Genomic DNA, 57,671 nt, shown 5'->3' on the forward strand with positions numbered 1-57,671 from the left:
GTAAGTTGGATGATTTCTTGGGTTTTCCAACGGTCGATCCGCACGGTGATCCCATTCCAAATGCCAAAGGGGAGATGGTCAAAGAAGAACGTATTGTATTATCGGAAGCACCATTACATCAAGCGTATCGATTTATTGGGGTGAAAGATTCCTCTGCCGGATTTTTACAATACCTCGATAAGCAGCAAATTGCTTTAGGTGCCACAATCATCATTCAAGAAAGAGAAGATTTTGACGCATCTTTATCCGTTTTAATTAATGATAAAGTGTTGTCATTGTCGCAAAAAATTGCCGAAAACCTTTTTGTAAAACAGGGATAATATGAGTACAAAGTCATTGGAAGAAGTGCACCAATCGGTGGATGTGAATAACAACTTGAAAGGATTTCGTCGCATATTGGCATTTTTAGGTCCGGCCTACATGATCAGTGTGGGCTATATGGATCCCGGAAATTGGGCCACCGATATTGCGGGCGGGAGTCAGTTTGGTTATGCCTTAATTTGGGTATTGTTAATGAGTAATGTAATGGCTTTGTTGCTGCAAAGTTTAAGTGCCCGTTTGGGTATTGTAACCCAACATGATTTGGCGCAAGCTTCGCGAGAAACCTATTCCAAATACGTCAATTATGCCTTGTATTTTTTAGCCGAAATTGCCATAGCCGCTTGTGATTTGGCCGAAGTTTTAGGAATGGCGATTGGGATCAACTTGTTGTTTGGCATTCCGTTGATGGAGGGCGTTTTGATTACCGTTTTGGATACCTTTTTGTTGTTGTTTTTAATTAACAAAGGCATCCGGAAAATGGAAGCTTTTATCATTACGCTGGTAGCGATAATTGGGTTTTCTTTTGTGTTTGAAATGATTTTCGCCCAACCCGAATTACCCAAAATCGTGGAAGGATTGATTCCGTCGTTACCGAACAGTACGGCCTTGTATATTGCTATTGGGATTATTGGAGCCACAGTGATGCCGCACAATTTGTACTTGCACTCTTCCTTGGTGCAAACGCGTAAGTTTAATCGGGATGAAAAGGGGATCAAGCAGTCGTTGAAATACAATTTTATCGATAGTACGATTGCTTTGAATTTGGCTTTTTTTGTGAATGCAGCGATTTTAATTTTAGCAGCAGCTACGTTTCACAAAAACGGTCATTTTGAAATTGCCGAAATTCAAGATGCGCATCAATTGTTGGCGCCTTTACTCGGTACAGAATGGGCTCCGATTCTCTTTGCGGTCGCATTAATTGCTGCGGGGCAGAGTTCGACGATAACCGGAACACTTGCAGGTCAAATTGTGATGGAAGGCTATTTGAATTTGCGTATTCAACCATGGGTGCGTCGTATTATTACGCGTTTGATCGCGATTGTTCCAGCTGTAATTGCGATTTTGGTTTTTGGCGAACAAGTCACCGGAAAATTACTGTTGTTGAGTCAGGTGATTTTGAGTTTGCAATTGGGATTTGCGATTATTCCGTTGATTCATTTTGTGAGTGATAAAAACAAGATGAAAGGCTTTCATATCAACCGACTGACTCAGGTGGCGGCTTGGTTGATTGCCACCATAATTGTTTCACTAAACATCAAATTGGTTTATGATGAATTGACGAATTGGTTGCAAACATCTGAAAATCCGATGGTGTTGTGGTGCACAGTAGTTCCTATCGCCTTGGGGTTCTTATTGTTGTTGATTTATATTATTATCGAACCGTTTATTTCGAAAGCGAAAAAGGAAATTGATAACCATTCGCCCCATATTTTACAATTGGATTTGGAGAAAACAGAAGCTTTTGCCAAGCTAAACATTGCTATCGCGGTCGATTTTTCTTCTGCGGATGAGAAAGCGATTTTACATGCGTTATCGATGGGAGGCACCACGGCGCGGTATACTTTAATTCATAGTGTGGAAACGGTTGGCGCCTTATTTTATGGCCATTCAACGGGTGATCATGAAACGGGATTGGATGAAGAATTTTTAAAAAATTATCAAAGTCGATTGGTTGCCAAAGGGTATAAAGTAGATATACAATTGGGCTTCGGTAAACCCGCCAAAGCCATTGCGAAAATTGTGAATGAAGGCGATTTTGATTTGTTGATTATGGGGACACACGGACATACAGGATTGAAAGATGTTCTGTTGGGAACCACCGTAGACAGTGTACGTCACCGAATTCATATTCCGTTGTTTTTAGTCAAGGAATGAGGGAAGCACGGATTTGCAATAGGGGGTGGAGTGGAAATCCCGCAAAGCCGATGTCAAGAGGCTGCGGAATTGCAACGGAAGACCCGACCCCGATGGGCAGTGATTGGAGTTAGAGCAAGTAGATTTGATCGGGGGATTGCCCAAAAATTAGCAACCGCAGTCGTTGTCACCGCAGTTTTTATCCTTGTTTTTCTTTTTGCGATTTTTGAAGCGCTCGTATAAATAGGCTACGGATAATCCGAGCAAAAGGTAAACGAATATTTCTTGAAAATTCATGTTGTTTAAAAGTAGAGGCCTCCACCGAGACCGATAAAATTATAATTGGGTCGCCCTATTTTGAGGCGTTCAAATCCGAGTGTAAAGTAGTAATTTTTACTGTGTACTTTACCACCCATTTCCAAAAAGTTGACGGGTTGGCTGTTCACTTTGCTCCATTTAGAGTTGGCAAATACACTAAACCGTTTCCCAAAAAAACCTTCAGCGTTTAGTCCAACCGACACTCCCGATTTTTGCACATCACTGGCGATATACGTCGCACCAATGGACCAACCCAAATTGAAATTGGCGAGTCGCACCCGGTCGTAATTGAAATGGAATTGAAATAGCGAAAGATGGGTTTTGTAGTTGGTAAATGCGCTTTTTTCGGTCAGTGCATGGTAATCGGAAGTGAGGTAAAAGTATTGAAAGGGGCGAATTTTTAAGTTTATGTGATTGCCGTACAATTGGCTATCGCTGTACAGGAATTTATTGTCAAAATCGACACGAAATCTATTTTTTCCCGTTTTTACGGTGTCTACCGATTCGTAATTGCCCACTCCTGGATCTTTGAAAGGGTAAGGGGTAAGTCGGCTATACAAATGATTTTCGTTTTTATAATCGCCGATAAAACTGTAATAGAAGACGACAGAGGCAACATCGAGAAAGACTTCGGCTAATGTGCTTTCTGTGTTGTTGGACGAACTGGTTCGTGAAGTATTTGAATTGGTTGTGCTGCTTGATTGAGTAGTTGAACTACTTGATTTTACATCGGATTTGGATTGTTCCAAGCGGGTTTGTGCTGGGGAAAACCATGAAAAGAGGACAATAAATGAAAGGGAAAATAGCGTAATTTTTTTCATGTCTTTGATTTTTGATGCACAGCGTTTCTCAAAAATTAGGCCAAATTACTTCAAAAATTGGAAAGCCAACAAAGCGGTTATGTAGGCTACACCACTCATAAACACCAATTGAATCACGGGCCATTTCCAGGAATTGGTTTCTTTTTTGACGATGGCAAGCGTACTAATGCATTGCATCGCAAACGCATAAAAAAGGAGCAATGAAGTGCCGCTGGCAAAGTTAAAGACGGGCGAACCATCTGCGTGAATTTCATGGCGCATTTGCTCTTTGATTGTTGCTTCTTCATCGCTTTTGTCGCCCACTTTATAAATGGTAGCCAATGTCCCAACAAACACTTCGCGTGCAGCAAAGGAACTAACGATGGCAACCCCAATTTTCCAATCGTATCCTAAAGGTCGAATTACGGGTTCGATGAATTTTCCGGCAATGCCGATGTACGAATGTTCCAATTTGTATTCAGCTGTCCAGTTGGGGATGACTGAAGGATTGATAGGAACGGACGATTGATATACTTTTTGTTCGATGATTTTTTCGGCATTTTTAAAATCGTCGCCAGGGCCATGCGACCCCATAAACCAAAGGATGATAGATAATGCCATAATGATTTTTCCGGCACCAAACACAAAGGATTTTGTTTTTTCCACCACATTAATTCCTACGTTTTTGAGCATCGGAATTTTATAGCTGGGCATTTCTACCACAAAATAGGATTTGGATTTAATTTCCAGCATTTTGTGTAAGATGTAAGCGCATAGAATGGCCATACCAAAGCCGAGGAGGTACAACACCATAAGCGTTAATCCTTGTAAACTGATGAAGCCAAGCACATGTTTTTCGGGAATGATCAGCGAAATTAAAATCGCATAAACGGGAAGTCGCGCAGAGCAAGTAATGAACGGCGTTACCAAAATGGTAATCAAACGTTCTTTCCAGTTTTCGATATTTCGTGCGCCCATGATGGCGGGAATGGCACAGGCTGTACCCGAAATTAAAGGTACCACACTTTTACCGGAGAGTCCGAACCGGCGCATGATTTTATCCATTAAAAATACCACCCGACTCATGTAACCGCTTTCTTCCAATACAGAAATAAAGAGGAATAAAAAGGCAATTTGCGGGATAAAAATTAAGATACCGCCAATCCCCGGAATGAGTCCTTCTGCAATGAGATTGGTGAGTTCGCCAGCCGGCAAATGACTCGCTGCATATACAGAAAGTTGGGCAAATTTTTCATCGATGAAATCCATCGGCACGCTGGACCAATCAAATATCGATTGGAAGATGCCAAATAACACGACAAAGAAAATCAGGTAGCCGAATATTTTATGGGTAAGCACACGATCCAGTTTGGCCCGAATATCACTGGCTTTAGAGCGGTCAATGGTTTGACCTACTTTGAGTGTATCGTTGATAAACTGGTAGCGTTTTATGGTTTCTTTTTGCTGCAGGCGACGGAGTTCGCTGTGGGATTTGGTGAACGAACTTTTCATTTCGTTGCGGTCCAAATTCAAGAAATTCACGTCTTGGGTAATGACAAGCCACAATTTGTACACCAGTTGGTTCGGAAAGGCTTTGCGTAATTTGTCAAAATATTCGGGGTCAATGGACGAAGCGTTCAAACAAGGGTCGGTGGGCAAGGATCGGTAGTCAAGAATTAATTTTTTGATTTCGTCGATGCCAATATTTTTACGCGAACTTGTTAACGCAATTTTGGTTTTAAGTTGGTTTTCCAAATACGGAATGTCCAATTCAATTCCCTTCAATTTCATGCGGTCACTCATGTTGATGACCAAAAGCGTCGGGATTTCTAAGTCTTTGATTTGGGTGAAAAGCAGTAAGTTTCGTTTTAAATTTTCCACCTCGGTCACCACAACCACTACATCAGGAAAATTTTCGTCTTTGCGATTCAACATTAATTCAATCACCACGTTTTCGTCGATCGAACTCGCATTCAAACTGTATGTACCCGGAAGGTCGATGATGGTGGCTTTGGTGTGATCGTCCAAACGACAGGTCCCCATTTTTTTCTCTACGGTAATACCTGGGTAATTTCCCACTTGCTGTTTGAGTCCGGTGAGTTGATTAAAAACCGAAGTTTTACCCGTGTTGGGATTCCCGATAAGTGCAACTTTAATGTGTTCTTCTGCCATGATGAATAGATTAAAGCGTCACTTCGATTTGTTGCGCGGTTTCTATGCGAATTGCAACATGCGAATCGTTAATATTAAAGTAAAGTGGATCTCCAAGTGGAGCGATTTGAATTAACTCTGCCGTATTGCCGGGTAAGCACCCCATCTCCAGTAATTTCAATGGAATTTCCTCGGTGTTCACATCGAGAATGGTGGCTTTTTGTCCAATTTTGAGTTCGGCCAGGGCTAACTTCACTTTATTTAGATTGAATTAAAATACAAAGGTAGGCAATTGACCTTGATTTTAGATGATAAAAGTCAATTTTAAGTTTTGTTTGGGATTAGTTTTCTTGTGATAAAAACTGAATGTCTTCCCAGAGTTGTTGCACGTTTTTAATACCCGGTTCAGTAGGGCCATCCAAATTGGTACCATCATAGAAGCCGCGAATTCGTTTTTGCGCATCGACAAGCACAAAATTTTCCGTGTGAACCATGTCGTAAAGTTCAGAAGGTTTACCTGTTTTTACCACCAAAAATGATTTACGTGCTAGGTAGTAGATTTCTTTTTTATCTCCAGTAAGTAGGTTCCATTTGCTGTCGATGACTCCTTTTTTTTGTGCATAGCTTTTTAGAACGGGCACGCTATCGATGTCGGGAGTTACAGAAAATGAGACCAATTTCACTTTGGGATTGTTTTTGATTTTGTTTTGCAACCACGCCATATTGTTGGTCATTTTCGGACAAATGCTTTGACAGGTGGTGAAGAAAAAGTCGGCCACATAAATTTTTCCTTCATAATCTTTATCAGAAATTAATTGACCGTTTTGGTTGGTAAAAGCAAATTTGCCGATGGTGTGTTCCAAGGCTATATGTTGAACGGTAGAATCCACCAATTCAGGATTGACGTCACTGGGTGTAATGATGGGCAAATTCTTTTCTGGTTTCAAAACCGAATAAAAAGCGCTTATGGTTACGACTGAAAAAATGGAGAAAAACAGGATAAAGAAGCGGTATTTTTTAAAAAAAGAAGCCATTATAATTTTTTTACAAAAGTACGAACAACCCTTTAATTTCCCTTTTTTTGATCGGTATTAAGTTGAATTTAACAACTTTTCAACGGCTATTTTAATAGATTTGTGTCCAATAGCTAAACTTTACCTTATGAAAAACCAAAAAATAGTAACCTTGGCATTGACGATTGCTGCAGTATTTGCTACTGAAAGTTCGATGGCCCAAAATAAAAAACCGGGAATCAACCTGGATTTAATGGATAAGTCCGTTCAACCGGGTGATGATTTTTTCCGTTATGTAAACGGCGCATGGTTTGACAAAACCGATATTCCAGCTGACCGCACCCGATGGGGAAGTTTTGATGAATTACGTCAAAATACTGACAAAGATGCATTAGCCATTTTAAAAGAGGCGGTGAAGAACAAGAAGTTGGATCCCAAGTCGGATCAAGCTAAAGCTGTGAATGTGTACAAAACCTACATGGACACATTGGCCCGAAACAAACGTGGCATTCAACCCATTAAATCCACATTGGCCAAAATTGATGCGGTGCGTAATGTAGACGATTTAAACAAATTATTAATTGAAAGACAAGCGCTTGGCGGACTCGGATTTTACGGCATGTCGGTGGGAGCTGATGCCAAAAACAGTAACCGCAATGTGTTGAACATTGGTCCTGGAAGTTTGGGTTTACCCGACCGTGATTATTATGTTGCCGAAGATGCGGATTCCAAAGAAAAACGTGCAAAGTATGTAGAGCACGTTGCGCGCATGTTGCAATATTTGGGATTGTCTGAAATAAAAGCCAAAGCGGATGCTGAACGTGTTTTGGCTTTTGAAACTGCAATGGCGCAACCAAGAATGGACCGTGTAGAACGCCGTGACCGCAGAAAATCTTATAATCCCATGGATTTGACGCAATTGCAAGAGTTGACACCTTCTGTAAATTGGAGAAACTACATTTTAGGTGCAGGCATCAAACGTATTGATACCGTTATTGTTTCGCAACCCAAATACATGACGGCGTTAGAAGGTTTGTTTAAGGCGAATAATGTTGAAGATTGGAAAGCCTACATGCGTTGGACGCTTTTGAATAAATATGCCGATGAGTTGACTACCGATATTGAAAAAGCGAATTGGGAGTTTTACAGCAAAACTCTTCAAGGGGCTAAAAAGCAACGTCCGCGAGAAGAGCGTGCTTTGCAAGTTGTGAATGGAACAGTGGGTGAAGCTTTAGGGAAATTATATGTAGAGAAAAAATTCCCAGCTGAAGCCAAGGAGAAAGCGGCAAAAATGATTAAATATTTATTCCGTGCTTTTGAAAACCGCATTAACAATTTACCATGGATGGATCCTGCAACACGCGTTGGCGCTGTGGAAAAACTACGCAAATCGACCGTGAAAATTGGGTATCCCGACAAGTGGAAAGATTATTCCAAATTAGACATTAAAGCGTTGGAAAACGGAGGTGCCTATTTTGAAAATATGGAAAATGTGGCGCGTTGGAATTTCGAACGCAACATTGAAGATTTGAGTAAACCGGTGGATAAAACCCGTTGGGGAATGACTCCTCAAACGGTGAACGCGTATTATAATCCGTCGTACAATGAAATTGTGTTTCCTGCGGCGATTTTGCAACCACCATTTTACGATTATAAAGCGGATGATGCTGTGAATTTTGGTGGAATTGGCGCTGTTATCGGACACGAAATTTCCCACGGATTTGATGATTCTGGAGCGCGTTACAATGCAGACGGGAATTTGGTGAATTGGTGGAAGGATGAAGATTTAAAACAATTTACTGCTTTGGGAACAGCTTTGGCCGATCAATACAGTGCGTTGCAACCCTTACCAGGAACTTTTGTCGATGGTAAATTTACCTTAGGAGAAAACATTGGAGATTTAGGCGGGGTGAATGCAGCTTACGACGGTTTACAATTGTATTTGAAAGAAAATGGTAACCCAGGATTGATTGATGGCTATACTCCAGAGCAACGCTTCTTTATTTCGTGGGCGACGATTTGGCGTTCCAAAATGCGCGATGAAGCGATTAAGAATCAGGTGAAAACCGATCCGCATTCACCGGGTATGTACCGTGCGTATGTACCGTTGTTGAATGTTGAAGCTTTCTATCAAGCGTTTAATATTAAACCCGAAAACAAATTGTATTTAGCGCCTGATAAACGCGTAAAAATTTGGTAATTCGGAGTGCAAAATAAACGAAAGGCTGTCAGCGATGACGGCCTTTTTTTTAGGGTCTAACTTGAAAAATATACTTCCAGTTTTCTAATAAATAGTCGGGATGTATGCATTTTCCAGAACGTTGATCCGTTTCGTTAAATTCGGGTAAAGGTAAATTTCGAGATTGGGCTGCATCCACATAATAGGCTTTACGCGAAGGATGTTCGGGATGAACAGCATTTATAGATTGATTGATGGCTTCACGATGGATGCATTCTTCTAAAATAGAGATACAATCGTACAATTCGATCAAATTGACAGGGGCATCTGGTCGTTCATTATTTTTTCGTCCTGAAAGGTATTTTATTGGATGGCGATCCTTGCCTATCAAGCCACCAAAGCGCACAATAGTAAAGGGAAATCCCGAATTTTGAATACATTCTTCTGCTCGAACCAATTCTTTGCCCGATTCCGTGTCGGGTTGTGGTACAGTTTGGTCTGTTATAGTTTCTTGAAGATCTGAAAAAACTGAGGTCGAACTCACCCAAATAATTTTTATGCGTTGATTTTTGGGAAGATTTTTTAGCAATAGCTCCACTTTTGAAACATAAGATGCTGTATCATCCTTGCGCAGTCGTGGCGGAATGTTAATGAGCAATTGATCCAATCCATTTACAAAACTTTCCCAATCACCCGCAATGTCATTTTCGTTTATAGCTATATGAAAAGCATCAATACCGTGAGCTGTGAGTTGGACACATTTATCCACTGTCGTGGAAGTACCTTTCACGCGATATCCTTTTTCTACTAAGGATTGTGCCAAAGGAAAGCCCAGCCAACCGCAACCTAGAATGCCAATCGTTTCTTTCATATGCCAAAGATACGGCACAAATTTAATGTGCTTGTTGTACTGATGGAGTGGGTGCAATTTTTTTCAAAACTACAATAGCATCATTGAGTACAAAGGGAGTTGGCATTTGGTTTTTGGGTCTATATGGAACTGAAAACAAAGGATTTTCGAGTAAATCAAACGAACTTTCCATTAACTCCAATTGGGGTTTTTGGTTGGCTGGAACATCAAATGAAAAGACCAGCGGTTCATTTTCGGTGAGATAATAACTCAAAATTTTATTGGAAGTACCACCGCCAATTTTGTTTCCATGTGCAAGAGCAGTTACCCCATTGGCTTTTAAATGTTGTAGAATGATGTTGTTTTTGATAAAAATGTCGTAACGATTGACCTTTCTTTTAGGGGTGATGCGAATTTGGTAATAGTGCCGATTGCCACGAAGCGTATCTTTTTCAAAAACAATTTCAGGTTGAGGTAAAGCTTTTACGGGAGCCGAATTCATCCATCGGAAAGCAGTGCCGTATTTACTGTACAACTGATTTTGATTTAAGGCGTCGGCAGGTTTTGGTTTTGGGCCTAAAAATGGAGTATTCCAAGCGTCTAATCGTTCATCATACGTCGTCCAATAGGCTTTGTGATGATTGGCATCCAACACATAGAGCAAACTGTTGGGTTTTGCGGTAGCATTCGTAAAAGGTGCTTCAAAATGGGCTTTAACCAAGAAAGAAACACCGATTAAAAAGCAAAGTGTTGCCCATGTTTTTTTATGCGTAAACGATCCCAAAATGGGAAGTAATAATGAAAAAGTAAGAACGGTAAGCGCCATCGAACCCGGAATCATTTTTAATCCAAGACCCACAGGAAACATGGTAATGAATGGCACGATAATGAGTAGGGCTGGAACCGCCATGAGTAAGTTCCAAAACCTTTTGGACTGTTGGGTGATGACAAAAACGCCCAACATGAGAACCGAACCCAAAACAGGTAAGATAAGAAAGGCCGCTCCTTTGAGTTGTAGGGCGATGCTAATATTGATTAGTAGCCAAAGAAAAATTGCCGCAAATAGTCGGTTCATCTCGGTAAATCGGCTGGTTTCTTTTTGGTAAAATAAAAAACAAATGCCAAGTGCTACTGCCACAAACGCATAGATATAGTCGTGGCCGTTGTAAGTAAATCCTTGAAGAATTGTTGTGTAATCAGGATAAATGAGTTTGAGTATCCACCAGCCTACAACGCCGATGATGATTGTAGTGATTAAAGCACCAAACAATGGAAGAAATCCTTTCAAAACGGCATCAATCCGTAAAACATGTTTGCCTAAACCAATAAATGTAAAGGTAAAAAGTAGTGCGGCTACTAGGATGAGCATCGGCCAAATCCATTCAAACGGATAATGAATAAAACCAAACGGGATGTTGAAGTATACCGAATCGTTTGTACTATTCAGGTTACTCAAGTCGGCATTTGCAAAATGATGCAGCAACGGCATGAGGTAACTCCCTTGATGGGCTAGCGACGTTGGAGCTAAATTTTCAAAATAATCCTGTTCCGTGTGGTAGTTGTAATGACTGTCAATAAAGGCAAAATTGTAGCCTTGGATTTTTCCTTCTTCTCGGAAAACGGTGAGATCCGTGTCGTTGGGTAGCATTTTATAAATGCTATACATCAACGAATTTGAGACTGGATAAGGAACATTACCGTTGGAAAAGGCGTGCACCATTTTTTGATTCCCTTGGTTAGTTTCCATCAGCATATAGCCAGGTCCAGAAGATCCGCGCGCTTCAAAGTTTAACGCTAAACCAATGTCTTTTGCCCAATGGTGTTGCGTTACGAATAAAGCGGCACCGTTCAATCCCAATTCTTCGGCATCTGTAAATACGATTATGATGTCGTTTTTATGAGTGGTTTTGGTGTGTAAAAAAGCACGAACACCTTCCAATATTGTAGCTACACCAGAGGCATCATCACTAGCGCCGTGCGATTTTGTGTGTGGCGCACTATCATAATGCGATAAAAGCAACAGGGCTTTGCTTGATTGTGTTCCTTTGATACGAGCTAATATATTCGATGATTTCACCAAGGTTCCTTTTTCGGTCATGGTAAATCCACTTTGAATGGTTGGTTCAAGTCCCAAGTCTTTTAATTCACGCATCAAATAGTTTTGAATACGTTGATGATCGGGCGACCCTACATAATGAGGGTGTTTCGCCATTATTTTTACTTTTTCTAAGGCACGTTGGGTTGAGAATTCTGCTAATGGAGCAGGTTCTTGCGCATCATAAGTTTGCGGCATCATTAGATAGAACAGCAAACTTACCACACCAATGAGGAAGAGGCTTTCGTAGAGGTTGGTGTAATTTTTTTTCATAATCGCATTACCACCGTCAAGTTTCCCGTCGAACAAGTTCCAATTGATTGTCGTCAGTGATCATATAGCCTTGATTGTAGACAAAGCGATACGTTTTGCCGGTTTTTGTGGTTAAAATGTGGGTTATGTAATGTAATTCAAATCCCTTGTGCAACAATTTTTCTTGAGCGATTCTTGTTTTCCCTTCGGCATTGAGTTCACTTAAAATGCGGTAATTTTTTCGCAATTTGTTATTGACATTACGCATCATATTTGTACTGTCCCTGTTCATGCGATTATTGAATGCATTACGGCAACCGTCACAGCAAAATTTTTTGTCTTCGCGACCGCTGATGGGCAGATCGCATTCCATACAATTTCGTTTCATAATCGTGGTGTTTACTTCTCATTTTGGCTTAAAAATAGGTTTACAATTTCTTGATTTTTTGAAAATGCAAGTCAAATATAGCGAATAAATTGTAAAGTTTGAAGTGCTAAAAGAACGTTCCCCAATTTATCTATTTGTAGTCGGTTACAAGCATTTACATTCGGTAGTAAATGGTAAATAACCGATTAATGTAATTTTTTGTTTGCAATTTTGTCCTGTTCATTACCAACCCAATAGTTTAAAATTAATTTTTATAAGCCATGAAAAATCGTATTCAATTAATTGGCCATGTCGGTCAAGACCCCGAAATCAGATCTTTTGAAGGAGGAAAAAAAGTAGCCAATCTTAACATCGCAACTCAAGATGTGTATTACAAAGAGCAAGGAGAAAAAGTAGAACAAACTGAGTGGCACCGAGTTGTGGCTTGGGGTAAGTTAGCCAATGTTATTGAGAAATTCGTTTCCAAAGGGAAGGAAATTGCTGTCAGTGGTAAAATCACCTATCGTAATTATGAAGATAAAGAAGGGGTGAAACGCTACATTACCGAAGTTGTAGCAGAAGAATTACATTTATTAGGTAAAGCCAATTCTTAACGTTTAATCCATTTCAGATTATGAATGCATTGTGTAATAAGGTTCAGTTAATTGGTCATGTGGGTCAGGAACCGGAAGTAAAATTGTTTGAAAATAAAAAAAGAGCAAGCTTAACGATAGCCACGAACGAGGTGTATTACCGCGATAATGGGGATAAAGTTGAGCAAACGGAATGGCATCGTGTAACTGCCTGGGGGAAGTTGGCCGATATCGTCGAAAAACATGTTGTTAAGGGAAAAGAAATTGCAGTGGAGGGCAAGTTAACACATCGTTCGTATGATGATAAAAACGGCGAAAAGCGTTACATCACAGAAGTGGTGGCTAACGATTTGCTTCTTTTCGGGAAATAAACCTTGCGAAGGGTTCTTAGAGGGAAACGGTGGTTGATCAAACCACCGTTTTGATATTTATTTAAGGAGTTATTTAACTTATTTTTTAACACGAAAACGTTTTCGGTAACATTTATTTTAAGGAGTCCTGTTTTTTTTAATACTTTTATTTAACAAATAGGAATTTAAAATCCTAACTATGAAAGTATTTCGACTTGTTTTATGGGGAATTGCCTTAGCTTTTGCTAGTTTGCGAGTTCAAGCGCAAGTTGGAATTAATACTACAAATCCATTAAGTACGCTAGATATTAATGGCAACTTATCGGTGAAAACGGTTACCTTAAACGGAAACGGAAGTGGAAGTGGAGGGGCTGCCATTTCAATCAGTGATGGAGTTTATATTTCGATTGCCCCACAAGTTAATGATGATAAATTTCAATTGCCAAGTCCGGTTACGTATCCGGGAAGGATTTATGTAATCCGAAATATTCAAAACGCGATTACTGCCCAATTAACTACTTCAGCAGGAATGTTTTTTCCAAAAAATTCAACGGTTGGGTCAAATCAATTGTATATGTATGAGGGTAATTTACGTACGGTAATTGTGATCAGTGACGGGATAAATTGGACGTATATCAATTAGTCATTTAAATATTCTTGCAAACATTCTAAAAATTTCCCAACATGAATGCCATCGACAAGTCCGTGGTGAACATGTACCGATATAGCCATTGTTTTTTTCCCGTTTTCGTCAATCATTTTCCCATATGAAATTTTCGGACAACTGTCGGGATAACTAAAACCACGTGCATGGGATAAACCCTGAAAATCCACCCAAGGAATGCTGGAAAAGTGAATCAGATTTTCATGAGGAAATTCCCGAGTTAACAAGCCACTTGTCCCTTGTATTCGCTTTATTTCTTGTAGGGCAATTGTATTAAATGTATCTAGGTCAGGATGGTATTTCATTAAAGAAAAACCAAAGGTTTGATCTTCACGCATAATGGTCGCAGAAGCATCAATTCGTTCAAAAATCCAAGGGTCATTGTCAATTATTCGTAAGCGAAACGGCTCACAGGCGTTGACTGCCTTTAATGTTTTAAACAAATAGAAATTGAAAAAAGAGACACCCAATTCTTTTGCTTTTGCATAAGCCAAAGTACAGTCAACACGCGTCGTTAAACCATAAAACGGCTCTTCCATTTGTTTAAAAAACAAAAAATGTTCTTTACGATTCCAGGAATCAAGGTTGATTTTTGTTTTCATGACCATTAAAATAGTTGTTGCAATTCCGTAATGGATTGGAGCGCTTTAAATTTTGGGTGCTGAATTTCAAAGTCAATTCGTTCATATTCCCAAGTTGTTTGATAAGGAATATGAATTCCAGTCCCTCCAATATTCAATACTGGTAATACATCTGATTTTAAGGAGTTACCAATCATCACAAAATTTTCAGGCTGAATGTCTAATCGTTTCAACATTTTCTCGTAATCCAATTCTGTTTTATCACTCATTACTTCAATATGATGAAAATAATGACCAATTCCAGAATCGTGTAATTTTCGATGTTGATCTTTCAAGTCGCCTTTTGTGGCTACAACTAAGCGGTATTTGCCATGAAGTGATTGTAAAACCGATTCTACTTCGGGCAATAACTCAACTGGTTTTTGAAGTAAATCTTTACCAATTTGAATAATTTTATCAATGGCTTCCCCCGATAATTGTTGGTGGGTTAATTCCAATCCCGATTCAATCATAGAGAGCACAAAAGCCTTGATGCCAAATCCGTATAAAGGCAAATTGTTAACCTGATGTTGTAAAAGTAATTGCAGTAAATCCTGTTTCGAAGTATACCCTTCAAATAAACGACAAAATTTATCCTGCGCTTCTTCAAAGTACGGTTCGTTGTGCCACAAAGTGTCGTCAGCGTCGAAGGCGATGATGGTCGAATGTTGCATGATTAGTCTTGGAATGAATAAATCGAATATGCATTTTCACCTTTTATAATTCCTCCTAAATAAAGAGTATTATTGAAAGTAAATAATGTTGGATTTAGTATTGTTTTGTCTGAAATAAAAGAGCGCATACGATCAAATCCAGTCTTTTTTACATAGTCGTTTACTGGATTGAAGTTTTCATCAAATTTACTAGAAGTATATACAACTTTCCGATTGGCGTAAGAATTGAAATTTTCTTTTGAATAGTACGTAATAGCGGACGCAATCAAAACACCGGCAACACCAAACATACTGCCAATATATAAGGCACTATTTTGTTGAGCCTCTGAAATTCCACCAAGAACCAATATATAATTTCCCTCGCTTTTGTATAACGATAAGGCAGGATTTAAGTTACTTATTTTACGTAATAATTGGTTGGATTTTGATAAAATTCGCGTGTCTTTAATCGAACCGTTTTCTTGAATTATATCAGATGTTCGAAACGGAACTTCTTTATCTTGTTCAATTTTATAGGATTTTATTTCATCTCCTGCTTCATTTTTAATCGATATAAAGAGTTCGCTAGGTGAACTTTTTAGCTGGATATAATGATTTTCAAAAAACAGTGAAACTGTTGGATGTGAATAGTAATCCATGGATTCTGGTTTCGGGAAATAGGGCTGGGAGATTAATTTTTGAGTAAAAGTGTAATCGTTTAAATTAACATCAATCACTTGTGTTCCAATATCATAATTGTCAAAAGTGAACTTTAATTTTGTATCTTCTATGTATATTTTTTTACGCTTTGCAGCTAAAACCAATGAAGGAGGCGTTTCAGAGGAGATCAATTGTAAAATAAAAGGGCCTTGCATGGAATTGCTGCTTTCAAATAATTCAGATAATGAAATGCGTTTACCTTCGTAACTGAAGAAAGTTTTTCCTGTGAAATCAATTGTGTGATTCTCTATTTCGGTACCAGTAATTTTACGAATGTATAAATTGTTGCCGTTCTTGTCACAACTAATAACGTTTAAGGTTCCGTTCTTGTGATAAGAATAGAGTTTAACGTCTTTTTCAAATTCGAATTTAAGTGTAGAGAAAGTAGTTTTTTTGGAATTAAAATCAAAAGTGAGACAGCCTAATTCTCCTTTTTCTTTACTATTCCAATAGGTAAAATATTTATTTGAATCAATAGAATAGCCAAACAAACGATTGTATTTATTATCCAGTTTAGGTGTGCTTATCGAATCGATTATTGCTAACTTCTCATTTATACGGATTAATTTTAAGTTCAACTTATCAATAATGAACAAACTTAATTGTTTATTTTTTTCATCAATGATTTCTATACAATCCGCTTTTTTATCAATTTGAATGGGTAATGTTTTTTCTAACGTTTGAGAAAATGCAGATTGTATCGCTAATAATAATAGCGATAAAAGTAACTTTTTCATGGGCTTATAAAGGTTTAAAATTAACTAATCGTTGCGCCGTTTGCCACGCCATCAGCATCGGGATTCACAAAAACCAATTTCCCTTCAGCATTTTGGGTGAGCAATAGCATTCCCTGACTTTCCACTCCGCGTAAAGCTCTTGGCGCTAAATTCACCAAAACCGTAACGCGTCTTCCCACCACTTCCTCTGGGGTAAAATGCTCTGCTATGCCCGAAACAATCGTGCGAACATCGATTCCTGTATCTACTTTCAACACTAAAAGTTTGTCTGCTTTTGGCATTTTTTCAGCTTCGATAATCGTACCTACACGCAAATCTATTTTTGAAAAATCATCAAATGTTGCGGTTTCTTTTTGAGGAGTGACATCGGGATTTGTCATGGTATTCGCTTTTTTAGTGGCTTCTAATTTATCTATTTGTTGTTGAATCGCTTCGTCTTCGATTTGGGCAAACAATATTTCCGCTTGACCAATCGAATGTCCTGCAGGTAATAACGCTTCTTTCGCAAAAACTGTATCCCAATTATCAGATTCAATTTTGAGCATCGCACCTAATTTTGCAGCGGTAAACGGTAAGAACGGCTCCGATAAATATGCCAAAGCAGCAGCTACTTGTAAGGCCACATACATTTGTGTTTTTACGCGCTCCGGATTTTCTTTGACCATTTTCCAGGGTTCTTCGTCGGCTAAATATTTATTACCCAATCGCGCAACATTCATCAATTCACCTTGGGCTTCACGGAAGCGGTAACGTTCAATCGAACTCGCAATTACTGCTGGAAAAGCTTTCAATTCAGCTAAAACCTGTTGGTCAACTTCTGTCAATTCATTGGGTTGTGGTACTTCTCCTTGGTAATATTTTTGAGTCAAAACTACCACACGGTTGATGAAGTTTCCAAAAATCGCGGCCAACTCATTGTTGTTGCGTGCTTGAAAATCTTTCCAAGTAAAGTCGTTGTCTTTGGTTTCCGGTGCATTTGCTGTCAACGCATAACGCAACGCATCCTGCTTACCCGGGAAATCCACTAAATATTCGTGCAACCAAACTGCCCAGTTTTTGGAAGTGGACAATTTGTTGCCTTCTAAATTTAAAAATTCGTTGGCCGGAACATTATCGGGTAAGATATACGTTCCTTCGGCCTTCAACATGGCAGGGAAGATGATACAGTGAAAAACGATGTTGTCTTTTCCAATGAAATGCACCAGCTTCGTATCCTGATCTTTCCAATACGGCTCCCAATCTTTACCTACATTTTGCGCCCATTCTTTGGTAGACGAAATGTATCCAATGGGTGCATCAAACCAAACGTAGAGCTTTTTTCCTTCGGCACCTGCAACCGGCACATCGATACCCCAATCCAAGTCGCGCGTCACTGCACGGGGTTTTAATCCGTCGTCTATCCACGATTTTACTTGCCCATACACATTGGGTTTCCAATCGTTTTTATGACCGTCTAAAATCCATTGTTTTAAGAAATCTTCATAACGATCCAAAGGCAAAAACCAGTGTTTTGTTGCTTTTAAAATGGGCGTTGTTCCCGTTATGGTCGACTTCGGGTTGATCAAATCGGTTGCATTCAACGATGTACCGCATTTTTCGCATTGATCGCCATACGCCTCGGGATTGCTACACTTTGGACAAGTTCCTGTAACAAAGCGATCGGCTAAGAATTGAGCCGCTTTTTCATCGTACAATTGTTCGGTAGTTTCTTCGATAAAATCACCTTGATCGTAAAGTTTTCTGAAAAATTCAGATGCCGTTTCATGGTGAATTTTTGCCGAGGTACGGGAATAATTATCAAATGAAATTCCGAAATCTGCAAACGACTGCTTAATGATTCCGTCGTATTTGTCAATGACTTCCTGCGGGGTAATGCCTTCTTTTTTCGCTTTCATGGAAATGGCTACTCCGTGTTCATCGCTTCCGCAAATAAAGGCTACATCACGTCCTTGCAATCGCAGGTAACGGGAATAAATATCAGCGGGAACATACACTCCAGCCAAATGGCCAATATGAATAGGTCCGTTGGTATACGGCAAAGCGGCGGTAACGGTATAACGTTTTGGAAAATCAGACATGTCGATTTCGAAATAAAATTTTTGCAAAAGTACGGCATTTGCCCAAAATCCCGAACATATAGTTTCTTATATTTGTCCGAAGCGATGAATCGAATGAAAAGACTATTCGGATACCTATTCGTATTGATTTCACTAACGAATCTTTATGCACAAAAAAAGATGATTACACCACCTTATTTACAAAAAGGCGACACGGTGGCTATTGTAGCTACGGCACGTAAAAACTTAGACGACAATTTAGGACCGGCTATCGGTTGGTTGAAAAGCTGGGGATTGGAAGTTGTTATCGGGAAAACCATCGGTTTAGACGACAATCAATTGGCAGGAAGTGATGACGAGCGCGCTACCGATTTTCAAGCCATGATGGACAATCCCAACATCAAAATGATTTGGTGTGTGCGTGGCGGTTACGGTACCGTGCGCATGATTGATAAATTGGATTTTACAAAATTTAAACAGCATCCCAAATGGGTTGTGGGCTTTAGTGATGTCACCGTTTTACACAGTCATTTAAATACGATGGGCGTTCAGTCCATTCATGGCATTATGCCCGTCAATGCGAAAGCGAGTGAAGCGGCGAAAGAGACCTTGCATCAAGCGTTATTCGGAGAAAAGTTGGAATACCATTTGCCTTGCGATGCGTTGAATAGAAACGGGAAAGCAACAGGTGAATTGGTGGGCGGCAATCTATCGATTTTGTACAGTTTGTTTGGTTCGCCCTCTTCAATAGATTGTTCCGATAAGATTTTGTTTATTGAAGATTTGGACGAATATTTATACCATATCGATCGCATGATGATGAACTTGAAACGCAACGGATGCTTGGAAAGTTTGAAGGGAATCATAGTAGGAAGTATGACCAAAATGCACGACAATGATATTCCATGGGGAAAAAATGCCTTAGAGATTATTGAAGATATTACTAAGAATTATCACATTCCAATTATTTATAATTTCCCGGCCGGACATATTTCAGATAATCGGGCCTTGATTTTTGGAAGTAAAGTGACAATGGAAGTCACCGATACCGAAAGTCATGTGATTTTTGAATAAAAACTTTAAGAATATATTAGAGAACTCCTCAGTATTTACAGTGCTTGAGGAGTTTTTTCGTTATTAAATATTTGTTGTCGGATATTTTTCAAAAGAAGTTGTAGTTTTACGGTATCATTTTAAAAGCCATACAGTTATGAGTTCATTCAGAGAATTGGAAATCTGGAAAAAAAGCCAGGATTTCTGCACATCGATTTTTCGGGGAACGTCACCACTTCCCACCAACCCCACACAATTCACCATTTTAGAATTACGGCAATTGTCGGTTTTGTTGCCTACGAATATCGCTTTGGCGTATCAAGCCAATTCTAAAGCCGATTTTATTCGTTTTTTGGATTTTTCATTGGGTGCCGCCTATGAAATTCAAACACATTTGATGTTGACGGATCAATTGGATTACTTAACAACAGAACAAACGCAAGCGTTACAACAAGAAGCCCATCAAATCATTATGTTGATTACGAAAATTAGAGAGGAGGTGAAGCAAATCAAATACGCGAATAAAGCGGTTTTGTTTACTACAACCTAATGGCGCAACATAACGAACTCGGGAAGCAAGGGGAGTCAGTCGCTGTGGATTATTTGGTGCGGAAAGGGTATACTATTTTGGAAACCAATTGGACTTTTCAAAAGGCGGAAGTAGATATAATCGCGTTTAAAGCACCTATTTTGGCTGTCATTGAAGTGAAAACAAGAAGTCGAATTGATTTTGGATTGCCGCAAGATTTTGTGAAACCCAAACAAATCCAACGGTTAACAAAAGCCGTAGATGCTTATGTACAACAAATGAAAGGAGATGTTCAGGTTCGATTTGATATTATTGCAATTCATTTTCAAGGAGAATCCCTTGATTTGGAACATCTTGAAGATGCCTTCTATTACTTTTAACTTGGAAAATAGTAGGCGTTTTGTACCTTTACACAAATGAATTTGCTATGAAATTACGATTACCCCTGCTACTCGTTTTGTTTTTTTCTTTGGCCCAAGCGCAACATCGTGTGGGGAAGGAGATTAAAGCGTTAGAGAACAGTAGAACGCTTTTTGTACCCTTTACCGTATTGACGGAAAAAAAGGGTTACCACAATCAAACCGTTGAAGCTGTTTTGGCGCATCCAACCTACGCGCAACTTGCTACCACAGAATTGCAATCCATTCTGTTCTTACGTCCTGAAAATATCGAAGTAAGTCTTCCCTTCGAAGACGGAAATCTTACCGTACAATTGTATCGTGTAAATCCATTTGCAGAAGGGTTTCACGTGGATACGGACAAGTCTAAAAATGAATCCTACACACCTGGGGTATACTATCGTGGGATTATTAAGGGGGATTACGAATCAGTGGCTAGTTTTAATTTCTTCGAAGGGTCATTAAATGCTGTGATTTCTGGTCATGGGTACCATAATATTGTTGTAGGGAAATTAACCAATTCCCCCGATTATGTGGTGTATTCCGATGCAAAAATGAATGTAGCCAATCCATTTTCTTGTGCTACGGAAGACAAAGGTGTTTTACCTGTACCAACAACAGCGAACTTAGATAAGAATGTAAATTCTACGCGATGTGCAACAATGTATTTTGAAATCGATAACGATATTTATGTTCAAAATGGAAGTGATGTTGTAGCTACTACGAATTGGATGACGTCCGTTTTTAATAATGTGCAAACTTTGTACTCTAACGATAACATTACCGTTGCATTGCGATCGCTGTACATTTGGACTACTCCCGATCCCTATGAAGGAATTGGGACCTCTTCAATAGCATATTTGTATAAGTTTAATGAAGTCCGACCCGTTTTTGATGGGGATGTGGGACAATTAATCGGGATTGATGATGGTGGTTTAGGTGGACTAGCTGTTACAATTAATGGAATATGTACCTCTCAAAATTTTTGTTATTCTGATGTAGAGTTTGATTACAACTCGGTACCCACTTACTCGTGGACGATAGAAGTAATCACGCACGAATTTGGCCATTTACTAGGTTCTCCGCATACACACGCTTGTGTGTGGAATGGTGATAATACAGCGATTGATAACTGTGCAACAGCAGGTCAAGGTTCGTCTGCGGAAGGCTATTCCTGTCGGACCACCCCTTTAACAATTCCCGTCTCAGGGACCATTATGAGTTATTGTCATATCGTTAGCAATGTGGGTATTGATTTTAGCAATGGTTTCGGACCCCAACCTGCCCAACGAATCATTGATACTTTCGACAGTAGCCTATGTCTAAGTACCGATTGTATCAATACCTGTATCAATACCATTGAAACAATAGTTGTTGAGTCCACAACGTTGACCACAGCAACATTGAGTTGGATCGATACGAGCGGGTCAACACAATGGAATATTCGCTATTATCTCAATGGCGATACTCCGGGTAACTGGACTACCGTTTCCAGTACAAGCGCTACGTTTACCAATTTAACGCCCAATACGTACTATGTTTTTGAAGTTACTCCTATTTGTCCAAACGGCTTGGAGATTGGTGGCCGAACACTCTTGTTCATGACCGCAGATTCCTATTGTACAGGTTCCGTATTTACCGATACGGGAGGAGCAACTGGGGATTACGACGACGAGCAAACTATGGTTCGAACACTAATTCCGAATGTACCTGCCAACAACATTACTTTAACTTTCTCAGTATTTGATTTAGAATTGGATTACGACTATATGTACATTTATGATGGAAATTCAACTGCAGCTCCAGAATTCAATAATGGGATTGGATTTACCGGAAATACTATTCCTGGTCCATTTGAATCTTCAGCGGCAGACGGCTCCTTAACCATCCAATTCAAATCGGATCAGTTTGTGACAGAAGCGGGTTGGGTAGCCACCATTGGATGTACGCCCAATCTAAATGCAACTACTTTTCAAGGAATCGATTTTACGTATGCACCCAATCCAACCAACGGAATTGTTCAAATTCAATCGAAAACGCCTTTGCAATCCATTGCAGTGTACAATGTAACAGGACAATTGCTTTATTCAGAAGCCCTGAAAGACACGACTACGAATGTCGATATAAGTAGTTTTGCACCGGGTACGTATTTCTTCTCCTTACAATTTGATGAAGATCATACGGTCCATTTTAAAGTGATAAAAAAGTAAATCAGTATAATTAGAAAAGCCATCGTTAAGATGGCTTTTTTTATAACTTTTCTATAAGCTCTAATGCTTTGTGTATTGATTTTACCTGTTCAAAAGTAATCAGTAAGCGCAACCCATTCTTGGTTTGCTTTTCCTTGATTTTGCAAATGTTTCCGTTGCGTTGAACATACTCTAAAATCTGCATGAAACGGTTGGTTTGATAAAAATCACTTTGCTGATCTCCGATAAAATACCCCACCATTTTGTCTTGTTTCAAAATGAGCTTTTCAATCCCCAATTGGGTCGCTTTCCATTTGATACGGATGCTATTAATCAATGCCTTGGCAGGTTTCGGTAACGGTCCAAATCGGTCTACCAAACGTTGCTCATACTCTTCCAAAGTTTTAATATCCTTAATGGCACTCAATTCGTTGTACAAATTCAAACGCTCGGTGATGTTGTTCACATATTCATCCGGGAAGAGCAATTCAAAGTCGGTGTCGATTTGTAAATCTTTCACATATTCCTTCGTTTCTGCATCGTTTTCCTCCTGGTACAAATCCTTGAATTCGTTTTCTTTCAACTCTTCAATGGCCTCATTCATGATTTTTTGGTAGGTTTCAAAACCAATTTCATTGATGAAACCGCTTTGTTCACCACCCAATAAATCACCCGCACCGCGAATCTCCAAGTCTTTCATCGCAATATTAAATCCGCTGCCCAATTCACTGAATTGCTCCAACGCATGGATACGTTTGCGCGCATCATCGGTCATCGCAGAATACGGCGGCGTGATAAAATAACAAAACGCTTTTTTATTACTTCGGCCTACCCGTCCGCGCATTTGATGCAAGTCGGATAACCCAAAATTGTTGGCATTATTGATAAAAATGGTATTTGCATTGGGAACATCCAATCCACTTTCAATAATCGAAGTAGCTACCAATACATCAAATTCCCCATTCATAAACGCCAACATCAGTTCTTCCAATTTCTTTCCGTCCATTTGGCCGTGGCCAATGCCAATGCGGGCATCGGGAACCAAGCGCTGAATCATTCCCGCAACTTCCTTAATGTTTTCAATGCGGTTGTGAATGAAAAACACCTGACCGTTGCGCTGAATTTCATAAGAAACCGCATCGCGAATCAAATCTTCATGAAACCGCACCACTTGCGTTTCAATCGGATAACGGTTCGGCGGCGGTGTTGTAATGACCGATAAATCGCGTGCTGCCATCAACGAGAATTGCAGGGTTCGCGGTATCGGGGTCGCCGTCAATGTCAGTGTATCAACTGTATGGGAAATTGTTTTGAGTTTGTCTTTCACATTTACCCCAAACTTCTGCTCTTCGTCAATGATCAATAAGCCCAAATCCTTAAACTTCACATCTTTGTTGACCAATTGATGGGTGCCAATGATGATGTCCACTCTGCCTTCCTCCAACAACTTTAACGTCTCGTTTTTCTGTTTGGTGGTTTTGAATCGGTTGAGGTAATGAATCGTGACCGGTAATTCCTTCAAACGTTCAGAAAAAGTGCGGTAATGTTGGTAGGCCAAAATTGTAGTTGGTACCAATACCGCCACTTGTTTGCCATTGTCTACCGCTTTAAAAGCAGCACGAATCGCAACCTCCGTTTTTCCAAAACCTACGTCACCACAGACCAAACGGTCCATCGGACGGTCATTCTCCATATCGGCTTTTACGTCTTGGGTGGCTTTGTATTGATCGGGCGTATCTTCGTAGATAAACGAACTCTCCAATTCTTTTTGTAAATAACTATCGGGAGCACAGGCAAAACCTTTCTCTGTGCGGCGTTTGGCATACAACTGAATCAAGTTGAAAGCGATGTGCTTTACTCGTGCTTTGGTTTTTTGTTTTAAAACCTTCCACGCATTGGAACCCAACTTATAAATCTTCGGTGGGGTGCCGTCTTTGCCGTTGTATTTCGAAATTTTATGCAGCGAATGGATGCTTACATACACAATATCATTATCGGCATAAACCAACTTAATCGCTTCTTGGGTTTTGCCATCGACCTGAATCTTTTGCAAGCCCCCAAATTTCCCAATCCCGTGATCAATGTGCGTTACATAGTCGCCTACCGTCAAAGAAGTGAGTTCTTTCAGGGTAATCGTTTGCTTTTTGGAATACCCATTTTTTAAATTGAAACGATGGTAACGTTCAAAGATTTGGTGGTCGGTATAACACGCAATTTGGTTTTCTTCGTCCACAAATCCTTGGTACAACGGAAAAACCACAGTATTGTATTGCTTGCGTACACTTTCGTGATTTTGTTCGTCAATATCTTCGAAAATATCATGAAAACGGTTCGCTTGGTTTTCATTGGAACAAAACAAATAATTCTTGAATCCGTTGAAATGATTCTCCCCCAAATTGTTCAACAACAAATCAAATTGCTTGTTAAACGAAGGCTGAGGCTGCATCAAGAACGGAACGGTTTTGTCCGCATTAAAATGGGGTTGATTACTCAATTCTACCACCGAAAATCGGTCGGCACGCTTCATGAAAAAGGCCTGATTGATAAACAACTCTTCAGGTGATACGTGGCGAATGCCCGCTTCTAATTTCCCAAACGCTTCCGTCGCTTTGGCAAACAACTTGTCCAATTGTTGGCCGAGCACTTCCGTATGTTGCAAAAACAACACGGTGGACTCGTCAATATAGTCCAAAAAACTCTCGCGGTTTTCTTCAAAGAATTTATTCTCTACATTGGGGATAATCGAAATCTTTTTCAATTTCTCAATCGACAACTGGGTCTCCACATCAAAACTACGGATGGAGTCGACTTCATTACCAAAAAACTCAATGCGGTACGGATTGTCATTCGAAAAAGAAAACACATCGACAATCCCACCACGTACCGAGAATTCCCCCGGTTCTGTGACAAAGTCAACCCGTTTGAAATTGTATTCAAACAAGACTTCGTTGATAAAGTCAATACTCGTTTTGTCGTTGACCGAAATCTTTAAGGTGTTTTTCTCCAATTCCTTTTTGGTCACCACTTTCTCAAACAACGCTTCTGCATACGAAACAATGATGGCGGGCTTTTTGCGCGAATTGATGCGGTTCAAAACCTCGGCGCGCAACAAGATATTGGCGTTATCCGTTTCCTCAATTTGGTAAGGACGACGGTACGAACCCGGATAAAACAACACATCTTGTTCGTTGATCAATTGCTCCAAATCGTTGAGGTAGTAAGCTGCTTCTTCTTTGTCGTTAAATAACAGCAAAAAAGGACGATCGGCTTTCTCAAAAAGGGCTTGGATTACAAACGAAAGGGCAGACCCCACCAACCCACGAGCGTTAATTTTGACATCGCGATGTTCTAGGGCTTGGGCAATAAGTTGGACTTTTGGCGCATTTTGATACACCGAAAGTAGCGTTTGCTTACTCAAAACTTAGTGATTTATAGGCGTGTTGGGAATCGCACGCGTGGTGTCTTTCATTTTTTGGAAATCCGGTTCACCTTCTTCACGCGGAATTAAACTGCGTTGCACAATTTCTTCCAACTGTAATTGTAAATATTCAATTTCGGTATTGACTTCACCCACCAATTGCACCACTTTGTCGTCGGGGATTTGGTTGAGATGAATGTACAAATCCATACTTTTTAATTTGGTATTGATCACCATAATGCGGGCGCGAACTTGCGGCTTGTTGAACTCCTGCGGAACGCCCAGCAATAATTCATTGGATTTAGCCACCAAAACTGTTGCTTTTTTCTGGAAAGCACTCAGCGTACTTTTGGGCTTTTGATTGACTTCCCTCAAAAAGTTACGCCACTCATTCCAAGTGCCAATACGCGCCATGGTTTGGGGTTCCATAGGAGCAATGTCAAATTCCCAACCCCGATTAATCGTGTTGAAAATGGCTTCCTTCTTTTTTGCTTCTTTTTGTTGTTCAATCAATAACGTACTGTTGTCGTTTTGACAACTCATCCAAAGTACCGAACAAAAGAATACCCAACGTAGTTTCATGGTGTGCGTTTATGCCCTGCAAAAATAAGAAACTAGTTTGGAGTAATTGAGTTAAACATTTGGTAAGTTTTGAAGTACATCCTCTATACCTTACCACTTCCAATTAAAAAAGGAACCCCGAATTGCTTCAAGGTTCCTTTTCTTCCATCGGGTTTAGAGTGCAACTTATGGGAGGTAAGAAAATCCGCGGCGTGTTTTCCAGAGGAAGTATTTTTCTAATAATATTTTAGAGAAATCATACAACACATTAGGGATCATCAATGCAATGGTGCGGGGTTTAAATAAATGATTGGAAAAAATAATCACTTCTTTTTTGCCACAGTCCATGATGCAAACGCCGGGAATTTTACCCCACGCTTTTTCTTTTAATTTTTGTTCTCCGCGTGAAACACGAAGAATATTTTCAGCTACGATTTTACCCGTTTCATCAGAGGGATACCCTGTTTTGGGTGAAGCAAAAGGAACTTTCGCTGGAGTAAAAGGGAGTTTTACATCAACTGCAATACCTGCTGCCCAAACATTGGGGAGTTCGCGGTGACGGTAATCATCACCAACCGGAATATATCCGTTGGGTGTCGCCAATAAACTGGGAGAATGTGTCACAAAATCAACCCCAATAAACGGCGGCATTAACATCGTGAAACGGGATTCCAATACAGTGCCATCTGTGAGAATGACTTGGTCTTCTTTCACTTCACCAATGCCCACTTGCGTATGGAAATGAATGTTAAACATCTTCATAAACCCTTTCAACATACTTTCTGCTAAAGGCATGCCGTCTATACCAAAGTGACCCAAATAATCTTCGGGTGTCACCCAGTGCAAATCGACTTTCTTACGAATGTTTTGTTCGCGCAGCCATTTTTCCATATTGAATAAAAATTCATAGGCAGCACCCATACAACCCGCGTTTTGTGTGGCACCAATAACTACTGGCCCTGGATTCTTTTTGAATTCTTCTAAGGCTTTTCGGGTTTTCATCGCACCGTTGGGCGTGCCAATGTAGTGGGCAAATTCTTCTACCCCTGGCGCAATGTCGTATTTCACTTTTGGTCCTGTAGCTACCACCAAATGATCGTAAGCAAACTCACCTTTATCGGTAACCACAAGTTGTTTTTGCGTATCAACGGTTAGGGCTTCGGCTTGAACAAACTCTACACCTTTACGTTGTAAAATGGTATCTTTTCGAAAAGAAATGTCTTTAATATCTCTTCGTTTAAAAGGTACCCAAATCAAAGAAGGGATGAAAAGGAATAGGGGAGATTTGTCAATTAAAATCACACGATGTTCGTTTTTCCCTTTGCGTTTTAATTCCAATGCGGCGGTCATTCCTGCAAAACTTCCACCAACGATTACTGTAGTTTTCATAACCCAATGATTTTATAGTGTAAAGGTACACTTACAAAATGGCGTGGTCGGTGACTTGTGTTACATAGGGAGGTAGTTTTGAGACATTAGTCTTTAGACGTTGGACGTTAGTCAATAGTAATTGATTTTAGGCCTAATTTTTATAAGGCAGCACACGTTGGGTATTCTATCAAGTGCCTTCCCGTTTTCGCCTTTATCTCCCTTCCGATGGTCGGGAGGATGCCGGCTCTACCGGGGCTGTAGTCAAGTGCCTTTTTTAATGAGCCAATGAGCCAATGTGTCAATTAGTCAATGTGTCGATGTGCCAATAAGCCAATAATTCAATGTTTCCTATCCATATTCATCTTTTTTGTACCTTTCAAAAGTCTAACGTCTAATGTCCAACGTCTAACGTCTAAAATTCTACACCCATGAAACACCTTTTCCTTTTCCTCACGACTATCGCTTTGGCGCAAACCCCAAAAGAAGCGGTCAATCAATTACTGGACAATTGGCACAGAGCGGCAGCTACGGCCAACTTCAACGCGTACTTTGATGCAATGGATGACGAATCGATTTTTATCGGTACCGATGCTACAGAAAATTGGGACAAAAACGCATTCAAAGCTTTTGCTAAACCCTATTTTGATAAAGGGAAAGCTTGGAACTTTACCGCTTTGGAACGTCATATCTTTTTTTCTGCCGATGGCAAAATGGCGTGGTTTGACGAATTGCTTAACACCCAAATGAAGATTTGTCGCGGAAGTGGTGTGCTGGTATTAACTCCGCAAGGATGGAAAATCAAACACTATGTTCTGTCCATGACCATACCCAACGACACCACCGATGCCGTAATCAAAATAAAAGCACCACTGGAAGACCCTATAATCCAGCAGCTTTCTAAAAAATAAGAGTTCCTTCGGGAACTTTTTTTTATTCGGATAAAACCGACTTTTATTTTTCTCCGTATATGCTTTAGAAACAAAAACTAAAACACATGAAAAGGAAAAAATTAAAAGTGATTATAGGTTCGCTGCTCGGCACCTTTTTGCTCCTGTTTATAGTCTTGGTAGCCCATATTGCTACCGCCAAACCTATCGAGAATGCCCACATACAAATTAGTCGTATCGATTTCGATAAACCCTTAGATACGACTATGGCTTCTCAGATCAAAGACCAACTCCATGCCATCCCCGGTGTGAAAAGCGACATTATTGTGAAAAATAATGTAGTGGTCTATTTTCATGATAACACGGTGGCCAACTCCCAACAAGTTTTTGACCAATTGATGAAAAAAGGCGATTACAAAGCACAGCGCTTTGTGGTACCTGCAGAATTGGCCAACGCACAAGTGTGCCCCGTGATTAAAAAAGACAGTTGGAGCTACCGCTTCTCGTCTTTCGTTCAAGGAATCTTTAATTAACACAAAAATAAATTGCTATGAAATTTTTGAAACAAACCTCCCTCGTAGCTGTATTGATTGCAGCCGCTTTTGCCACTTCATGTAGTAATGATGATGACAATAGCACTCCCGCGAAACCTTCCATCTATGCACGTTTAGGCGGAACCACTATGGTGTCTGACCCTGATAATCCAGGTCAAATGATCGAACAAGGTCGCTTGAGCTACCGTAAAGTAGTGAACTCAACAGTGGGTCTTATTGTAGCCGATATTCAAGCCGGTGCTTCGGGTAATCTTGGTGCGCACTTTGCTCCTGTATTGGCAGAAGTAGGTGCAGGAAACACCACCAACTTGGCTATTTTGGTTGACAACTTGACCGATTTCTTCTCCTTCAACACTGGAGGAACCAATCCTGTGAATACATACAATGGATTGAACATGGTGGATGCACACAACCCGGCTACGAATCCACGTATGGGTGTGAAATCAACTAGTGCCAATTATGACAAATTTGTAGGGTATGTAGGCGCTGCAGCACAACAAAATGGTGTAGCCGCTAATACCGAATTATATACCGATATCGTTGCGGTATTGGAATCGTTACGAGCGCCTATTGTTCAACAATAGTAGTTTTTGTTTAGAGTGAAAAGGCCTCCCTAGGGAGGCCTTTTTGATTTTGTTATTTTCGTAAGTTGTCCAACATCACTTGGGTCATTGCACTCATGTTGTATTCGTGTTTCCAACCCCAATCGGATCTTGCACTTGAATCATCTATACTTGCTGGCCAAGAATCCGCAATCTTTTGACGGAAGTCGGGTTTATAGGTAATCGTGAAATCCGGAATGTGTTTTGTGATTTCTGCGGCTATTTCTGCCGGAGTAAAACTGATACCCGCTAAGTTGTAGGACGAGCGAATTTTAATCGCCTCCGCATCGGCTTGCATGATTTCAATCGTTGCGCGAATGGCATCTTCCATATACATCATCGGAAGTTTGGAATCATCGCGTAAAAAACATTCGTATTTCCCGTCCTCCAAAGCTTTGTGGTAAATGTCAACCGCATAATCGGTGGTACCACCTCCTGGTTCGGAGGTCCAACTGATTAAGCCGGGGTAACGGATACTACGCACATCGACGCCGTATTGGTGGTGGTAGTATTCGCACCAGCGTTCGCCCGTTTGTTTCGAAATACCGTATACGGTGGTCGGTTCCATAATGGTATACTGAGGCGTGTTTTCTCTCGGCGTAGTTGGGCCAAATACCGCAATACTCGAGGGCCAAAAGATCTTTTTGATTTTTCCGGCTTTCGCCAAATTCAACACGTGAAACAAGGAATTCATGTTCAAATCCCAGGCAAAAGCAGGGTTCTTTTCTGCCGTAGCCGAAAGTAATGCCGCCATCAAATACACGTCGGTAATCTGGTATTTCTCAATTAAATGTTCGATTTGATTGTAGTCAAGCGCGTTGACAACTTCAAAAATACCCGTATTCACAATGTCGTTGTTGAGCTTCCGAATATCCGAAGCCACAACATTGTCAACACCGTATTGTGCACGTAGTTGTGTCGTCAATTCAGTACCTATCTGTCCACAGGCACCAATGATTAAAATTTTTGTGGTCATGTAGTGGTTTGTTTGTAGGGCAAAGATAGGAGATTAATGTTTCAAGTTTAATGTTTCAAGTTTCAAGTTTAGACGGTAGACTTTAGACATTAGTCGTTAGAAAGAAATGAATAGGAATGGAAGGTTTTTAAGTTAACACGTCAATAGAAAGATTCATTTTCAAATCTTCAAATTCTCAAATCTTCAAATTTTCAAATTTTCAAATCAAAATCACACCTTCTCCCCGTGCTGCGACAAGTCCAGTCCCAGTTGTTCGGATTCTTGGCTTACGCGAATAGGAATAAGGAAGTTGGTGAATTTAAAGAGGAGGTAAGCACCGCCAAAGGTAAAGGCCGACACCAAGACCAAGGCCATCATGTGGTGACCAAACACCGACCAGCAGCCGTAGAGTAGGCTGGCGTTTTCCCCCTGCGCGAAAAGGGCGGTGAGAATCATTCCCATAATTCCGCCCACTCCGTGACAGGCAAACACATCTAGGGTATCGTCAATTTGTTTTAAGCGTTTCCAGTACACCATGGTGTTGGACACCAGAGCGGTTACAAATCCGAAGAAGATACTCTGCGGAAGGGTCACATACCCCGCGGATGGGGTGATGGCTACGAGTCCGACCACAGCGCCAATACACGCGCCGAGGGCCGAAACCTTGCGTCCGTTCAATCGGTCAAAGAATACCCAAGTGAGCATGGCAGCCGCAGAGGCCACGGTAGTAGTCGCAAAAGCAAGTGCGGCGGTAGCGTTGGCGGCGAGGGCAGAACCCGCATTGAATCCAAACCAGCCAAACCAGAGGAGTCCGGTGCCGAGCAGCACAAACGGAATGTTGGTCGGAATATGTTCGCTATTTTGGCGTTTTCCCAAAACGATTACCCCTGCCAGTGCGGCAAACCCGGCGCTCATGTGAACGACGGTGCCGCCGGCAAAATCCTTCACACCGAAATAGCCGCCGAGGAGGCCGTGAGGGTGCCAAATCATGTGGCATAACGGTGCGTAGATGAGTAGGGTGAACAAAGCGATAAATAAAAGAAACGAGATAAAGCGTATGCGTTCGGCCAGCGCTCCCGTAATGATAGCGGGCGTGATGACGGCAAATTTCATTTGAAACAACGCATACAAAATAAAGGGAAGCGTACTTCCGAGTGATTTATGAGGCAAAAAGGAGACCTGGTCAAAGAAGGCAAAGTCGGTTGGGTTGCCAAAAAGGCCGTAGTATTTCCCGTCAAGGGTAATGCCAATGGGGTCACCAAAGGACAGACTAAACCCAACAACCACCCAAATCAAACTGATTACACCCAAACAGATAAAACTTTTGAGCATGGTGGAGATCACGTTCTTCTTGCCCACCATTCCGCCGTAGAAGAACGACAGTCCGGGGGTCATGAGTAGCACCAAACAGGAAGAAGTAAGAATCCAAGCGATATCGGCGGTTTGGAGTTGGTCGGTGGAGCCAAAGGTAGCCCCAACGACGGGTTCGGCATGCGGCCAAACGAGTCCGGCGATCGCTACGACCGTAATCATGACAAATGCGGAGATCCAACGTTTTTCTAATCCCATACCCTTGTGTTGTGTAGGGTAAAATTACAAAACAAACAGCATTTTAATAAAAATAGAATCAAAAATTAGGGGGTGTTGTTTCATTTTTGTGAGTTTATCAAAAAAGAAGGTGTTTTTTTATAGGGTTGTAAATTCGAAAACGATTTTTTTATGGTAGTCGTTAGACTTTGGACTTTAGACGTTAGAATGTAAAGGAATTCACAACGGATTACTGATAGCTAATTGCTGATCACTGACCACTGTTGACTGCTCAGCAGCTCAGCAGCTAAGATTCTCAGCAGCTTTCAAACCCCTTTCCTTTTGTATTCCTCCCATTCTCGTTCCATTTTGAAGCTATTCATGTTGCCTTTTACCTAAGGTTTAGTGGCACAACTGTGGCACAACCGTGGCAGAACCCCGAAGTAAACCGCAAGATGACTGGGAGAAGACTGGAGTAATTTTGGTTGTCGGTTGTTGGTTGTCGGTTGGAAACGGGAGTGATTAGTGACTAGACTGATGACTTACGACTGATGACTATTCTTTCCTCTTACTTCACATCCACAAGCATCCTTAATTCATAAATCCTATTTTTTGAAACCTTTAGAACGGGTTAGGGTAAAGGTAAGGTAAAGGTAACCTAAAGGATACCATTAGGTAACCACGAGGTTAGTACGGAGTTAGTACGGGGTTAGTCCGAGGTTAGTCCGAGTAGTAGGTTGGGTGGTGGTGGATAAATTAGATGTTTGATTCTGTTAGGTAGTTGTATAAATTATCTTCAACGGGAACATTCAATTTGAAAATCATTACTAATTATATCTTAATTTACATTTTTATATATGTAAAATATTTTGCATATATGAAAATAAATTGTTAGTATTGCAAATATAAATTCATCAATTATGGTAAGTTGGAATGATAAAGTCAAAAGACTTCTTAAATCTGAACTAGTGAAACGCGGTGTTTCTAACACTGATTTGGCTATTCTCTTGAATGAAATTGGTGTCCACGAAACTAAAGCAAGTATTGATAGTAAAATTAGTCGAGGAAGTTTTAGTGCATGCTTTTTCATACAATGTCTATCAGTAATTGGATGTTCAAAAATTGAAATCGAAGAGTTAGAGTCTTCAATATTAATTGCTGCTGAGCCAAGTGTCGAATATTATAAAAAATCAAGTAATGGAAACTAGAAAAATTAAATTCATTGATTTATTTGCAGGACTAGGCGGAATCAGGCTTGGTTTTGAAAATGTTTTTAATAGATTAGGTTATAATACTGAATGTGTAATGACTTCTGAAATTAAACCTTATGCAGTTAAAACTCTTAAACATAATTTTAAACATAATTTTTTAGCTGGTGATATTTTTGATGTTAGTAATGAATTTATTCCTGATTTTGATTTTTTGCTTGGGGGATTTCCTTGTCAGCCTTTTAGTTCCGGAGGAAAAAGACAAGGTTTTCAAGATACTAGAGGAACATTATTTTTTGAGATTGAACGTATTTTACGAAATAAGAAACCGTATGGTTTTATTCTTGAAAATGTAGAAGGTCTTGTAAAACATGATTTAGAAAACAAGAATGATGAAATTGGTAGAACTCTGTCAACGATTTTATATGTCCTTGAAAAGGATCTTGGGTATAAGGTTTCTTGGAGAGTATTTGATTCAATTGAGTTTGGTCTACCGCAGTCACGAAAACGTATTTTCATTGTCGGAACAAGAAATAGTAAAGTTGAATTGCATGGAAATGAGCCAAAGTTTTCAAAGCTTGAAAGTATTTTAGAAAAAGGTCTTGAAACTATAAAGTCAGACTTCACAGAAAAACTATTGTCGCTCTTTGAAATAGAAGATTTATTTGGTAAATCTATAAAAGACAAACGTGGTGGTGATAATAATATACATAGCTGGGATATAGGAATCAAAGGCGAGGTTAATGATGAACAATGTATACTTCTAAATAAGTTATTCAAGGAAAGACGAAAAAAGCAATGGGCTATTGAAATAGGTATTGACTGGATGGACGGTATGGCCTTAACACTTGAACAAATAAATACTTTTATAAATAAACCTAAATATGAATTAAAGTTAATGCTAGACGACTTGGTTAATAAAGGTTATTTGAAATTCGAATACCCAAAAAAATTAGTAAAAGAACAATTTTCAAATGGGATTAAATCATATAGAGTCTATGATACAACTAAACCAAAAGGTTACAATATTGTAACAGGAAAATTAAGTTTTGAAATAAATAAAATTCTTGATCCAAATGATATTGCTCCTACTTTGGTAGCCACTGATGTTTCTCGACTTGCTGTTCCAGACGGTAATGGATTAAGACGTTTAACTATACGTGAAGGATTGCGTTTATTTGGTTATCCAGAATGGTACGAGATACCAACAAAAGAATATGATGCTTTTGATTTGTTAGGGAACACCGTTGCAATTCCAGTAGTAGAATTCGTGAGTTCAAGAATAGCGGATGTTTTGAGTCATGAATTTATGGTATTGGATAAAACTCATTCAAAACTTCATCAAGTACATTAAGATTTCTTTGGTTAAACACATAGTCACTCGAAACATAAATACGGTGTAAGTCATTTTGTCTTCCAACCCATCCAAAGCCATCACAATAGTTTAATAATATTATTTTATTCGCTCTATGATTCGCATTATGTCTCTGTAGAGTGCTATAAAATTCAACAAGTTGATCTGCTCTTTTTGATTGACCACTACCTGTAGTTATATTGTATGATGATTCAATTAAAATTATAGGAGCTTCTACACTTGGAATGAGGAAATCAATGTTTTTGTTTAGTAAAGGAAATTCTTTCTGAATTTCATATTTGAGAGTTGGATTAATTGAATCATGATAATTGTCAAGTCTAGATTTAATAATTCTTTCAACATGTGCGCCAACTTCATTAGAATATTTGCCTTGAATCTCATTATCATTGAGTATTCTTTCAACATATTTAAAGTCCTTTAAATCCTCTATAAACTCTTTTTCAGTTAATTTGAAATTTCTCATGTAGTATAGAGGAATTTCAATACCGATTCTTGATTTTCTACCATTAATAAAAAAATCTATTATCAAATTTCTAAATTCTATATCATCTTGTATAGTTCTGCTTATTCGTTTTACGTCCCATTCAGTTCGAAATTCTTCACTATTAAATCTGTATCTTATCAAAGAAACAACTCTTTTAAGACGTTCCTCCGAAAGTCCTATTAATGATACAAATGCTTTTAGCTTTTCATAAGCAGAAAATTCAGTATCTTCTGTTAAAAAACGTGTTAACATTTCACTGTTAGAAAATTGGAAACAATTATCATTAATATGATTAGTTATTGGTTCAATTGAAAATAAAAAATTATTGTCAAAATTATCATCTATCATAAATGACATACTGTTTTTCCAATCTTCAAATGATATCTTATTCATAATATTTTATTTTGTTTACTTGATAATTATATTTACCATTTTAGACTTTTTAAAATCCAAAATATTTTTGGCTTCACAGTTGAGGTTGAAATTATGGTTGTAGGTGTCAACCGCAGGTTTCCAATGGTCAAATCCATGTATAATTTTATATCCCATTTGTCTGAATCCCTCAGAAAATCCACCGGCTCCACAGAAAAAATCGATAACAGTTAATTGTTGATTTTGCATTCTAAATTGTAATGTAGTATTATGTAAATTCAATTAGGCTAATTATTTTGTAAATTTCAATAAAATACCAATTGCACAAATGCTAATACCTACGCAATTTTCAACAAAATAACTTTAAAAACCTATAGGAAAAACCCTAGTTATTAAAAGTGTTTTTCATATTCTCATATGCTTCATTAAATACTTTCCTTTCTAAACGGTGTAGTTCCCTCTCCACATCCCAGCCTTCAATAAACGTTTGGTCACTTAGGGAAACTTCTTCTCCATCTCGTGCTCGAGTGAGTATGTCAATTAAAGTAATGGTGCTACACGAATAATAATTCGGATAAAATCGCTCTACAAAATCCCAGTCTATAGTGGTGGTTGCCATGGTGTATATTTTATATCTCTAAAGTACAAAAAATCCCCCACACACCTGCAGGGGATTACAACTAACCAATCTTTTTAATTCTGTATGAAATGAAAGGGCAAACGGGGTTACTTTCACGGGGCAAAGAACGGGGAACAGCGTTAGGTTTAGGTAAAGACGGTGTGAAGTTTGTATAAAAAATCCCCCACATTGCTGCAGGGGATTTCTTTAAGTTTCAAGTTTCAAGTTTCCGTCTTTCACGACTTACGACTTTCAGACTTACGACTTACGACTTCCCTTACCAAATCTTCACGCGTTGGTTCGGAGCGAGGTATAAGGAATCGCCGGGTTTTACGTTGAAGGCTTCATAGAATTCGGGGATGTTGCGCACCACACCGTTGATACGGAACTTGGCCGGTGAATGCGGGTCGGCAGCAATCTGCGAACGGATGGCTTCTGGACGGGATTTGTCTAGCCAAACTTGACCCCAGCCTAAGAATACGCGTTGGATGCCCGTAAAGCCATCCATTTTAGGTGCTTCTTTGCCGTCTAAACTCATTTTATAGGCTTTGATCGCAATGCTTAATCCGCCCAAGTCACCAATGTTTTCTCCTAAAGTATATTGTCCGTTGACAAATAATTTAGGTAGAGCCTCAAAGCTGTTGTATTGCGCTACTAAAGCACCGGTTTTCTTTTTAAATGCAGCTAAATCAGCTGGCGTCCACCAGTTGCGCAATTTACCGTCACCGTCAAAAGTACTTCCTTCGTCATCAAAACCGTGTCCAATTTCGTGACCAATTACTGCACCAATTCCGCCATAGTTTACGGCATCGTCAGCGTTCATATCAAAGAACGGCGGTTGTAAAATAGCCGCTGGGAATACAATCTCGTTTAACGATGGGTTGTAATACGCATTTACCGTTTGTGGTGTCATGCCCCATTCGGTGCGGTCTACAGGTTTGCCCAATTTGTCCAAATTGCGTTGGTATTCATAAGCGGCACAACGTTGCAGGTTGCCGTATAGGTCGTTTTTCGCAATGGTCAACGACGAGTAATCCCGCCATTTATCTGGGTAGCCAATCTTAATCATGAACTTGTCTACTTTTTTCAAGGCTTCTTTCTTCGTAGTTGCACTCATCCAATCCAATTTTTGGATGCTTTCGGCATACGCTTTCAACAGGTTTTTCACCATTACCGTCATGCGTTCTTTGGCTTCAGGCGAGAAATGTTTTTCCACATATAATTTTCCAATCATTTCGCCCAAACCACCACTCACGGTTTGTACCGCACGTTTCCAGTCGTCGCGTTGTTTTTCGGTACCGTTTAATACTTTACCGTAAAATTCAAAGTTTTGGTTGTCCAAAGCCGTTGTTAAATAACCTGCAGCGCCGTCTAATACGGTCCATTTCAAGTAAGTTTTCCACGTAGCAATAGGGGTTGCTTTAATCAAAGCATCCAAGCTTTTCATATAGGAAGGCTGTGCAATCACAACCGTTTTTTCTTTACTCATACCTGCTTTTTCCAAGTAGGTTTTCATGTTGAAGTTGGGCATCAACGTTTTTAACGCTTCCAACGTCATCGGGTTGTTTAATTTCTTGGAATCGCGGTTGTCTTCTTTGCGCACATGAATGTTTGCTAGCGCCGTTTCCAAAGCCACAATAGTTTGTGCATCGGCTTTGGCGTTGGGGAATTGTGCCAAGGTCAACATTTTCTCCACATGTTGGGCATACGCCGCACGAATGCTCGTCATTTCAGGAGCTGTAGCAATATAGTAATCGCGATCGGGTAGTCCCAATCCGCTTTGCCAAGCCATGATTACATTTTTCGTTGGATCCACATAATCCGTATTGACAAAAACACCAAACGGCGCACGCGTTCCTTCACGGTTGGCAGCACCTAAGTAAGCCGCTAGTTGTTCGTTGTCTTTTAAAGCGTCGATTTTAGCCCACTCGGGTTGAATCGGACTCAAGCCTTTTGCATCACGGCCTTTGCGGTCCATGAATGAGGCGTAGAAGTCGCCAATCTTTTGTTCTTCAGAGCCGGCCGAACTGTTGCTTTTGGCAGCGGCTTGGATGATTTCTTTGACGTCTTTCTCGGATTTGTCCAACAACATATCAAAGGCACCATAAGCGGCTTTATCGGCAGGGATTTTGGTTTTACGGCTCCAATTGCCGTTGACGTAGGCGTCAAAATTATCGCCCGGTTTCACCAACGTATCCATGTTGGCTTTGGTTATTCCGGAGTGTAAGGGTTCGCTCTTCTGGCACGAAGTGACCATAGTCATTAAGGCTAGAACCGGTAAGGTTAGTTTTTTCATAATCGGATTATTTAGTCGGATTGATTGAATAAGTAGGATTTTATGGAAAAATGTTACAGTAAAGCTGCTGAGAGGCTGAGAGGCTGAGCTGCTGAGCCACTGTTCTCTGAAATAGTTATTAGTGACTAGTTATTAGTTTCTGCCTACCGATTACTGATTACTGATTACTGCCTACTGATTACTGCCCACTGAATACTGCTCCTAAGCTCTCGTCGATTCCCGCTCTATAATTTGCGTTTCAAGACGTACCGTTTTGGGTTCCATACTGCGGTTTTCTTTGCGGGCATTCATTTCTTCCAATAATAAATTAAAAGCGGCCACGCCCATGTCGTAACTGGGTTGTTCAACGGTGCTTAAGGATGGCGTGATGACTTGCGACATGAACCAGTTACTAAATCCGATGACTTTGATTTGTTGCGGTACCTTGATGTTGTTTTCATTGAAATAGGCCAATACGCCCACAGCGACCAAGTCGGTAATACAGAAAATACCGTCCACATCGGGATGGTCTTTGATGATTTGTGCGGCGAATTCTTTACCTTCTTCGAAAGAAACCCGACTACAGGTGTAGACCAAAGAAGGGTCGAAGGGAATATCGTGTTTTTCCAATCCTTTTTTATAGCCCAAAAAACGGTCGATGGCATTTTGCGGATTTACGGGTCCGCGAATGTGTGCAATTTTCGTACAGCCTTTGGAAATCAGATGGGCTGTGGCTTCGAGGGCGGCTTTTTGGTCGTCGATAATGACTTTGGAGCTATTTAATAACTTGGAGATTTTGTCAAATTGAACAAAGGGAACGCCACGGCGAAGGAGTTCTTTCAAATGTTCGTCGTCGTTGGATTCATTGGATAACGACATCACAATACCGTCCACGCGTTTGTTGAGCAACAATTCCACCTGACTCTTTTCCATCACCACGGATTCGCTGGATTGTTGGATAATAACGAGGTAGCCGTTCTTTTCGGCTTCGGCCACAATACCGTCAATGACACTGGAGAAAAAGTGGTGCACCAATTCGGGAATAATCACCCCGATGGTTTTGGACTCTTTGGTGCGAAGGTTCACGGCAAACGAATTGGGCGTGTATTGCAACTGATGCGCAAGGTCATGCACGGCCTTGCGGGTTTTGTCGCTTACATCCGGATAATTCTTTAATGCTTTGGAAACCGTAGTAATGGAAATGCCTAAGGTTTCGGCAATTTGTTTGAGTGTCGCTTCTTTCATTGTAACAAATATGGTGAAAAAAATCGATTTCGGAAATCGAAAACGTTTTCGGTATTTTCGAAAACGTTTTCGGTGCGAAATTCTTAATATTCTGTTAACCAAAAAATTAATTTCGAAATAATAATCAACTCAAATTAATAATCAATTAAAAACTGAAAAATGAAAAAAATTACTAATCTTTTGCAGAAATCGCTGTTACTAGCTATGCTATTGCTAGTGTCGCAAGCTTTTGCTCAAAGTGGTGTTTTGTCAGGAAAAGTTACCGATGCGAAAGGTAATGCGGTGGTTGGGGCCAACGTAGCTGCCGGTTCAAAATCGACAACGACTAATGAAAGCGGTGCTTACAGCATCGGTGGATTGGCTGACGGCGCAACTTCAGTAACCGTGTCATTCATTGGTTACAAAACCATTAAAAAAGAAGTATCGGTAAAAGGAAACACGACGGCCGATTTTCAAATGGAAGATGATTCCAAAAGTTTGGATGAAGTAGTTGTAACAGGGGTTGTGCGTCAACGTACAAAATTGCAATCGAGTGTTTCGGTGAGTTCGGTGAATACCGCACAAATCGAACAAGCGGCTCCACGTTCAACTGCGGAGATCTTCCGTTCTATTGCGGGTATTAAAGCTGAGCCAACAGGTGGTGAGGGTAATGCCAACATTACTGTACGTGGTATTCCAATTGCGTCTGGAGGAGCTAAATTCTTGCAATTGCACGAAGATGGTTTGCCTGTAATGCAGTTTGGTGACGTAGCGTTTGGTAATGCGGATATTTTTGTTCGTAACGATCAAACCTTAGCACGCGTAGAAGCAATCCGTGGAGGTTCTGCTTCAACGGTTGCGAGTAACTCACCAGCAGGGATCATCAACTTTATCTCAAAAGATGGTAAAAAAGAAGGCGGTACGTTAATGCAACAAGTTGGTTTGGATTTTGGTCAAACCCGTACTGATTTTGAATACGGTTCTCCATTAACTGAAACATTGCGTTTCCACGTGGGTGGTTTCTACCGTCAAGGAGAAGGACCTCGTAATGCAGGATATACAGCGAATTTAGGTGGTCAGTTCAAAGCGAATTTAACCAAAGAATTCAAAAATGGATACGTTCGTTTGTATGTAAAATATTTGAACGACAAATCAATTGGTTATTTACCAATGCCTGTAAAAGTATCAGGTACCAATGCTAGTCCGAACTGGAGTTCTGTAAGTGGTTTTGATATCTTACACGATACACCACACAGTGCTTATATGTTAGATAACCTTACTATCGGTGCTGATGGTGAGCGCAGAAGAAGTAATATGGCAGACGGTATGCACCCGATCAACACGTCGTTTGGTGCAGAAATGTCGTTCGATTTAGGTGATGACTGGAAAATTGAAAACCGTTTCCGTCAAAACTACATCAAAGGTCGTTTTGAATCTTTATTCCCAGCAGAGATTACTACAGGAGGTGCTTTAGCGAGTGCTTTTGGTGTAGCGAATTTAACGTATGCAAACGGACCTTCAGCAGGTGGAAACTTCAGCAACAATGCGTTGGCAATGCGTATTCACACTTTTGACACTGAAATCAACAACTTCAACAACTTCACCAACGACATGAAATTGTCTAAAAAATTCGGTGATGTTGATGTAACTTTTGGGTACTACAGAGCGTTCCAAAACATTAACATGTCTTGGTTATGGAATTCGTATTTGATGGAAGTAAAAGGCGATAATGCCGCTTTATTGAATGCAGGTTCTGCTACTTCAAACGGTTTATATGCTTACGGTGTGCCACTTTGGGGTAACTGTTGTACGCGTAACTACGATGCGAACTACGATATCACTGCTCCTTATGCAGCGGTACAGTGGAAAGCTTCTGAAAAATTAACGGTTGATGCGAGTGTTCGTTTTGATTCAGGTAAAGCAAGAGGAACCTATGCTGGTGCTACACAAGCGGCTAATTTAGATGTAAATAACAATGGTGTAATTGATGGTCCAGAAGCGAGTGTTTCTGTGGTAGATAATGCCAACCGTAAACCAATCAACTACGATTATGATTATACTTCATTCTCTTTAGGTTTGAACTACTTAATGAATGAAAACCAATCGGTATTTGGACGTTACAGCCGTGGTGGTAGAGCTAATGCTGACCGTTTATTGTTTGGACCAAACATCTTAAACTCAGGTGCAGCCATCAATGGATTAAGCGCGGATATGGTTGATCAAGCGGAAATTGGTTTCAAACGCAAAGGAGAAAACCACACGTTTTATGCAACAGCTTTCTATTCAAAAGTTTCTGAACAAAACTGGGATTTCGGTGGAGGTTCAGGAGGAATTCGTCAAATCCAACGCGAATACAACGCTATGGGTCTTGAGTTAGAAGGAAGCTACCGTGTAAGTGACTTCAACATTATGGGTAACGTTACGTATACCAAAGCAAAAATTGCTTCTGATGCGTTAAATCCATCTGTAGAAGGAAACCGTCCACGTCGTCAAGCGGATTTCATCTATAACATTGTACCTTCATACAAATTTGGAGGTAAAAAACAACATAACGTAGGTTTCTCAGTAATTGGTACTACAAAAGCTTACGCACAAGATAATAATCAGTTAGTTATGCCCGGTTATGCTTATGTTAACCCATTCGTAAGTGTTGAATTGACAAAAGGTCTTTCGGCTACTTTGAATGTAAACAACGTTTTTGATACAATCGGTATCACTGAGGTTGAAGAAGGAAGCATCACCGAAAATCAAGACAATATCTTACGTGCACGTTCTATCAACGGTAGAACTACAACGTTAACAATCGCTTACCGATTCTAAGATATTTTTCATGTTTATTTTGTTAGCAATTCCTGCGTCAGAAGATGGCGCGGGAATTGTTTTTACGTAAATTGGTAGTCTAAAAATCAATATCATGCGCATTCTATACTACGTATTCTTTTGTTTTTTGTTTAGCGGATCTGTTTGGGCTCAAACACCTTCAACGGCTGTAACCACACAACCCGCCAAAGAAAAAGTAATTATCATATACGGTAGTGCCGATTGCCATTATTGTATCGACACCAAAGCTTATTTGGACAAGCGCAAGATTGCGTATGTGTTTTATGACATCGACAAGGATACAGTGGCGCTTCGCGAAATGTTGGCGAAGTTGAAACAAGCGGGTATGCCTACGTATGGGCTATCCATTCCTGTAATCGATAAATACGGAGTGTTGTTTATGAATGACATTCCCTTTGACGATTTCCTCAAAAAACTGGACTAATCCATGAATTTGAAACCCCATCTTAGTTTCTGGCAAATTCTCAACATGAATGTCGGCTTCTTCGGCATACAATATAGTTTTGGATTGCAACAAAGTGCGGTCAATCCCATCTACGATTTCTTAGGCGCTAGTCCAGATGAAATTCCGTTGTTGAATTTGGCCGGACCCGTAACGGGATTGCTCGTTCAACCCATCATTGGTGCTTTGAGTGATAAGACTTGGCACCCGCGTTGGGGACGTCGTAAGCCGTATTTCTTAATCGGAGCCCTCTTGTGTAGCTTGGCTTTAATTGCCTTTCCGTTTAGCAGTTCGCTCTGGATGGCTGCAGGCTTGCTCTGGATTTTGGATGCGGGGAATAATATGGCGATGGAGCCGTATCGTGCGTTTGTAGCCGATAAATTAAATGACGACCAACGTCCGTTAGGGTTTCAAATGCAGAGTTTCTTTACGGGATTTGGGCAAACCTTGGCGAATTTATCCCTCTTTATTTTCCCAATGATTATTGTGGGAAAAACGGGTTCGTTGCCCACTTGGGTATTTGCTTCCTTCTTTTTGGGTGCAATATGTTCCGTGGGTTCGATTTGGTGGAGCATGCGCACCACACAAGAGATTCCGCCCAGTGAAGAAGAATTGGCACATATCCATGCGCAAAAAGGGGGCGTTCTCGAACCATTAAAAGAGATATTTTCAGCTATAGCCGAGATGCCGAAACTATTGTGGCAATTGGCTTTGGTGTATTTGTTCCAATGGTATGCCTTGTTTTGTTATTGGCAAAATTCCTCTAAGAGTATCGCACTTTCCATTTGGAATGCCACCCCACAATCCGATCCTGAAGCCTATGAACAAGCGGTGAGTTGGACCGGTTTGGTCAACGGTTGGTACAACATTGTGACTTTTTTGGTGGCTTTTGCTTTAGTAGGATTGGCCAAAAAATACAGTCCGAGAATCACACATGCGTTATGTCTCACTGCCGCTGCCATTGGATTTTTATTCTTCCCGCATATTCATGACAAATCTTTATTGTTTTTTGCCATTACCGGATTTGGGATTGGCTGGGCAAGCATGATGGGAATTCCCTATTTGATTGTCGTTTCTGAAATACCTAAAGAGCGTTACGGCGTGTACATGGGCATTATCAACATGATGATCGTTGTCCCGATGATTATCCAAAACTTGACTTTTGGTTACATCATGAAACACTTCTTACACAACGATGCCCGCCTAGCAATTACACTCGCTGGAATATTGCTTATATGCAGTGCGTTGTTAACCCTACGAATGAAACCTAAAACTACTACTCAAAGTGCCTAATACCGTTTACCAAAAAGCGCTCGAATTGCTGCATCAAGCTTCGGCACCGCAAGGATTTTTAGCCTCGGTGCAACCCATTACCAATTACAATCGGGTGTGGGCACGCGATGGCGTCATCTGTGGATTGGCGGCGCTAACAACGGGCGAAGCAACGCTGATTGAAACCTTTCGAAATACCTTAGAAACGCTTGCCCAACACCAGCATGAAACAGGGACTATTCCGTCCAATGTGGCTTTTGGGGAGCAGGGGACTTCTGAAGTAAGTTATGGCGGTTTGGCAGGGCGCGTGGATGCGGTGACTTGGTTTGTTATTGGAGTTACTCAATATACGTATGTCACGGGTGATTTTTCATTTTATAAAAAAATGGAAACGGCAGTGCAAAAAGCATTAGCCTTATTACAAAATTGGGAGTTCAACAACCGCCATTTGGTGTATGTACCGTTGTCGGGCAATTGGGCCGATGAATACATTACCGATGGTTATGTGTTGTATGATCAGATGTTGCGCATTTGGGCTTTACGGGGCGTACAACATTGTGCTCCAACTGAAATGAATGCAGCTAAAATCGCGGCTATTGAAGCACAAGTACTGCTTAATTTTACCCGCAATACTGCAGAAGACCATTATCATGAGCGTGCCTATCAAGAGGTGACCTGGAACCGCTATATGCCGTGTTCGTTTAATCCTGCAGGATACAAAAACCGGTATGATGCGTTTGCCAATGCTTTAGGTTTGTTGTTGAACTTGGGTTCGCCCGAATTCCAGAACATTCAAATTGAATACATGATGGAATTGGCAGGGCAACAACCGCTCGGACTCGTGCCTGCCTTCTGGCCACCTGTTTTTGCAGGGGAGGAAGATTGGCATTTGTTGAAGAACAATTGCAAATACGAGTTCCGCAATCATCCCTATGAATTCCATAACGGCGGTTCATGGCCAATGGTTAATGGTTTTTGCGGAATGGCTTTAGTGCAGCGTGGTTTTATTGCCGAAGCGAATCAATTGCGGGAACAATTGGACGATGCCAATGCCTTGGAAGATTTTGCTTTTTATGAAAATTTCAATACCCAAACCATGGCCCCCAATGGCGTACCGCAATGTACCTGGAGTGCAGCGGGATCGGTATTATTATACACTCATTTATTCTCACAAAAACCCTTATTATTTTAACCTAAATCATGGAATCAAAAACCATAGATATTATAAGTATGGGCGAATTGCTAATCGATTTGATTGGGCATGAAGTCAACACATCGATTAATCAAACTAAAGATTACCACCGTTTTTTAGGAGGTTCGCCCACAAATGTGGCTGTTAATGCCGCACGCTTAGGCTTACAATCGGTATTGGTGGCTTCATTTGGTCAAGACGGTTTTGGCGATTATGCCATGCGCAAATTGAAAGCGAATCAAGTGATTACTTCACAAATTCGACGCTTAGAACATTTACCAACCTCCGTTATTTTTGTATCAAAATCGACAGAAACCCCTGATTTTATTCCGTACCGTCAAGCTGATTGTGAAATCATTGGAGAACAATTACCGGATGCTGTTTTGGCGCAAGCTAAAATCTTTCACACCACTTGTTTTGCGTTGAGTAAAAAACCGGCACAAGACACGATTTTAGAACGGGCAAGAGCGGCAAGTGCCATGGGCTTGCAGTTGAGTATCGATTTGAATTTTTCAGAACGCATTTGGCCCAACCGCGAAGAAGCCAAAGCGGTGATAAAAGATTATTTGTCGAACAATCCTTTGGTGAAAGTTAGTGAAGACGATTGCTACCGTTTGTTTGCTGAGGTCAAATCAGAAGATTTCATTTTTGAATATTTCCACAGTTTTGGGGCACAAACGGTGTGTTTGACTAAAGGAAAAAAAGGCGTGGTACTCTCCGACACCCAAGAAGGATTGATTACTCAAAAAGCCATGGAATTAAACGATATCAAAGATACAACCGGTGCGGGTGATGCCTTTTGGACCGGATTCTTATATGCCGGTTTGCAAGGTTATTCCTTAACCGATCGGATTACCATTGCCCAAAAGTTAGCCGCAATAAAATTGCAAAATGTGGGGCGCTTACCCGAAAACATCGATATTCGATCGTTGTTGCATGTTCACTAAATAAACAGGTCTATTTATAGAGAGAGAAGGCGTTTCTGCGAGGGAACGTCTTTTTTTATGAGATAGAATTAATGCCGTTTTTCGTTGCGAATACGAGCTAATTATTTTTTAGGTAAAGCAGAATGGGGAATGTTCGGACTGTTCTTTTGCATCAGAATTAATTGGCATAAATCTTTGGTAAATGCCACACCGCCAAATTTGTCAATGTGATTCCCGTCGTAGGTTTTGTACTTGTTGTTTTTCAATAAATTGAAATAGGAAACGTTAGTCGTTTTTGCCAATTTTTCAATTGTGGTATCAAATTCGGGCCAAAAGTTGGTTTCAATTTCTTGCAATTTTTCATCGACAGGCATACGCACAAGCACCACCGTTCCGTGTTGTTCTAGGAACTGAATCATTTCCTTTAAGGCCTTTACACGGTAGTCGCATTTTTTCCAACGTTGGGCAAATCCGTTATAAATTTTGTATTGGTTTTGTTTCCAACCCACAAATGTAGTGCTGTCTTTGGGTAGATTGCGTTCTTCCATCCAACCGTCGGGATGCAATTCTGAGTTTTGTTTGAATAAAGCCCGAATGTGTAAGTAGTTGAAATTTTTCACTACATATTCAAAATTGGGATTCATATTCACCCACCGCATATTGTGGGGCGGATGGTCGGCTTCCATGAAGATGCCGTTCTCAAAATCGTCTTTTTCGCGTTGTGCTAAAACCCACGGATTCACATTGATAATGAACAATCCGTTTTTGGTATCGGGGTCCATTTTACGTTTCACACTTTCTGTATAAGCCGGTCCATAAGCCGCTTGTGTAATGGTAAAACTGTAATTGAACATGGGGAGTTCGAAGCCTTTGTCTTTTAATTCTGCATCGACAATTCGGGGTTGGATGCCTTGAAAACTTCGGGAATCCCCAAGAATAAAAGAATGTTGTTTTGGGGTGGTGAATTTTAAATAAAAATAATCGATATAGCCCCCGTATTTCATCAATACCAGACTGGTCGCTAATAGGGCGATGCAACTAAAAAGGCTTAAGCGAATTAAGAATTTTTTCATCAGAACTGGAAATAGATAAATGTATCGGAGCTCACTCCAAAAATTAGTAGCATTAAAAATACGAATAAGTACAAAAGCCAGCGCACCCAACGTTGGGAGATGTAACTCAATTCGAAACCGTGATTTTTATGACGGTGTAGCCATTCGACAACTAATAATACCGCTATAAATCCAAAAGAAGAAAGACTTACTTCAGGTTTAAAACCGCGAGAAAAGTCAAACATTTTTGTCAAATAACGGATGGCTTCCGTTACATTGATGGCTCGGAAAAATACCCAAGCAATTACGGTAATACCAAAAGTGATCGCTATTTGTAAAGTTTCTTTTACCGAAGGTAAAAAAGTGTTTTGGGCTACAGTGTCGGTATTGGCTCGGTTAAGTTTGAATACGACCAACGGAATAAAGCACAAGGCATTGATCCCGCCCCAAATGATAAACGTCCAATTGGCGCCATGCCAGAGTCCGCTCACCAAGAAAATAATCAACACGTTTCGGAGTTGACTGTAGAGTCCGCCTTTACTTCCGCCTAAAGGGATGTACAAATAGTCCCGAAACCAGCTGGAAAGGGAAATGTGCCAACGCCGCCAGAATTCGGCGATATCTCTTGAAAAATAAGGAAATGAAAAGTTTTTTAGCAATTCAAATCCCAATAAACGTGCGGTTCCCAATGCGATATTGGAATAACCTGCAAAGTCGCCATAAATTTGAAAAGCGAAGAAAAGTGCGCCAATCCATAGACTTCCCGCATTGTATTGGTTGGGATGGTTGAACACTTCGTTAACGACCATTGCACAATTATCAGCCACCACCACTTTCATAAACAAACCCCACAGAATTTGACGCAAACCATCTGCAGCTTTGTACGGGTCAAAAGTCCGGTCTTGTTTAATTTGCGGGAGTAGATGTGTAGCGCGTTCAATGGGTCCGGCCACTAACAACGGGAAAAAACTAACGAAGACACTGTAGTCTACAAAGTCTTTTTCGGCTTTAATTCGGTTGTAGAAAATATCAATAACATAGCTTAGTCCATGAAAGGTATAGAAAGAAATCCCCACTGGGAGAATGACATTGAGTGTAGCGGCATGGCCTTGAATGCCGAAAAGGGCTAGGAAGTCAATAAACGAACTTACAAAGAAGTTGTAGTATTTGAACACTCCTAAAAATCCAAGGTTAATGAGGACACTGAGCCAAAACCAAAAGCGCTTTTTTCCTATTGAGCCCGATTTTTCCATTTGGAGTCCGGTGTAATAATCCAAAAGGGTTGAAAAAATCAGTAAAAAAAGGAATTTATAGTTCCAACAGGCATAAAAATAGTAGCTCGCAACCAGCAATAGAATATTCTGGGCTTTCCGATATTTCTGGGTAAAAAACCAGTACAGGATAAACACTGCAGGGAAAAAATACAGAAAACTGAACGAGTTAAAAATCATGTAGGATTGGTTTTGGTAAGCCCGCTACAAACATATAAAAAAATACGGTTTTGGAATTCGTTTAACCGTTTCTTTATACAGGTAGTTTTACAACAGCAAACCCATTGATTAGATATACAAAAAAACCACCCGTGAAGGTGGTTTTTTTGTGTGGGTTTAATTATAGCGATACACCGCATAGCCCCAAGCGGGTAGGGTGCGGGTTTTGGCATCGATTTCAAGGGTTTTTTGGGTAAAAATATCGGTGACCTTGCCATGCAGTTTAGGGTCGCTCAATTGTAAGTTTTGGGGTGTTTTCGAAAAATTGAGCAGTACTAGGATTTTCGCACCGTCTTTTTCTCGAGTATAGGCATAGACCGCTTTGGGGTCGCCTGCTTTTACCTTTGCGAATGCGGCATTAGCGGCTAAAGCTTTGCAGTTTTTGCGCAAGTCTTGTAGGGTAGTGTAAAAAGCAGCACGTTTTAATTCTTTAAACGACATGGGGTCTTTATCAAAAAATTTTAGGGCACGCAACACGGGTTCTTCTTGACCGCTGTACACCAACGGAACGCCGTTTTGCATGGTTTGGGTAAATACCGCAAATGGTGCGTGGACTTCTTTAGGGAAGGTGCCGAAGTCGGCGTGATTCCAACTGTTTTCATCATGGTTGCTGGTAAAATACAATTGGATGGTATTCTTTGGGTACATTTTTGCATTTTCAGCAACGATACTATCGAGTCCGAATGCGGGTCGGTCGCCTTTGGCAATTTTCTCCATCATTTTAAACATGTGCCAACCGTACACGGCATCAAAACCACTTTTGGGTAAGTAGGTGCTGTCGCCTTCTGCGAGGAAGAACATGTTTTTCATTTTCTTAAGTTGGGGAATTGATTTTTTCCAGAATCCGGCAGGTACATTCCACGCTACATCACAACGGAAACCATCGATATCGGTTTCTTTTACCCAGTATTTCATGGCGTTGATCATGCTGTCCTGCATGACCGGGTTTTTAAAGTTCAACTGACGAACATCGGCCCAGTCAAATGCCACGGCAGCCTTTCCGTCTTTGCCTTGCACATAAAAATCGGGATGGTTTTTTAGCCAGGCATGGTCGGCACCGGTATGGTTGGGTACCCAGTCGATGATAACTTTCATGCCGCGATCGTGAATGGCTTTCACTACGTTTTTAAAATCTTCAAGAGTACCAAACTCGGGATTGATTTTACAATAGTCGGACACCGCATAATAGCTACCGAGCGACCCTTTGCGATCCACTTTACTAATAGGGTTGATGGGCATAAACCAAATGGTTTGCACGCCCATTTTTTGTAAGCGGTCCAAGTGTTTAGCAAAGGCATTGAGAGTGCCTTCTGGAGTATATTGACGAATATTGACTTCGTAGATGTTGCCTTGCATGATCCAAGTGGGATGACCGTCGGTGCGCTCAGGCACTTCAACTTCTGTTTTGTTGGGTTGGCACCCTATAGTAGCGAGTGTTAAGGCAATGGCCAGGATAGAAAAATAGAGGTTTCGCATATTTAATGTTTTGAAGCTCTAAGATAGGGAATTTTTCCTGACTAGTCTTAAGACGTTAGAGTGACTAGTAACCCGATGGCGCGGATTTTCAATCCCGATAGCGCGGATTTTCAATCCGTGCCATCGAGTTTCAAGAAAGCAGCTATCTATTAAATAGCACATATCCCTGACTGATAGCTGAAAACTGATAGCTGAAAACTGATGACTGATTCCTGCCTACTGAATATACTGGTATAGCTTTTCTGAAAAAAGAATGTAGACAAAAAACATAGGCGAATAGATTACATAAATTAAAAAAGCCCTCACATTGCTGTGAAGGCTTTCTGTTGCTATAACTGACGCGACAAACTAATTTTGTGGTACCTGACTGCCACTGGCAGTCCTCCTTTTAATTTCAAATCCCTCTTGGGCTCCCCGAATCGTTCCTCTCGGGGTAAACTTCTCGCCCTGCGAGGGAAATAAAAAAACCCGACACTTTCGTATCGGGTTTTTTGCTCCCCCTCTTGGGCTCGAACCAAGGACCCTCTGATTAACAGTCAGATGCTCTAACCAACTGAGCTAAGGAGGAAGATGTTATATCTTTTAAGCGGTTGCAAAGATAAGACGGAATTTCATTTATGCAAACATTTTTCGAAAAAAAATCAAAAAATTTTACTTTCCAAAAATGGCTTTGTACACGTCGTTACCATTAGCAAACAGTAGTAATCCAATAAGAATCACAAAACCAACCATTTGGGCTTTTTCCAAGAATTTGTCGCTGGGTTTACGGCCGGAAATCATTTCATACAATAAGAAGATCACATGACCGCCGTCTAAGGCTGGAATGGGTAATAAATTCATAACCCCCAACATAATCGACAAGAACGCAGTGATGCCCCAAAAGGCTTGCCAGCTCCATGTAGAGGGAAATACTTTGAAAATCGCACCAAAGCCTCCCACGCCTTTGTAGGCACCTGTACTTGGGTTGAAAATGGCTTTCAATTGACGGCCATAACTTGTTAGTTGATTCACTCCCGTTTCAATACCAATCGGAATGGATTCGAAAAAGCTGAATTTTTCATGTTGGATGGTATAAAGTCCCATTTTTTCCATGTCCTCGGCCGGAATCACAGAAGCGTAGGCAATCCCCATTTTCCCTTCTTTGTTGATGGTTACGTTAAGAGGCGTAACTACATTATTTCTTTTTACAACCACAGGAACTGTTTTGCCTTTGTTTTCTTTTAAAAGCGGCAAAACTTGGTCTACATAGGTTATTTTTTGACCGTTAAATTCGGTCACAATATCTTTTTCTTTTAAAACCGATTTGTTGGGTGAATTGGCGGGAACTTCCGAAATAATGAACGGAATACGCAAGTTGACCAATACCCCTTTTTCGGTTTTCATCAATTGGTCAATCAGATTTTCAGGCATTTTCAGCACGGTATCTTTACCTTGACGGTTGATGGTAATCTCTTTGGCCAAAACCAAATGTCCGGCAATTTCATTGTAGCGTTCAATCGGTGCTTTGTCAATACTTACAATTTTATCCCCATTACGAAGTCCGGCTTTCTCAAGCACGGGGTTGGTAATCCATAACCCTTGTTTGATGTCGGTATTGGCGATATATTCTTGGCCGTAGTAAAACGTCATACCAATGTAAATGATAAAGGCCAAAATGAAGTTCACGATCACACCGCCCAACATGATAATTAAACGTTGCCAAGCCGGTTTGGAGCGAAATTCCCAGGCTTGAGGTTCGCCCTGCATTTGCTCGGTGTCCATGGATTCGTCAATCATTCCGGCGATTTTGACATACCCGCCCAGTGGCAACCATCCAATGCCGTATTCGGTTTCCCCGATTTTCTTTTTCAATAACGAAAATTTGACATCAAAAAACAGATAGAATTTTTCTACCCGTGTTTTAAAAAGTTTGGCAGGGATGAAGTGCCCCAATTCGTGAAGAACGATTAATATCGATAAGCTCAGTAAGAACTGACATAATTTAATTGCAAATTCCATGTATCCTTTTCCTAATTCAATGAGGCGCAAAAATAGTATTTTTTGCCCCCTTTATTTTTATGCGTGTAATGAATTCTAGTTTTTTATCAATTTTTTATGAAAGACGCCCTCGTTGGTCGTAATTTTTACTTGATAGGTTCCGTTGGCCAAGGCACTCATATCCCATTCATAGGCCTCGGTTTCCAATACCATTTGTCCCAAGGTATTGTAGATTGTTACGGTTTCTAAGGTAAAATCATTCGGCATTTGCAAATGGGCCGTTTGATGCGTTGGATTGGGATAAACCGCTAGTGCATTGCTGTTGACAAATGTTTCATTGCCTAAGGTAGCGGAACTGTTTTTAGAAATAATATGTTTTTTAGGGTCAAATTGCACACCAGTTACTGTAAAAGGAACATTCACCAAAAACTCTTCTCCGTCATAAGTATTGTCCAAAACGACATCCAAAGTTTGTCCGCCACTTCCGGTCAAACGAACAGGAACAGGCATTTCAAAATAGGTTACACTTGCATTGGATTGGGTTTGATTAATGGTGATTTTGGCTTGACCACCGCCCCAGTTTTGAGCGGTAATGCTGTAAATAGGATAGCCTTGGTTGTACACCCAGTCGTTAAAAAATTCAGTTAGACTGTTACCATATACCGTTTCCAAATGCACTTGTAGGTGCGGGGTTTGTGCATATTTATAGGCTAATACTGGGTCTGCCAAGTAATTTTTTAAACCTTGTAAAAAGACGGCATCGCCCAATTTGAACCGCAACATGTGTAAGACCATGGCGCCTTTGTTGTATGACAATCGACTACTAAAAATACGATTGGCATTTAAGGCTTCAGTATCGGTTAAGTACACCGCTCCACCCGTTTGTGAAGTAATGTTGTTGATCATATTGGTTTTGTCTGCGATGAACGCCGACTCGCCGTCAAAATTCTCAATAACCATCGAGGCCAAATAGGTGGCAAAACCTTCATTTAACCAAATGTCTTTCCAAGTTCCACAGGTCACTTTATCGCCAAACCAATGGTGCGCGAGTTCGTGGGCAATCAATTGACGACTGAAATTATTCATGAAAGAAACGGTAGTGTGTTCCATACCACCGCCCCAACCAAACTGGGCATGTCCGTACTTTTCTGTGTGAAAAGGATAGGTTTCAAAGGTGTTTTCAAAAAAGTCCATAATGCCAATCGTTTCATCCATTTGCGCTTGGGTGGTGGCATTGAAATTTTCAGGATAAACATAATTTACGATCGGGAAAGTATTGGGTGGCGTTCCTGCCGTTTGGGTGTACACGGTATAATTGGTCACCGCAAAGCAAATTAAATAAGCCGGAATCGGATATCCATGGTGAAAATGAGTGGTTTTTAAAGAACCGTTTACCGTTTGGGATTGTTCCAAACCATTCGCTACAGCTACATATTGTGAAGGCGCTGTGATAAAAATGTCAACCGATTCAATTTTATCATTCAAATCTTGTTTACACGGCCACCAATCGCGTGCCCCAAAGGGCTCAGATAAAGTCCACATTACGGGTGTACCCGCATGAGTAGCTGCTTCAAAAGAATCAAATCCGCTGGGCGGCGGAGTGCCGTTGTAGGTGATTTCTACTGTTGCTGAACTTCCTGCGGCTACAGTTGAAGGCAATGTAATGACCAATTCTTCGGAGGCATTTTGCACAAAGGCCAAGTTGGTCGTATTCTGTTTTACTGCCGTTACGGTCAACTCGTTCATCAAGTCAAACGTCACGGTATTCATATTTTGTAAGGCAGTAAACGTGGTGGTGACTTTCCCGCTCACAGTAGGTGAGGAGGGGTTTACCGTCAATTCAATTTTATGGTAGGTTACATCGTAGTTAGCCGTGTTGGGATTAATAGCCACGCTCATTGTTGCCGAAGCCGCTTTACGCTCAGCATTCACCATTTCGTTAAATTCTTCAGAATTGGTTTGCGCTAGTCCAAAGACACTACTAAACAATAAGGGTAAGAAGTAGATTTTTCTCATGGGTTTATTTAGAAATTTTTGCGAATGTATGAAAAATAACAGCATACTATTGATAATCAATTGCTAAAATGCGGTATAAAATTGACAAATTTCAATTCTACAGCAATCAAAAAATGGCCTGTTTTACATAAACAATTATCGGAAGCAATTCCCTAACTTTGCCCACTGAAATTTAACACCCATAATCACATGTTACAGATTGCTGTTATTCGAGAAAATCCTGAGAAGGTAATTGCGGCGCTGAATCGCAAGCACATGGATGCCAAAGGTATCGTAGAGGAGATTTTACAATTGGATGAAAAACGCCGCAGTTCGCAAGCGTCGTTAGATAACGTATTGGCCGAATCCAACAAGCTGTCCAAAGACATCGGGATGTTGATGAAAAATGGTGAAAAAGCCAAAGCGGAAATTCTAAAACAAAAAACGACGAATCTTCGTGAAGAAAGTAAAGTTTTATCCGAGCAATTGGATGCATATGCTACTCAATTAACGGAGAAATTATATTTACTTCCCAACCTTCCTGCAGATATTGTTCCCGAAGGAAAAACACCTGAAGAAAATTTGAATGTGTTCCAAGAAGGTGACATTCCTGTGTTGCATGAAGGCGCATTACCGCACTGGGAATTGGTGAAAAAATACGATATCATCGATTTTGAATTGGGCGTAAAAATTACCGGTGCAGGTTTCCCTGTTTACAAAGGAAAAGGCGCGCGTTTGCAACGGGCTTTGATTTCGTATTTCTTAGATAAAAATACCGAAGCGGGTTACCAAGAATACCAAGTACCGCATTTAGTGAATGAAGCTTCAGGTTACGGAACGGGTCAGTTACCCGATAAAGAAGGTCAGATGTACCATGTAGGTTTGGATGATTTGTATTTGATTCCGACCGCTGAAGTTCCTGTAACCAACTTATTCCGTGATGAGTTGTTGAGTGAATCCGATTTGCCGATTTTGTGTACAGGATATACGCCTTGTTTCCGTCGTGAAGCGGGTTCGTATGGCGCTCATGTTCGCGGGTTGAATCGTTTGCACCAATTTGATAAAGTGGAAATCGTGCGCATCGAACATCCAGATAATTCCTATGCGGCTTTAGACGGAATGGTAGACCACGTGAAAAATATCATGCGCGAATTGAAGTTGCCGTACCGAATTTTACGTTTGTGTGGCGGGGATATGAGTTTTGCTTCGGCCTTAACCTATGACTTCGAAGTGTTCTCTACAGCGCAAGACCGTTGGTTGGAAATTTCTTCGGTGTCAAATTTTGAAACTTTCCAAGCGAATCGTTTGAAATTACGCTTCAAAGGGAAAGACGGCAAAACGCAATTGGCACATACATTGAACGGTAGTTCATTGGCGCTTCCACGCGTGATGGCCGGAATCATCGAAAACTACCAAACTCCCGAAGGTATTGTAATCCCCGAAGTATTGCGTCCGTATACCGGATTTGATATCATCAACTAATATTCGTTAAGAAACCTTAAAACATGTACTAGACTGACACTTTTTGTGTTATTTTAGTACATTGTTTTTTTATCCTATGAAACGATTTCTACTTTTCATTGTTTTCGGTCTGTCCCTGACTGCCTTCGCTCAAAACGAGCAGTTGGCTCAGAATTATTTTGACCGGGGCGAATTTGAAAAAGCGCTCGTGAGTTATGAGGAATTATTAAAATCACAGCCACACAATTTCAATTATTTTCAACGCACGGTGGAATGTTATCAGCAATTGCAGCAGTTTGATAAAGCCGAGAAATTGATTTTGGAACGCTTGGAAATGTATAAACAAGGGAGTTTTTTGGTAGAATTGGGGTATAATTTTCAATTGCAAAAAAACACTGAGAAAGCCAAAAAGTACTACGAGCAAGCCTTGGATAAGATTCGCAAAAACCACAATGAGGTGTTCCAAATTGCTTATGCATTCGATAAAAAAAGTTTGACCGATTACGCGATTCAATCCTATGAATTGGCGTTGACACTCGAACCCAAATACAACTTCAATTACCAGTTGGCATTGCTGTATGGACAAAAAGGCGACTTGGATACCATGATCGAGAAATTCTTGACGGAATCTTACAGTAATCCACAGAGTTTGGTGATGGTGCAAAACCAGTTGTCGCGTTTTATGAATGAAGAGGCTAATGTGACCTTCAACGATGCCTTACGCAAAGCTTTACTCGGTCGCATTCAGAAAACACAAGATTTGTTTTGGAATGATTATTTGAGTTGGTTTTATGTCCAACAAAAAGAATACAGCAAAGCTTTTATTCAACAAAAAGCCATTTACAAACGCAGTCCGGAATCGTTTTCCAATATTGTGAATTTGGCGCAATTGGCGATGACGGAAGGCGATCAAGAAGCTGCCCAAGAGATTTTGCAATTTATTTTGGATAATACCAAAGATTTGGATTTGCAAATCAAAGCGCACACCTATTTGATTGAATTGCGTATCAAAAAGGCACAACCTGCCGACTATCCGGCGATTGCTCAAGAATTGGATTTGCGCATCAAGCAATTTGGGGTAAGTCCGTATTCTCTTTCGCTTTTACAATTGAAAGCTAAATTTGCCGCTTTTCAGCAAAAAGATACAGAAACTGCCAAGTTCATTTTGAAAAATGCTTTAGAAATGCCTTTGAAACGCGAAGAAATCGCTGAGGTAAAAATGGATTTAGCAGATATTTTATTGTTGGAAGAAAAGTTCAATCAAGCCCTAATTTATTACGCGCAAGTCGAAAATGAAGGCGGTAATAGTCCGACAGGACAAGAAGCGAGTTTGCGCGTGGCCAAAACCAGTT

At 40.5% G+C, this 57,671-nt stretch carries 48 protein-coding genes and 1 tRNA gene (2 of these 49 cut by a window edge); 22 read left to right on the forward strand and 27 right to left on the reverse strand.

The features are described from left to right. On the forward strand, positions 1 to 320 hold the 3' end of the coding sequence (locus EQG61_RS03055; RefSeq protein ID WP_129460417.1) for a metal-dependent transcriptional regulator. It extends 334 nt beyond the left edge of the window; only the last 320 of its 654 coding nucleotides appear in the window; its start codon lies off the left edge, out of view; it ends in the stop codon at positions 318 to 320. Position 321: 1 nt separating this feature from the next. Continuing rightward, positions 322 to 2,196 carry an Nramp family divalent metal transporter gene (locus EQG61_RS03060; RefSeq protein WP_129460418.1) on the forward strand — a complete coding sequence of 625 codons (1,875 nt, stop codon included), beginning with the start codon at positions 322 to 324 and terminating at the stop codon, positions 2,194 to 2,196. Positions 2,197 to 2,477: 281 nt separating this feature from the next. Here the strand turns inward: EQG61_RS03060 and EQG61_RS03070 are convergent, their stop codons facing one another. From EQG61_RS03070 to EQG61_RS03085, 4 genes are all read right to left on the reverse strand, one after another. Then, positions 2,478 to 3,314: a hypothetical protein gene (locus EQG61_RS03070; RefSeq protein ID WP_129460420.1), complete on the reverse strand. Its 837-nt coding sequence runs from the start codon at positions 3,312 to 3,314 to the stop codon at positions 2,478 to 2,480. Between the two features lie 45 nt (positions 3,315 to 3,359). Then, on the reverse strand, positions 3,360 to 5,465 hold the full coding sequence (gene feoB / locus EQG61_RS03075; protein WP_129460421.1) for a ferrous iron transport protein B: 2,106 nt from the start codon (positions 5,463 to 5,465) through the stop codon (positions 3,360 to 3,362). A 10-nt stretch (positions 5,466 to 5,475) separates the two neighbouring features. Beyond that, a complete protein-coding gene (locus tag EQG61_RS03080; RefSeq protein ID WP_129460422.1) occupies positions 5,476 to 5,700 on the reverse strand; it encodes a FeoA family protein in 225 nt (74 codons plus the stop codon). A gap of 85 nt (positions 5,701 to 5,785) precedes the next feature. Next, positions 5,786 to 6,478, reverse strand: coding sequence for an SCO family protein (locus EQG61_RS03085; protein WP_129460423.1), 693 nt, complete (start codon positions 6,476 to 6,478; stop codon positions 5,786 to 5,788). A 127-nt stretch (positions 6,479 to 6,605) separates the two neighbouring features. Between EQG61_RS03085 and EQG61_RS03090 the strand changes: the two genes are divergently transcribed. Then, positions 6,606 to 8,657 (forward strand): M13 family metallopeptidase, encoded by a 2,052-nt coding sequence (locus EQG61_RS03090; RefSeq protein WP_129460424.1) that lies wholly within the window; start codon positions 6,606 to 6,608, stop codon positions 8,655 to 8,657. A gap of 49 nt (positions 8,658 to 8,706) precedes the next feature. On the opposite strand, the gene EQG61_RS03095 is transcribed toward EQG61_RS03090, so the two are convergent. Genes EQG61_RS03095 through EQG61_RS03105 form a run of 3 tightly spaced genes read right to left on the reverse strand, consistent with a single transcriptional unit; the run spans position 8,707 to position 12,221 of the window. Beyond that, positions 8,707 to 9,507 carry an NAD(P)-binding domain-containing protein gene (locus EQG61_RS03095; RefSeq protein WP_129460425.1) on the reverse strand — a complete coding sequence of 267 codons (801 nt, stop codon included), beginning with the start codon at positions 9,505 to 9,507 and terminating at the stop codon, positions 8,707 to 8,709. Positions 9,508 to 9,529: 22 nt separating this feature from the next. Then, a complete protein-coding gene (locus tag EQG61_RS03100; RefSeq protein WP_129460426.1) occupies positions 9,530 to 11,854 on the reverse strand; it encodes a M20/M25/M40 family metallo-hydrolase in 2,325 nt (774 codons plus the stop codon). Positions 11,855 to 11,870: 16 nt separating this feature from the next. After that, positions 11,871 to 12,221, reverse strand: a complete 351-nt coding sequence (locus EQG61_RS03105) for a hypothetical protein (protein ID WP_129460427.1) — start codon at positions 12,219 to 12,221, stop codon at positions 11,871 to 11,873. A 260-nt stretch (positions 12,222 to 12,481) separates the two neighbouring features. Here EQG61_RS03105 and EQG61_RS03110 point away from each other — a divergent pair, with 260 nt between their 5' ends. The 3 genes from EQG61_RS03110 to EQG61_RS03120 all read left to right on the forward strand — a co-directional run bounded on the left by EQG61_RS03110 (position 12,482) and on the right by EQG61_RS03120 (position 13,786). Then, on the forward strand, positions 12,482 to 12,814 hold the full coding sequence (locus tag EQG61_RS03110) for a single-stranded DNA-binding protein (RefSeq protein WP_129460428.1): 333 nt from the start codon (positions 12,482 to 12,484) through the stop codon (positions 12,812 to 12,814). Positions 12,815 to 12,834: 20 nt separating this feature from the next. Then, positions 12,835 to 13,164 (forward strand): single-stranded DNA-binding protein, encoded by a 330-nt coding sequence (locus EQG61_RS03115; protein ID WP_129460429.1) that lies wholly within the window; start codon positions 12,835 to 12,837, stop codon positions 13,162 to 13,164. A 178-nt stretch (positions 13,165 to 13,342) separates the two neighbouring features. Beyond that, positions 13,343 to 13,786 carry a hypothetical protein gene (locus tag EQG61_RS03120; RefSeq protein WP_129460430.1) on the forward strand — a complete coding sequence of 148 codons (444 nt, stop codon included), beginning with the start codon at positions 13,343 to 13,345 and terminating at the stop codon, positions 13,784 to 13,786. On the opposite strand, the gene EQG61_RS03125 is transcribed toward EQG61_RS03120, so the two are convergent. The 4 genes from EQG61_RS03125 to metG are packed head-to-tail and all read right to left on the reverse strand — an operon-like array spanning position 13,783 to position 18,615. Next, the gene (locus tag EQG61_RS03125; protein ID WP_129460431.1) at positions 13,783 to 14,409 is read right to left on the reverse strand and encodes a chloramphenicol acetyltransferase; all 627 of its coding nucleotides are present in this window, start codon (positions 14,407 to 14,409) and stop codon (positions 13,783 to 13,785) included. The two genes, EQG61_RS03120 and EQG61_RS03125, sit on opposite strands and share 4 nt — an antisense overlap. Before the next feature lie 5 nt (positions 14,410 to 14,414). Beyond that, positions 14,415 to 15,101 carry an HAD family hydrolase gene (locus EQG61_RS03130; protein ID WP_129460432.1) on the reverse strand — a complete coding sequence of 229 codons (687 nt, stop codon included), beginning with the start codon at positions 15,099 to 15,101 and terminating at the stop codon, positions 14,415 to 14,417. A gap of 2 nt (positions 15,102 to 15,103) precedes the next feature. Then, on the reverse strand, positions 15,104 to 16,537 hold the full coding sequence (locus EQG61_RS03135; protein ID WP_129460433.1) for a hypothetical protein: 1,434 nt from the start codon (positions 16,535 to 16,537) through the stop codon (positions 15,104 to 15,106). Between the two features lie 20 nt (positions 16,538 to 16,557). Beyond that, on the reverse strand, positions 16,558 to 18,615 hold the full coding sequence (gene metG, locus EQG61_RS03140; protein ID WP_129460686.1) for a methionine--tRNA ligase: 2,058 nt from the start codon (positions 18,613 to 18,615) through the stop codon (positions 16,558 to 16,560). 93 nt (positions 18,616 to 18,708) lie between these two features. On the opposite strand from metG, the gene EQG61_RS03145 reads away from it, so the two are divergent. The 4 genes from EQG61_RS03145 (at position 18,709) to EQG61_RS03160 (ending at position 22,784) form a co-directional block, all read left to right on the forward strand. Further along, entirely contained in the window at positions 18,709 to 19,668 is a 960-nt protein-coding gene (locus tag EQG61_RS03145) for a S66 peptidase family protein (protein WP_129460434.1), read from the forward strand. A 136-nt stretch (positions 19,669 to 19,804) separates the two neighbouring features. After that, on the forward strand, positions 19,805 to 20,197 hold the full coding sequence (locus tag EQG61_RS03150) for a four helix bundle protein (protein ID WP_129460435.1): 393 nt from the start codon (positions 19,805 to 19,807) through the stop codon (positions 20,195 to 20,197). Next, positions 20,197 to 20,556 carry a YraN family protein gene (locus EQG61_RS03155; protein WP_129460436.1) on the forward strand — a complete coding sequence of 120 codons (360 nt, stop codon included), beginning with the start codon at positions 20,197 to 20,199 and terminating at the stop codon, positions 20,554 to 20,556. Before EQG61_RS03150 ends, EQG61_RS03155 begins: the two co-directional genes overlap by 1 nt. Before the next feature lie 47 nt (positions 20,557 to 20,603). Further along, complete coding sequence (locus EQG61_RS03160) at positions 20,604 to 22,784, forward strand: M12 family metallo-peptidase (RefSeq protein ID WP_129460437.1); 2,181 nt, start codon at positions 20,604 to 20,606, stop codon at positions 22,782 to 22,784. A gap of 40 nt (positions 22,785 to 22,824) precedes the next feature. On the opposite strand, the gene mfd is transcribed toward EQG61_RS03160, so the two are convergent. The 3 genes from mfd to EQG61_RS03175 form a co-directional block, all read right to left on the reverse strand. Then, a complete protein-coding gene (mfd, locus tag EQG61_RS03165) occupies positions 22,825 to 26,127 on the reverse strand; it encodes a transcription-repair coupling factor (RefSeq protein WP_394345556.1) in 3,303 nt (1,100 codons plus the stop codon). A 57-nt stretch (positions 26,128 to 26,184) separates the two neighbouring features. Beyond that, a complete protein-coding gene (locus EQG61_RS03170) occupies positions 26,185 to 26,763 on the reverse strand; it encodes a hypothetical protein (RefSeq protein WP_129460439.1) in 579 nt (192 codons plus the stop codon). Positions 26,764 to 26,928: 165 nt separating this feature from the next. Beyond that, a complete protein-coding gene (locus EQG61_RS03175; protein WP_129460440.1) occupies positions 26,929 to 28,131 on the reverse strand; it encodes an NAD(P)/FAD-dependent oxidoreductase in 1,203 nt (400 codons plus the stop codon). A 410-nt stretch (positions 28,132 to 28,541) separates the two neighbouring features. Between EQG61_RS03175 and EQG61_RS03180 the strand changes: the two genes are divergently transcribed. From EQG61_RS03180 to EQG61_RS03190, 3 genes are all read left to right on the forward strand, one after another. Then, positions 28,542 to 29,021, forward strand: a complete 480-nt coding sequence (locus EQG61_RS03180) for a nuclear transport factor 2 family protein (RefSeq protein ID WP_129460441.1) — start codon at positions 28,542 to 28,544, stop codon at positions 29,019 to 29,021. 86 nt (positions 29,022 to 29,107) lie between these two features. Beyond that, the gene (locus EQG61_RS03185) at positions 29,108 to 29,533 is read left to right on the forward strand and encodes a hypothetical protein (protein ID WP_129460442.1); all 426 of its coding nucleotides are present in this window, start codon (positions 29,108 to 29,110) and stop codon (positions 29,531 to 29,533) included. A gap of 17 nt (positions 29,534 to 29,550) precedes the next feature. Continuing rightward, positions 29,551 to 30,138 carry a globin family protein gene (locus EQG61_RS03190; protein ID WP_129460443.1) on the forward strand — a complete coding sequence of 196 codons (588 nt, stop codon included), beginning with the start codon at positions 29,551 to 29,553 and terminating at the stop codon, positions 30,136 to 30,138. A gap of 52 nt (positions 30,139 to 30,190) precedes the next feature. On the opposite strand, the gene EQG61_RS03195 is transcribed toward EQG61_RS03190, so the two are convergent. Both EQG61_RS03195 and EQG61_RS03200 read right to left on the reverse strand, forming a co-directional pair. After that, entirely contained in the window at positions 30,191 to 31,132 is a 942-nt protein-coding gene (locus tag EQG61_RS03195; RefSeq protein ID WP_129460444.1) for an L-threonine 3-dehydrogenase, read from the reverse strand. 210 nt (positions 31,133 to 31,342) lie between these two features. Then, complete coding sequence (locus EQG61_RS03200) at positions 31,343 to 32,680, reverse strand: ammonium transporter (RefSeq protein ID WP_129460445.1); 1,338 nt, start codon at positions 32,678 to 32,680, stop codon at positions 31,343 to 31,345. An 878-nt stretch (positions 32,681 to 33,558) separates the two neighbouring features. Between EQG61_RS03200 and EQG61_RS03205 the strand changes: the two genes are divergently transcribed. Together EQG61_RS03205 and dcm are read left to right on the forward strand one after the other, a co-directional pair. Next, positions 33,559 to 33,846 carry a DUF6471 domain-containing protein gene (locus EQG61_RS03205; RefSeq protein ID WP_129460446.1) on the forward strand — a complete coding sequence of 96 codons (288 nt, stop codon included), beginning with the start codon at positions 33,559 to 33,561 and terminating at the stop codon, positions 33,844 to 33,846. Next, on the forward strand, positions 33,836 to 35,200 hold the full coding sequence (gene dcm, locus EQG61_RS03210) for a DNA (cytosine-5-)-methyltransferase (RefSeq protein WP_129460447.1): 1,365 nt from the start codon (positions 33,836 to 33,838) through the stop codon (positions 35,198 to 35,200). The genes EQG61_RS03205 and dcm overlap by 11 nt, the downstream gene beginning before the upstream one ends. Here dcm and EQG61_RS03215 read toward each other — a convergent pair. The 5 genes from EQG61_RS03215 to EQG61_RS03235 all read right to left on the reverse strand — a co-directional run bounded on the left by EQG61_RS03215 (position 35,154) and on the right by EQG61_RS03235 (position 40,216). Then, positions 35,154 to 36,098, reverse strand: a complete 945-nt coding sequence (locus EQG61_RS03215) for a DpnII family type II restriction endonuclease (RefSeq protein ID WP_129460448.1) — start codon at positions 36,096 to 36,098, stop codon at positions 35,154 to 35,156. The genes dcm and EQG61_RS03215 overlap by 47 nt on opposite strands. 15 nt (positions 36,099 to 36,113) lie before the next feature. Beyond that, on the reverse strand, positions 36,114 to 36,326 hold the full coding sequence (locus EQG61_RS03220; RefSeq protein WP_235829014.1) for a DNA cytosine methyltransferase: 213 nt from the start codon (positions 36,324 to 36,326) through the stop codon (positions 36,114 to 36,116). Positions 36,327 to 36,462: 136 nt separating this feature from the next. Further along, on the reverse strand, positions 36,463 to 36,696 hold the full coding sequence (locus EQG61_RS03225; RefSeq protein WP_129460449.1) for a hypothetical protein: 234 nt from the start codon (positions 36,694 to 36,696) through the stop codon (positions 36,463 to 36,465). Between the two features lie 277 nt (positions 36,697 to 36,973). After that, positions 36,974 to 38,992, reverse strand: coding sequence for a M13 family metallopeptidase (locus EQG61_RS03230; protein ID WP_129460450.1), 2,019 nt, complete (start codon positions 38,990 to 38,992; stop codon positions 36,974 to 36,976). Positions 38,993 to 39,193: 201 nt separating this feature from the next. After that, a complete protein-coding gene (locus tag EQG61_RS03235; protein ID WP_129460451.1) occupies positions 39,194 to 40,216 on the reverse strand; it encodes a LacI family DNA-binding transcriptional regulator in 1,023 nt (340 codons plus the stop codon). 159 nt (positions 40,217 to 40,375) lie between these two features. On the opposite strand from EQG61_RS03235, the gene EQG61_RS03240 reads away from it, so the two are divergent. The 5 genes from EQG61_RS03240 (at position 40,376) to EQG61_RS03260 (ending at position 46,889) form a co-directional block, all read left to right on the forward strand. Beyond that, complete coding sequence (locus EQG61_RS03240; RefSeq protein WP_129460452.1) at positions 40,376 to 43,015, forward strand: TonB-dependent receptor; 2,640 nt, start codon at positions 40,376 to 40,378, stop codon at positions 43,013 to 43,015. Positions 43,016 to 43,109: 94 nt separating this feature from the next. Then, positions 43,110 to 43,460, forward strand: coding sequence for a glutaredoxin family protein (locus EQG61_RS03245; protein ID WP_129460453.1), 351 nt, complete (start codon positions 43,110 to 43,112; stop codon positions 43,458 to 43,460). A 3-nt stretch (positions 43,461 to 43,463) separates the two neighbouring features. After that, entirely contained in the window at positions 43,464 to 44,771 is a 1,308-nt protein-coding gene (locus EQG61_RS03250) for an MFS transporter (RefSeq protein ID WP_129460454.1), read from the forward strand. Continuing rightward, on the forward strand, positions 44,764 to 45,942 hold the full coding sequence (locus tag EQG61_RS03255; RefSeq protein WP_129460455.1) for a glycoside hydrolase 100 family protein: 1,179 nt from the start codon (positions 44,764 to 44,766) through the stop codon (positions 45,940 to 45,942). The genes EQG61_RS03250 and EQG61_RS03255 overlap by 8 nt, the downstream gene beginning before the upstream one ends. An 8-nt stretch (positions 45,943 to 45,950) precedes the next feature. Next, a complete protein-coding gene (locus EQG61_RS03260) occupies positions 45,951 to 46,889 on the forward strand; it encodes a carbohydrate kinase family protein (protein ID WP_129460456.1) in 939 nt (312 codons plus the stop codon). A 101-nt stretch (positions 46,890 to 46,990) separates the two neighbouring features. Here EQG61_RS03260 and EQG61_RS03265 read toward each other — a convergent pair whose 3' ends face one another. The 6 genes from EQG61_RS03265 to EQG61_RS03290 all read right to left on the reverse strand — a co-directional run bounded on the left by EQG61_RS03265 (position 46,991) and on the right by EQG61_RS03290 (position 54,879). Then, positions 46,991 to 47,941: a hypothetical protein gene (locus tag EQG61_RS03265; protein ID WP_129460457.1), complete on the reverse strand. Its 951-nt coding sequence runs from the start codon at positions 47,939 to 47,941 to the stop codon at positions 46,991 to 46,993. Then, positions 47,941 to 49,371, reverse strand: coding sequence for an MBOAT family O-acyltransferase (locus EQG61_RS03270; RefSeq protein WP_129460458.1), 1,431 nt, complete (start codon positions 49,369 to 49,371; stop codon positions 47,941 to 47,943). The genes EQG61_RS03265 and EQG61_RS03270 overlap by 1 nt, the downstream gene beginning before the upstream one ends. A gap of 156 nt (positions 49,372 to 49,527) precedes the next feature. Continuing rightward, positions 49,528 to 50,886: an alpha-amylase family glycosyl hydrolase gene (locus EQG61_RS03275; RefSeq protein ID WP_129460459.1), complete on the reverse strand. Its 1,359-nt coding sequence runs from the start codon at positions 50,884 to 50,886 to the stop codon at positions 49,528 to 49,530. A 494-nt stretch (positions 50,887 to 51,380) separates the two neighbouring features. Beyond that, positions 51,381 to 51,454, reverse strand: a tRNA-Asn gene (locus EQG61_RS03280). 83 nt (positions 51,455 to 51,537) lie between these two features. Beyond that, the gene (gene rseP / locus EQG61_RS03285) at positions 51,538 to 52,884 is read right to left on the reverse strand and encodes an RIP metalloprotease RseP (protein WP_129460687.1); all 1,347 of its coding nucleotides are present in this window, start codon (positions 52,882 to 52,884) and stop codon (positions 51,538 to 51,540) included. A 75-nt stretch (positions 52,885 to 52,959) separates the two neighbouring features. Beyond that, entirely contained in the window at positions 52,960 to 54,879 is a 1,920-nt protein-coding gene (locus tag EQG61_RS03290) for a M1 family aminopeptidase (RefSeq protein WP_129460460.1), read from the reverse strand. Between the two features lie 189 nt (positions 54,880 to 55,068). On the opposite strand from EQG61_RS03290, the gene serS reads away from it, so the two are divergent. Next, complete coding sequence (serS, locus tag EQG61_RS03295; protein WP_129460461.1) at positions 55,069 to 56,340, forward strand: serine--tRNA ligase; 1,272 nt, start codon at positions 55,069 to 55,071, stop codon at positions 56,338 to 56,340. 76 nt (positions 56,341 to 56,416) lie between these two features. Then, positions 56,417 to 57,671, forward strand: partial view of a tetratricopeptide repeat protein gene (locus EQG61_RS03300; RefSeq protein WP_129460462.1) — the 5' portion only. It continues 521 nt past the right edge of the window; only the first 1,255 of its 1,776 coding nucleotides appear in the window; its start codon is at positions 56,417 to 56,419; its stop codon lies off the right edge, out of view.

Source organism: Flavobacterium stagni (assembly GCF_004122105.1).
Lineage (GTDB): Bacteria > Bacteroidota > Bacteroidia > Flavobacteriales > Flavobacteriaceae > Flavobacterium > Flavobacterium stagni.

What these genes read in the sequence shown, in the direction of transcription:
- EQG61_RS03060 (WP_129460418.1), top strand. Translation starts at nt 322, where the DNA reads ATGAGTACAAAGTCATTGGAAGAAGTGCACCAATCGGTGGATGTGAAT.
- EQG61_RS03070 (WP_129460420.1), bottom strand. Translation starts at nt 3,314, where the DNA reads ATGAAAAAAATTACGCTATTTTCCCTTTCATTTATTGTCCTCTTTTCA.
- feoB (WP_129460421.1), bottom strand. Translation starts at nt 5,465, where the DNA reads ATGGCAGAAGAACACATTAAAGTTGCACTTATCGGGAATCCCAACACG.
- EQG61_RS03085 (WP_129460423.1), bottom strand. Translation starts at nt 6,478, where the DNA reads ATGGCTTCTTTTTTTAAAAAATACCGCTTCTTTATCCTGTTTTTCTCC.
- EQG61_RS03090 (WP_129460424.1), top strand. Translation starts at nt 6,606, where the DNA reads ATGAAAAACCAAAAAATAGTAACCTTGGCATTGACGATTGCTGCAGTA.
- EQG61_RS03095 (WP_129460425.1), bottom strand. Translation starts at nt 9,507, where the DNA reads ATGAAAGAAACGATTGGCATTCTAGGTTGCGGTTGGCTGGGCTTTCCT.
- EQG61_RS03100 (WP_129460426.1), bottom strand. Translation starts at nt 11,854, where the DNA reads ATGAAAAAAAATTACACCAACCTCTACGAAAGCCTCTTCCTCATTGGT.
- EQG61_RS03105 (WP_129460427.1), bottom strand. Translation starts at nt 12,221, where the DNA reads ATGAAACGAAATTGTATGGAATGCGATCTGCCCATCAGCGGTCGCGAA.
- EQG61_RS03110 (WP_129460428.1), top strand. Translation starts at nt 12,482, where the DNA reads ATGAAAAATCGTATTCAATTAATTGGCCATGTCGGTCAAGACCCCGAA.
- EQG61_RS03115 (WP_129460429.1), top strand. Translation starts at nt 12,835, where the DNA reads ATGAATGCATTGTGTAATAAGGTTCAGTTAATTGGTCATGTGGGTCAG.
- EQG61_RS03120 (WP_129460430.1), top strand. Translation starts at nt 13,343, where the DNA reads ATGAAAGTATTTCGACTTGTTTTATGGGGAATTGCCTTAGCTTTTGCT.
- EQG61_RS03125 (WP_129460431.1), bottom strand. Translation starts at nt 14,409, where the DNA reads ATGAAAACAAAAATCAACCTTGATTCCTGGAATCGTAAAGAACATTTT.
- EQG61_RS03130 (WP_129460432.1), bottom strand. Translation starts at nt 15,101, where the DNA reads ATGCAACATTCGACCATCATCGCCTTCGACGCTGACGACACTTTGTGG.
- EQG61_RS03135 (WP_129460433.1), bottom strand. Translation starts at nt 16,537, where the DNA reads ATGAAAAAGTTACTTTTATCGCTATTATTATTAGCGATACAATCTGCA.
- metG (WP_129460686.1), bottom strand. Translation starts at nt 18,615, where the DNA reads ATGTCTGATTTTCCAAAACGTTATACCGTTACCGCCGCTTTGCCGTAT.
- EQG61_RS03145 (WP_129460434.1), top strand. Translation starts at nt 18,709, where the DNA reads ATGAAAAGACTATTCGGATACCTATTCGTATTGATTTCACTAACGAAT.
- EQG61_RS03150 (WP_129460435.1), top strand. Translation starts at nt 19,805, where the DNA reads ATGAGTTCATTCAGAGAATTGGAAATCTGGAAAAAAAGCCAGGATTTC.
- EQG61_RS03155 (WP_129460436.1), top strand. Translation starts at nt 20,197, where the DNA reads ATGGCGCAACATAACGAACTCGGGAAGCAAGGGGAGTCAGTCGCTGTG.
- EQG61_RS03160 (WP_129460437.1), top strand. Translation starts at nt 20,604, where the DNA reads ATGAAATTACGATTACCCCTGCTACTCGTTTTGTTTTTTTCTTTGGCC.
- EQG61_RS03170 (WP_129460439.1), bottom strand. Translation starts at nt 26,763, where the DNA reads ATGAAACTACGTTGGGTATTCTTTTGTTCGGTACTTTGGATGAGTTGT.
- EQG61_RS03175 (WP_129460440.1), bottom strand. Translation starts at nt 28,131, where the DNA reads ATGAAAACTACAGTAATCGTTGGTGGAAGTTTTGCAGGAATGACCGCC.
- EQG61_RS03180 (WP_129460441.1), top strand. Translation starts at nt 28,542, where the DNA reads ATGAAACACCTTTTCCTTTTCCTCACGACTATCGCTTTGGCGCAAACC.
- EQG61_RS03185 (WP_129460442.1), top strand. Translation starts at nt 29,108, where the DNA reads ATGAAAAGGAAAAAATTAAAAGTGATTATAGGTTCGCTGCTCGGCACC.
- EQG61_RS03190 (WP_129460443.1), top strand. Translation starts at nt 29,551, where the DNA reads ATGAAATTTTTGAAACAAACCTCCCTCGTAGCTGTATTGATTGCAGCC.
- EQG61_RS03195 (WP_129460444.1), bottom strand. Translation starts at nt 31,132, where the DNA reads ATGACCACAAAAATTTTAATCATTGGTGCCTGTGGACAGATAGGTACT.
- EQG61_RS03200 (WP_129460445.1), bottom strand. Translation starts at nt 32,680, where the DNA reads ATGGGATTAGAAAAACGTTGGATCTCCGCATTTGTCATGATTACGGTC.
- EQG61_RS03205 (WP_129460446.1), top strand. Translation starts at nt 33,559, where the DNA reads ATGGTAAGTTGGAATGATAAAGTCAAAAGACTTCTTAAATCTGAACTA.
- dcm (WP_129460447.1), top strand. Translation starts at nt 33,836, where the DNA reads ATGGAAACTAGAAAAATTAAATTCATTGATTTATTTGCAGGACTAGGC.
- EQG61_RS03215 (WP_129460448.1), bottom strand. Translation starts at nt 36,098, where the DNA reads ATGAATAAGATATCATTTGAAGATTGGAAAAACAGTATGTCATTTATG.
- EQG61_RS03220 (WP_235829014.1), bottom strand. Translation starts at nt 36,326, where the DNA reads ATGCAAAATCAACAATTAACTGTTATCGATTTTTTCTGTGGAGCCGGT.
- EQG61_RS03225 (WP_129460449.1), bottom strand. Translation starts at nt 36,696, where the DNA reads ATGGCAACCACCACTATAGACTGGGATTTTGTAGAGCGATTTTATCCG.
- EQG61_RS03230 (WP_129460450.1), bottom strand. Translation starts at nt 38,992, where the DNA reads ATGAAAAAACTAACCTTACCGGTTCTAGCCTTAATGACTATGGTCACT.
- EQG61_RS03235 (WP_129460451.1), bottom strand. Translation starts at nt 40,216, where the DNA reads ATGAAAGAAGCGACACTCAAACAAATTGCCGAAACCTTAGGCATTTCC.
- EQG61_RS03240 (WP_129460452.1), top strand. Translation starts at nt 40,376, where the DNA reads ATGAAAAAAATTACTAATCTTTTGCAGAAATCGCTGTTACTAGCTATG.
- EQG61_RS03245 (WP_129460453.1), top strand. Translation starts at nt 43,110, where the DNA reads ATGCGCATTCTATACTACGTATTCTTTTGTTTTTTGTTTAGCGGATCT.
- EQG61_RS03250 (WP_129460454.1), top strand. Translation starts at nt 43,464, where the DNA reads ATGAATTTGAAACCCCATCTTAGTTTCTGGCAAATTCTCAACATGAAT.
- EQG61_RS03260 (WP_129460456.1), top strand. Translation starts at nt 45,951, where the DNA reads ATGGAATCAAAAACCATAGATATTATAAGTATGGGCGAATTGCTAATC.
- EQG61_RS03265 (WP_129460457.1), bottom strand. Translation starts at nt 47,941, where the DNA reads ATGAAAAAATTCTTAATTCGCTTAAGCCTTTTTAGTTGCATCGCCCTA.
- EQG61_RS03270 (WP_129460458.1), bottom strand. Translation starts at nt 49,371, where the DNA reads ATGATTTTTAACTCGTTCAGTTTTCTGTATTTTTTCCCTGCAGTGTTT.
- EQG61_RS03275 (WP_129460459.1), bottom strand. Translation starts at nt 50,886, where the DNA reads ATGCGAAACCTCTATTTTTCTATCCTGGCCATTGCCTTAACACTCGCT.
- rseP (WP_129460687.1), bottom strand. Translation starts at nt 52,884, where the DNA reads ATGGAATTTGCAATTAAATTATGTCAGTTCTTACTGAGCTTATCGATA.
- EQG61_RS03290 (WP_129460460.1), bottom strand. Translation starts at nt 54,879, where the DNA reads ATGAGAAAAATCTACTTCTTACCCTTATTGTTTAGTAGTGTCTTTGGA.
- serS (WP_129460461.1), top strand. Translation starts at nt 55,069, where the DNA reads ATGTTACAGATTGCTGTTATTCGAGAAAATCCTGAGAAGGTAATTGCG.